Consider the following 57,671-nt stretch of genomic DNA (forward strand, 5'->3'; position numbering starts at 1 on the left):
TTAATACTCCTCGTTTACGTCGAACACAATTCTGAGTAAAACCCAGTTCCGACATGTCGTTTTAAAAAACCAAATACCAAATACTTGAAAAGCAGACTAAATAGCCTGCTTCTGGAATATTGTGCAATAAAAATTGCTAAACTGTAATCTGGAGCTCTTATCGAGATTTGAACTCGAGACCTCTCCCTTACCAAGGGAGTGCTCTACCACTGAGCTATAAGAGCAAATATTAGCACTTCAATGGAGCGGGAGACGAGGGTCGAACTCGCGACATGCAGCTTGGAAGGCTACCGCTCTACCAACTGAGCTACTCCCGCACGATGTTGGTACAAACCACTTATTGAAGTATTAAAATTGGTGGTGAGGGAAGGATTCGAACCTTCGAAACTTTCGTAGCGGAGTTACAGTCCGCCCCCTTTGACCGCTCGGGAACCTCACCATTTTACACTTACATCAGTGCTGTTCTTTACTCAACCCTTGAAACTCTCTAAGATGGTGCCGGCACACGGATTCGAACTGTGGACCTACTGATTACAAGTCAGTTGCTCTACCAACTGAGCTATGCCGGCGTTTCTTAGTGTTTCGTACGTTTCGTATCGGAACGGTGTGCAGTTTAGCAAAACTCACAAACCATGCAAGTGTTTTTTTCAAAAAAAACCCCAAAAACTCATAAAATCAAACCATTTGATGATAATTCAACCGCTTTGATCACTGCGCGAGCTTTTATTTGGGTTTCATTCCATTCAGATTCGGGATTTGAGTCGGCAACCAGCCCTGCTCCGGCCTGAACATAGACCTTATTTTCACGGATCACACAGGTACGAATCGCAATCGACATGTCCATTTCACCATGCCAGCCTAAATAACCGACAGCGCCACCAAAAATTCCGCGTTTTACCGGCTCAACTTCGTCAATAATTTCCATGGCACGAATTTTTGGTGCACCTGAAAGCGTACCGGCAGGGAAAGTTGCCTTGAAAACATCCAAGGCATCGACATCGTCACGCACTTCACCCTGTACATTCGAGACAATATGCATGACATGCGAATAACGTTCGATCACCATTTGATCAGTCACTTGAACTTTACCAATTTTTGCAATGCGTCCGACGTCATTGCGACCCAAGTCAATCAGCATGACATGTTCGGCAATTTCTTTTTCATCAGAGAGCAAGTCTTGCTCAAGGGCCAGATCTTCTTCCTTGGTTTTGCCACGTGGTCGTGTGCCTGCTAAAGGACGCACTGTGGCAATGCCATTTTCCAGACGTGACAGAATCTCTGGCGAAGAACCGACAATATGGAACGGTGTATTGTTTTCCAAGGTTTGCCCTTGTACCAGAAACAGATACGGCGAAGGATTCAGATGACGTAGCGCACGATAGACCTGCAAAGGATCACCATCGAAATCTGACACCATACGATGCCCGGGCACCACCTGCATCACATCGCCGGCACGAATATATTCTTTGACCTTTTCAACCGAGGCAATAAAGTTGTCATGTCCGGTTAGAGATTCAAAATGTGGCGGACTATGTTTTTCAGCTTTCAGGCTAATCGGTGTTGCCAGAATATTTTCCAATTCATTCAATTGTTCATGTGCTTTTTCATAAGCAATCGGGTCAGCTGCATCGGCATGCACAATCAGAAATAAGGTATCTTTTAAATTGTCAAAGACAATGACGGTTTTAGACAACATCATCCAGATATCAGGCAAGCCAACCGGATCTGCTTCAGGCACATTTTTGAGTTTGGGTTCAATATAACGCACGGCATCATAACCAAAGTAGCCCACCAGACCGCCAGTGAAGCTTGGCAATGCAGGCAAGTCCTGTTGGGTCGGCACTTTAAACTGAGCCTGAAAGTCACGAATATAGTGAAAAGGATCTGCACAGTGCTGCTTTTCAAGCGAGCCGTCCGCATGCTGTACCGTCAGTTCACCGGCATTACAGGAAAATACCGTAGATTCGCCCAGCCCAATAATCGAATAGCGCGCCCAGTTTTCTCCACCTTCGACAGATTCAAACAGATAAGCCTGCTGATGCTGCTTAAGACGCGCGAAAATAGAAAGTGGGGTATCCGTATCGGCCAGACGCTGACGGTACACTGGAATCAGGTTATAGCCTTGTGCAGCAAGTTGCTGGAATTGTGCTTGTGTGGTCATGCGGTTTTTCTCTTTAAATTGGGTTTACTCAGTGTATAAATAGACTTGAACTGAGCGACGCCATCGAAAAACCTGATCACTATTCATTTTATTTTCCTAACACCCTAATTAAGCAAGCAATTCACGTAGATCATCTACAATTTCTTGAGGATGACAGTCTGCTATATTTTCACCGTGATTATAGCCGTAGCTCACCACAATACAATCAATCCCGGCGCGACGTGCAGCCTCCACATCATTGGAAGAATCCCCGATCAGTAATACCTGTTCTTTCGTTACACCATACTGTTCGACACAGTGCAATAATTGACGCGGATGCGGTTTACGTTCGCTAAAACGGTCGCCACCAATGGTCTCGGCAAAATAATGTGCCATATCCAATGTCTCTAAAATAGCACAAGCAGGAAGCTCCGGCTTATTGGTGACGCAGATCAGGGTTTTGCCCTGCGCTTTGGCCCAGTCGAGAAACTTCAGAATCCCGGGAAATGGAACGGTGTCGACACAAGGATCGACATTATAAATATCCAGAAAAGTATTCAGCAGCTCCTGATGCTGTGCGGGTGTAACTTCACCGACCAGATGTAGCAATACACTTTCACAAAATATCGAGGTGCCCTTGCCCACCCAGGTACGAACCTGCTCTTCCGTGACCAAAGGCAATTGCAACACATTCAGGCTCATATTCATGGCACGATACAGGTCATGCGCCGAATCAACCAAAGTACCATCCAGATCAAACAAGATCAGTTCACGCTGTTCTAATTGTGCAATAGACATCCCGACCCTCTTTTATATTATTCGCAGCCACAAAAAAGGCATGCGCTGTGCATGCCTTGATTGTAACCAATCATCGGCTTATTTAAACATTACCCAAGCCATAATTGCCAAAATAATCAATACAATCACTGAAATCAAACCAACAGACACATTTTTCTGGGTTTCTTTTTCCTGCTCTACCCGTGACACAGGCTGCTCAACCGGCATTCGCGTAGGTTCTGGTTTCACTACAGCAAGATCGACGCCTTCAGGAATCGGCGCTGGTTTTGGAATCCCAACATGGGTTGGCATACCATCTCGGGTCAGCTGGACTGAGGCATCTCGCTGTGTCAGTTCCGGTATACCCTGTTCATTCATTTGTTGTGCCGGCGTTGGTTCAGTCACTTCTACCTGTGCCACGACTTTTTCTGCTGTGACTTCTATTTCTGCTGGAACCTCTACCGCAGCCGCAGGCGCCAGCACGGAAAATTTCAGACTGGCAAACTGAACGATATCATCCTGTTTTAATAACGTTTCCTGTGCAATCTGCACATCATTGACGAAAGTGCCATTCGATGATCCTAAGTCCTGTACCCAGAGCGCATCATCTTTGAGCAAGAAAGCAGCATGTTTGCGCGAGATCTCTGCGGCCTGCAACACAATGTCTGCGGCCTGATGACGTCCCACCAGCATATCACGGTCAATGCTAATCTCTTGCCCTGTCAAGTCACCTGTAATCGCGTGTATTTTCCAAGTCATGAATTTACTTCTCTTTTCTCTTTGACATTATCATAACATGCTGTTTGTTCATGCTACATCACCTAGCTTTTCGGTCTAAGTGTTGTGGTGGTCACGGTATTTTTACGCTTTTCGACGTGTTGTCCGGGTTGTGACTGCAACACAGGCTCAATCGCGACAGGCGTGACTACCACAGCAGCTGGCTGAGTCGGCACTGGAGCCGTCGGCACAGTTTGATAAGACGAATTTTGTAAAGGTGTTTTCGAAACCGGAATACGCTGTTGATAGACATCACCGACCTGTTCCGGCAGCTTGGCAAAATTACCATCAGCATCCAGGGCCAGTTGCAGACTATACAGTTGGCTATAACGTTGCTGGGTCAGTTTACTGACCTCATTTTTATCACCCACAATCGTTGGATGGATGAAGATCAGCAGATTACGTTTCTGATTAGATTTACCTTCAGAACGGAATAAACGCCCAAGACCAGGGATTGCGCCCAGACCCGGAACTGCCTGACGGCCATAACTGGTGTTATCCGAAATCAGACCACCCAGCACAATGGTTTGCCCATTTTCGGCCAGAATCGAAGTTTTAATCGCACGCTTGCTGGTTACCAGATCCTGCGCTTGTCCACGATCCCGATTAACAGCCGATACTTCCTGCTCCACTTCCAGACGCACCGTACCATCTTCACCAATATGCGGCACCACTTTTAAAGTGACCCCGACATCTTTACGTTCAATCGTGGTATAGGGATTGGCCACCCCAGCAGCGCCAGTTGAAACCGAACCTGTCACAAAGGGTACGTTTTCACCGACCACAATATAGGCTTCTTCGTTGTCCATAGTCACAATGGATGGCGTAGACAACAGATTGGACTTGGTGCTTTCTTTTAAGGCCTGAATCAGCGCACCATACAGACGGCGTGAACCATCACTGCCTTCACGATAATCGCCGAGCACCAACGAAGTCCCAGCTCCCACGGTACTTGCAGCACCTGCACCACCGCCGGTGAGATAGCCGGCTGCCACATTTTTTAGACTGGTACCAAAATTATCAAAGTTAATCAGCCCAATACCGCTACTGATATCTCCCAAGGCCCATTGCACCCCAAGCTGATCGGCATCTGTACCTTCTACTTCGATAATGGCAGCTTCAATCAGTACCTGTTGACGGCGAATATCCAGCTGATTAATTGCTGATTCGATTTCCCGCATCAATTGCGGATCGGCCTTAACCACCAAAGAGTTTTGCGTGGCATCGGCAATAATACTCACCCCGTTTGCGCTAAAGCTGCTAATTCCACCCTGCTCGGCGTTCATGCCGGTATTCAACTGAATAGCGGAGGAAGTATTATTTCCGCTGGTGTTGCTACTGTTGTTATTGTTTAAACTGTTATTCGAACTTAGGGAAGATGAACCCGAAGACGTGCCAGTGGAATTTGAACTACTGTTCACCGCCTGCCCTGTCACCAGTCCCTGCAAGATCTCTGCCAGATTCTTGGCACTGGCATATTTCAAACGAAAGACTTTCAAGCCGCCCAGACGGTCTGCCGCCGGCACATCCAGGGTTTCAATCATTTGACGCAGCCGCTTACGCGTCGTCGGATCACCTTTAATGATAATCCGATTGGTGCGGGTATCTGCGATGACACGTACCCGCGAACCACGCACATCTTTGGCTGCACCCGTGGCTGTCATGGACTCGATCAGCTCGATCATTTCCTCGGCCTGACTCGATTGCAGACTGACCGCTTCCATATCATTTTGACCGGTGCCATCCAGATTACGAATGATGGTTTCCAGCTGATAAATATTATTGGCCCGATCTGATACGATCAGCGCATTGGTGCCCGGCACTGCTGCCAGATGGGCAAATTGCGGCATCAAAGGGCGCAGTGCTGGAATCAGATCATTCGGATTGGTATTTTCCAGCCACAATACCCGAGTCACGATCTGGTCACCACTGGCACGGCTTCTGGCATCATAGGGAATGCCCGAGCTTTTGACATTGCTGTCCGGTACCAGCTTGATGGTATTGCCTGAAGGAATCGCCACCACACCATTGACATTGAGCACACCTAAAAACAGGTCATAGACTTCATTTTTATTCAGTGCTTTATTGGAAATAACGGTAACATTACCACGCACCCGCGGATCGACTGCGAAGTTCTTGCCGGTAATGTCAGCCACTTCATTAATGAATGCGGTGAGGTCAGCATCCCGCAGGTTGATTTTCCAGGTTTGCGCATAACCCGCCGTACTGATCATTGCTACGAGCGGGGCGGCCACACAGCATGCCCATGCTGATCGATTATTATTAAATAAAGCCATAAACTTTTGTGTTTCCTAACCCTATGCGTGATGACACATCACTTCAAATCTTGTTGTATGGTCATCGTCTGATCACCACGTTTTATTTCGAGTTTGACCTGACCTTCACGTCGAGCCTGTTCCAGTAATTGCGCCTCGGTTTGCCCCTGCGATAGCGTCTGACCGTTTAAAGATAAAATCCGGTCTCCCGGTCTTAAACCGAGTCGATTACGCAGTGCAGCTGGTGTCCGGGAAGTGATTTCAAAGCCTCCATCCGACGCACTGACCCCCATATTCTGTAAATACTGATCCTTGTTTTCCTGCATCTGCTGGATTGCCCGACCGATTTCATTTTGCGCTGAAGGCAGATTTTGTGCTTCAGCTGCGCTATTCATAATCGAAGATGGAGCAGACATCGTATTAGATGCTGGGGTTGCCGGCACGATCGGCTGATTCAAGCCATTTTCCAGACCCTTGAATAACACTTCATGAGTGGCACCGGTTGCTCTGCGCAGAATGACCCGATCCCAATAGACCTCGGCCAGCTCAAAACCACTGTTGCCCAGCATTTCTCCAACGCGATAACGATCCACCTGATCATTGACTTTCAGCACCGCAGAAGAGTTATAGCTTGGACTGGCAACCACCACGCCTTGCAAAAGAATATTGGCAGCTTCTGCTCCTGCTGCTGTTTGTCCACTTTCCTGAAACAGCGAAAATGCACTGATATTGGGGATTTGCGCCTGTTGTGAACCCAGTTCTACCCGATCCAGCTGCATAGCTTGAGGTGGCGCAATCAGCAACCAGAACATGGCCGCCAGTTTCCAGCATAAATATAGAATCAACAACAGCAACACGACAGGCGCAACACGATTGGCCTGTTTCAGATCGATATTTTTTAGATCGCCAAGAGAAATGGCCATTAGTTCAAGCCTCCCATTAGGGGTTGGCGGGTACTAATCACATAAGTATCCAGGCCAGCTTTACCTTCATAGGAGGGTGCATTCATTAAAAAGCGCTGGGTAAGCTGGATATCGAGCATCAGACTGGGATCAAGCTTGATATTCAGCATACGTTGCTCTCGGTTATCCCGAACGTCGAGTAAGAGCTGTCCGCTCTCATCTGCCAGTTGTCCGGTCATGGCCGGTACATTCATACGTTCCTGACGCTGGGCAAAGCTATAAATCAGCTCACCACCCGCCCATTGCATTTGCCCGGTCACCTGACTGAAGCCTTGTTCCTGTTTATATTTAAAATCCACCTCTTTAAACTGAATAGCAGTCGCTGGCCATTGCCAGTCTGCCACTTTTTTTAAGGTTTCCGGCGCGAGCTGACCCTCAAGATTTTTGACGATCAAGGCTTTATTCAGCCCATAGCCCATGATCCCTAAAAGCTGAGTATTGCCGCTATGCAATTCAACATCTGCCCCAACTCGCAGCAATAGCAAGTCCAATGGCCGTACTTTCCAGTTCAGGCTGCCCCGCAAATTACCTTTTTTCCAGTCAGCACTGCCCTGCCAGATATTCCCGTTTACATTGTGCAAGGCCTGATTATTTTTATAAAATTTTGAAATCAACCAGGCAGCTGGCACTTGCAGGATCACAAAGACAAAAAACGCCACAAGAGCAAGGATGAACCATCTTAAAGTTTTAGGTTTATTGCTCATCCCACCACGACCAATATCTCAAGTCTAAATCCCCATTTATAATGTTTTCCTTATACAGACACATTATGCACACTTTTTTCCCAACGCCAATTCATAGATATAAAAAAACCAAGCAATCATGCTTGGTTCAGCAATCTTAGACTGTCTGTATGACAGCCTAATGACGAGATCAAATCGAGGCTTAGATCAAGAAATCTTCAAGCTTGGCACCTTTGTCCAGCTCTGCCACCAACCAGCGCGGCTGCTTGCCACGACCCGTCCAGGTGTCATCTGGGTTGCTTTTGCTACGATAACGTGGCTCTACCGATTTACGTGATGATTTCTTGCGTTTAGACGCGCCAAATTCAAGTAACTGTTCAACCGTCATACCTACTTTGTCAGCAACGGCCAAGATTTGCTGATAAGCATCTTCGATCTCTTGGTCTTTTTTTGAAGCAATCAGTGATTCTGCTTCGGCTTGTAAACGCTTTAACTCTTCTACTGATAAATGAGTAATATCTGGCATAATGCTCTCCGATTAAATAATATTATTTGTTTTGTTAAATAATACCCCATCATATTTATATTAAATAAAACATTCAATATAAATATTTAAATCAATAACAATAAAGTTTAGAAATAATGACAAAATTAAATAATCAATTCATTTTTTAGATTTCATGTCCGGCTGTTAATTCAAGTGCTTCGATTTTCTTTCGGATATGTTCTGGAATTTGAGTTTTCTGCAGGGTTTTTTGATCAATACAAACAATAACCGCTTCAGAAGTTGCTACTATACTTTGCTGTTTTTCACTCCATAATAAATAATGCATGCGGAATGCACTATTTCGAATCTCTTCAATACGCGCTGCAACTTTTAAATGATCTGGGAAAACCACCGGCTTTAAATAACGGCACTGATTTGAAGAGACCACGGTAGATACCCTTTCATTCAGTAAATCCAATGCCCCCAGATACGCCAGACGTGCATTTTCGATATAGCGGTAATACATGGCATTATTTACATGTCCCAAGGCATCCATATCTCCCCATGCCACATTCTGTGCATAAATCACCGGATATTGTTTTAATTCTGACATCATGATTCTCAAATTTTAATTTCGATAAAGTTTACATTGGATTCAAATACTGCATTTAATTGCTGGAGCAGGTCTTCCCGGTCTTGCAAGGCCGCTTTAATTCTCAGATAACTCATACGGATATCGTCTGGATACAGGTGAAGCAGTTGCTGGGCTTGCTCGGTATAACCTGTGGCCTGTAATACATGCCATTTGGTAAAATTCAGAATTGGCAATGCCGGATACCGGGTTTCCCAATGTGAAATCTGCTGTGCAATACAGTCATAATCCGGATTTTGTCGCAATAACTGCTGCTGGAACCATAAATAAAATACATCCTGGTTAAACTGCTGTTCCAGTAAATGCACTGCCAGGGTTTCATGCTCGGCACTCATTTCCGGCATTCTGAATAATAATTTTAACCATAATAACTTGACTGCGTAGTCACGATTAAATACTTGCTTTTTTAAATCTAAATAGCGCTGCTGTAAATAAATCAAATCATCGGGTGTGGCTTGATCATAGACCAATAATAATTGTTCCAGCCATGATTTTTTTACTTCTTGGTCTAAATGTCCATATTTAGTCGAGCGTAAATATAACCAGGGAAACTGTAGGGCAAATACACCCCATAATGTGGTGAGTCGCTGTTCATAGGCTGGTTTCACCTGTATTAACCATGGTGATAATTCATGCTGATTTAAAAATTCTAAATGAGTCAGTGCTTGCTCACCGTGCTGTTGCGATAAATAAATTTCAATTCGCTGCAATTCTGCCAACTCAAATGCCATCGGGTTAGACTGATTTAAAGCAGTCAAGGCATCTGTATATTGCTGTTGCCCCCAAGATAATCGTGCATCAATAATATGTTTGAGTAAGCCCGACTTGCTAAAAGACTGCTGAATAAAATCCCGTTGATCCTGAGCTGCATTTAATAACCAGATTACAGCCAGTTGTTCATAAGGATGTAAATGGGCAAAACTAAATACGGTTTCATTTTTACGCTGTTCACGGCTGCGATACTGTTTGATCGCGTACCAGAGGCAATGGATCAAAAAACTGAACGTGACCAGTGAGGCCGCCAAAAACCACAATGTGGTTTGTAACTGCCACTCACGCCAATATAAATAGACATAGCCGGCCCCATGCCCATAACTCAGGATGCTCAGCCCCGCTATACCCAGTAGGCAGATAAATAAATAGGCCAGCAAAATCTGTTTCATAAGCAATTAGCCAACTAAGGTGCGTGTATTTAATAAAGGCGTTGGAGTGACCGGTGTGGCCTTGATTTGATGCAACTGCTGAATCCAGTACTGACTACGTGCATCCGGTAATTGCTCCAAGACATCAATCACCGCATTCAACGCTTGCTGAAAGGCGACAGATTGATCTTGCTGCAACGTATTTTGTGCAATGAGCAAGCGCAACTGAGCTTCTTTCAATACCAGATGCCGTTGCATTAATACGGTACTCGGCTGCTCTGCAGCTTCGATCTGAATCCAGCGCTGCCAGAAAGAGCGTTGAGTTTCCAAACTTTGAAGATGCGGAGCCTGAATTTCTTTTTCAATTTCAGCATCCATCTGCATCAATACTTCTTTTAATTTATTTTGCTGCACCAAGCGACTATTGACGAATTTTTTCAGCATGTCCTGATCTTTCGCAATTACTTGCTGCAGACTACTGACCAAGGCAGGCGCCAAAACATACTCATCCAACTCATTCTGCAGGTGGTTTAGTTTTTCAATGGCGGTGGCATATTGTTGCTGTTGCAGTGCAAATTCAATCAGATCCAGCTGCTGTTGTACGAGAGCAATATCATTCTGCATGTCAGCAGTTAGCACTGCAGCTGCTGCCTGAGCTGAGGGAGTGCCTGCATTTTGCTGCTGGGCGGTAAACTGGCGTTTTAATGCCACAAACTGATCATTGAGATTGGCATTTTGCTGCTGCAACTGTTTAACACCTTGATGAAGTCCAGTCTGCGCTGCATTGAGAACATAAAGGTCATAGCTGAGTTTGATGAGCCACACCACACTCAAAATGAAAAATACAATAAATAGTTTCTTCATGCGTTCCCTAGTATCAGTCTCATTTTTTGCAAGATCGTATTCGCCTCTAAATCATCAATTTGCACAAATTCAAACCCTGCCTGATGCTGTTGTTGATATTCCCCAAGAAGAGTGGCCAAACGCGGCCCCAAAACCAAATAACGGGCCTGATGCATTAAATCCGAATTATCCTGCATTAATGTCAGCCAGTTTAACCAGCTTGCTTCACTGCTGATTAGCACGGCAAAGCGCTGCTGCGCTTCAAGCAATGCCAGGTTTTCTGCCAAAATCATTGCTGTGCTTGCGGGGCATTGCCGCCGATATAAAATAAAATTCAAAATTTTGATATTATTTGCACGCAGATAATCCATCATAAATTGACGACCACCTTCTCCGCGCCAGAAGGCCACAGCTGAGCCAGCAGGCAGTTGCCTTAACACGGGTAATTGCAACATGCCTTCCGAAGTTTCAAGTTCAGGCACATGACTTTGAATACCATAACCAGCTAGCGTCTGCTCAGTGGCTTTACCCACCGCCACCCATTGCACATCTGCCAAGCGCGATAAGGTAATTTCCGCCTGCTGCAAATATTGCATGCCAATCTGGGCGGCAGTCGGACTGACCACCACAATGATTTTGGCCTGATCCAGCTGGCGATACAAGCGTAACAGCTCGTCGGAATAAGGCTGTGCGTGCAATTCCAGCAAAGGCAATTCTAGTACAGAAATCTGCGCTGCCTGTAACTGCTGAGTCAAACTCGCAGCACGCTCACTCGGACGGGTATTAATCAGTAACATCAGTTTGAATAAAGTGCTTTCAGCAACTCGCCTGCACCTTGATCGAGTAAATTTTTGGCCAATTCCACCCCTAACTGTTCAGCTTCTGCAATTTTTCCAGTGTGCTGTGCACGCAGCAAAACCGTTCCATCAACACTGCCAACGCGACCTTCGATTGAAATCACATCATTCTGGAGCGTGGCATAGCCGGCAATCGGCACCTGACATCCGCCTTCCAGATAGGCATTAAAGGCACGCTCAGCACGCACGCAGGCATCCGTTTCTGCATGTAATAATGGCTGAATCAAGTCCAGTACCGCCTGATCATGGGTACGGCATTCCAGCCCCAGTGCACCTTGACCTACGGCCGGTAGACTGATTTCAGGAGTCAGAGTATGACGAATACGTTCTGCCAGACCTAAACGTTTCAAACCGGCACTGGCCAGAATAATCGCATCATACTGACCGGCATCCAGCTTGGACAAACGTGTACCGACATTCCCGCGCAAATCAATGATTTCGAGATCAGGGCGCTGTTTTAAAATCTGGGTTTTACGGCGCAAACTGGAAGTGCCCACTTTGGCGCCCTGTGGCAATTCATCAAAGCTGGCATAGGTATTCGAGACAAAGGCATCCAGTGGATCTTCACGCTCACAGATCACCGCAAGGCTCAGCCCTTCCGGCAATGCCATCGGTACATCCTTCATGGAATGTACGGCCAGATCGGCACGGCCATCGAGTAAAGCAGCTTCTAATTCTTTTACAAATAGACCTTTACCACCAATTTTGGCCAGCGGCGTATCTAGGATTTTATCGCCCTGTGTAACAAAAGTGACTAACTCGACCTGCAAACCAGCGTGCAAATCTTGTAGGCGCGCACGGATATGTTCCGCTTGCCAAAGCGCAAGTGGACTTTGTCGAGTTGCAATTTTTAGGGTCTTCATAAATTTCAATAACAGTAAATGAGAACAATAGTCTAAACTTAACCTGCTCACTTTAAAATGCAAGTGAATTTATACAAGTTTCAACTGAATGCTCTCATTGATTCCTGCTATAGCTTTTGAATCCGATCCCTTAAAAATGGCAAATGTCGCCGACTGACCGCTAAACGGTCGTCCAGCTCACGACAACGCACCTGATACTGACCTGAACTGACCACTTCCAGACCATCCAGATAATTCACCGAGATCAAGGCATTACGATGAATACGGATAAACTGGTTCCCAAACTCCTGCTCTAGCTCCTTTAAGGTTTCATCAATCAGTACACTGCCGTTTTTATGACGTACAGTGACATATTTCTGATCCGCCAGAAAATAATAGATATTTTCAACTGGCACCAATTCGACACCACGATAGGTCTTTGCCGCAATCTGCTGGCGGCTGATATTGATTTCGTCCATATTTTCTTTTTGTTTTAGTTGGCTCATCTGAGCTTGGGTAAGTTTAGTTAAGTGCTCCAAAACCTGTGCCAATTCCTGTTGCATCACGGGTTTAAGCAAGTAGCCTTCGGCATTTGATTTAAATGCATCCAGCGCATGTTGGTCATAGGCCGTACAAAAGATAATTGCCGGCATCGGGTCCAGCTGACGCAAATACTGCGCACAAGCAAGGCCATTCATTTCAGGCATTTGAATATCTAATAGTATGACATCGGGTTCGTATTGGTGAGCCAGATCAATCGCTTGACGACCATGACTTGCAGTCGCCACCACATCATGCCCCAGCTGAGAGACCAAACGTGATAATCGCTCGACAGCCAAAGGCTCATCATCACAAATCAGGATGTCCATTGCTCCTCCTTACCCAGTTAACATGATCAAATACATGATAAAGCTAACTGCGATTTCTTTGATTTATTTTTATTTATATTGATATCGCACTACCGTCGTAAACATCCCTTCGCCGGCAAAGGTTTGAAAGGTCATACTGGGTCCGTAATAAGCTTGCAGACGCTGTCTGACATTTTCTATTGCAATACCATGCCCCTTTTTTAAAGTTTTATTATCCTGCGTATAAGGGTTAGTAATGATGATATTAATTTGATTTTGCAATATTTCAACCAATATGCTTATCGTACTCTTTGTGAGAATTTTTTCAACTCCATGGAAAATACTATTTTCTAACAAGGGTTGTAAAGTTAATAATGGGATTTGTACTTGTGAGTATAAGTCTTTGTTTTCTAACTTCCATTCGATTTGCAGGCGTTCACCCAAACGGATCTGCTCAATCTCCAGATAGCGCTGGCACAGATCAATTTCCTCTTGCAGACTGACCAGTTTCAACTCCTGAAAACTGGCACGAAATAAGCGGGACAGATTCAGCAGCATATGTTCGGCTTTATCCGGATCGATGCTGATCAGGCTAATCACACTGTTCATACTATTGAACAGAAAATGCGGTTGAATCCGCGCTTGCATGGCCTGAATCCGGGCATTCAGTTCACTATGCTGCTGCTGTTCCCATTGTTCACGCAAATACAGGTAGCGAAAACAAAACATACCGAGCAAAACACCCAAACTGAGATGTAACCCAACCTGATCCAGGGCAATTGCCAGGTTTAAGCCCTGAAAATTAAAATTCATTCCAAAATGTATCACAACATTCAGACTGATGGTGGTCAGCACCACAATGGCCTGTAGTAGCAAAAAACCGGAAATGAGCGCCAGCTTAATCCCCATATGCTGAAAGGCCTGATGGAATAATTCCACCAGTGCTGCAAAACATAACAGTACCCAGTTGATATACAGCATATATTGCAGCAGATGCATCGCATTTAAAGCTTGCCACGACTGTGCTTCTGCGAGCGCTAGAATCATGGCCAGAATATTGCCGCCGACAAACAGTTCCAGCAAATAGCGAAGATTGCCAATCTGGCTAAAAAAATAGGAACTTTGTGTTTGCCCGTTTATCGATGCGAAAGATTGAGCAGATGTGACTTCGGCAATGGGCTTTGAATTTGTTATACTCTTTTTCGTTCTACTGCTTTTAATCTGATTGAGCCGACATGACCACATCTTCTAATTCCTCTAATCCATCACAAGCCCAGACTTCGGGTATGTGGGGTGGTCGTTTCTCTGAAGCGACTGATGCTTTTGTTGCTGAATTTACAGCATCTGTTCAATTTGACCAACGTTTTTATAAACAGGATATTGCAGGCTCGATTGCCCATGCAACCATGCTGGCCAAAGTAGGCGTACTGACGGCACAGGAACGCGATGACATCATCGAAGGTCTGACTGCCATTCAAGCCGATATTGAAGCAGGTAAGTTCGAATGGCGCATTGACCTAGAAGATGTGCACATGAACATTGAGTCGCGCCTGACTCAGCGTATTGGCATCACAGGCAAGAAATTACACACTGGCCGTAGCCGTAATGATCAGGTCGCAACTGACATTCGTCTTTATGTACGTGATGAAATTGATGCGATTTTAAAATTACTCGAAAAATTACAAAAAGGTATTTTAAGCTTGGCGGCTAAAAATACCGATACCATCATGCCGGGCTTCACCCATTTACAAACCGCTCAGCCGGTGACTTTTGGTCATCACTTAATGGCCTGGTTTGAAATGCTGGTACGCGACTCTGAGCGTCTGATTGATTGCCGTAAACGTGTCAACCGTATGCCACTGGGTTCTGCTGCACTTGCAGGAACCACCTACCCGATTGAGCGTGCTTACACCGCTGAGCTGTTAGGTTTTGAAGCCGTTGCTGAAAACTCTTTAGACGCAGTATCGGATCGTGATTTTGCAATTGAATTTAATGCCGCTGCATCGTTAATTATGATGCACTTGTCTCGTATGTCTGAAGAACTGATTCTATGGACTTCAGCGCAGTTCAAATTCGTGAATATTCCAGATCGTTTCTGTACAGGCTCTTCAATCATGCCACAGAAGAAAAACCCGGATGTGCCTGAACTGGTACGTGGTAAAACCGGCCGTGTCTATGGCGACCTGATGAGCCTGCTGACCCTGATGAAAGGCCAGCCGCTGGCGTACAACAAAGACAATCAGGAAGACAAAGAACCCTTGTTTGATGCGATCGATACGGTACGTGGTTCATTGATGGCATTTGCCGACATGATTCCTGCACTGGTTCCAAACATTGCTGAAATGCGCGAAGCAGCGCTACGTGGTTTCTCTACTGCGACTGATCTGGCAGATTACCTGGTGAAAAATGGCGTGGCATTCCGTGATGCGCACGAAATTGTCGGCAAAGCTGTAGCACTGGGTGTCGCAGAGTCGAAAGATTTGTCTGAGCTGACACTTGAGCAACTTCAACAGTTCTCTGACCTGATTCAGGCCGATGTATTTGAAAAAGCGTTAACACTTGAAGCCTCGGTAAATGCACGTAACCATATTGGTGGAACTGCACCTGCGCAAGTCGAAGCTGCTATTGCCCGTGCTTATACTCGCTTAGAAAATCTTTACGCTTAACTTTTTTAGCTTAAATTCGGAGTATTGATATGTCTCGACAAGTATTTTGCCGTAAGTATCAACAAGAAATGGAAGGCCTGGACTTTGCACCCTTCCCAGGCCCCAAGGGTCAGGAACTGTTTGACCATGTGTCTAAACAGGCTTGGCAGGAATGGCTCAAACACCAGACTACGCTGATTAATGAAAAGCGTTTAAACGTATTTGAACCGGACGCGAAAAAGTTTCTAGAAGAACAACGTGAAAAGTTCTTTAGCAATGACGAAACTTTGGAAAAAGCTGAAGGGCTAAAGCCTGAGTGAGGATTAGTGGAGCGCTGCTCCACCCGAACGCAAGACAAGCAGCTATGCTGCGCGTAGGCTTTAATCTAAAAGAGTCTCTTTTGAGGCTCTTTTTCATTTCTGAAATTATAAATCTTTCTTTCCAATAGCGCTTTCAAATTTCAAGAACAGAGTAATAGCAGCAAGCTAAGTTATTGATGTCTTGAATTCAGGGTTTTGATTGGGCGGCGGCCGGTATTCTGTACTTTTTAGACAAAAGCTGAAGGATTAAAAAGCATTTTTACCTAGCCTATCCCCCGCCAATAGTCAGCCACTATCCTGCTGAAAAACATTCATATTTGTATCAAAATTATAGATTGTAAATCTTACATACAGACTGATCACAAAACACAACAATCTGCTACAAGAAGTCATATGATTTTGTAAAATGGTCTCTCTATAATGAGCTCTAAGAAGATGAGATATCTTTGAATAACTATAACAATAAGCAACAAATACCCCGATTTCATCCCAGTTCTTCCCCCAAAGGCTGGGTATTTTTTTGCCTGTGATTTATCAAATTTTGATAATTTCGGAGCATAAAAAAAGCCCCTTTCAAGGAGCTTATTTTTTTAATTTTGCTTAAGGCTGTTTCAAATAGGGCCAAGCCGCTTTCAGATAAATAAACATCGACCATAAAGTCAGGATGACTGCTGTGTACAACAAGGCATAGGCCAGCATTTCCAGTGGTGGCCAGTTCAGCAAAAACACGGTAATCGCAATCATCTGAAAAGCCGTTTTGTACTTACCCACGGTTGATACTGCAACATTGGTTCGTGCACCCAGTTCTGCCATCCATTCACGTAATGCTGAAACAGTAATTTCACGTGAAATAATCACAATCGCAGCAAAAGCCATCGACATTGAAGGTTGCCATTGCACCAATACAATCAGCGCAGCTGCGACCATCAATTTATCTGCGACCGGATCGAGAAAACGGCCAAAAGCAGAGGTCTGGTTTAAAGTTCGAGCCAGATAGCCATCAAACCAGTCCGTCACTGCAGCCACTACAAAAATCGTGGTCAAAATAATATGCCGTGTCATGTCGGAATGGTTGGCTTCAAAGCCCATTGCAGGCGGCCAGTAAGCCACCAATAAAAATACCGGAATAAGAGCGATACGCGCCAAGGTCAAGATATTTGGAATATTCAGGATACGACCTGTAGTCATAGACACCGCCAATTGTTCCCCTCATGTACGATGAAAATGCACACTTTTTTAGAGGTTTGATCCATCATTAATAGGCTTCACTTTATACGAATTGGCTGTCAGTGTCACTAGGCAAACACCGTCACTGTTTGTCTTGCCATCGCAATCAGGCGATTTTCTGCATCCCAGAGATAGGCATGCTCGGTTGCATAACCATCCGCAGCATGATCCGTAAATACTTTATATTTAAACCAATCATGCAGTTGATGCTGAAGCGGATGCACATAGGTCACGCTCCAGGTCAGACTACTCGCGGGTGCCATACTTTTAAACATCGGCAGTACACCAGGTGGCCAGATGTCGAAAATTGCCATCAGGTCAGCGATCAGGAATTCACGATTGCTATGCTTTTCAGGATGAAAACGGCACCAGCCGCCAAAGTCCGGACGTGAGCTGGCACTACAAGGCAGATTGACGTCCGCCCAGGCGATTTCAAAATGGTCATAACATTCTGGCAGGCCATAACCCGCAGGAATCTGCAACAGCTGCTCTGGTGCAGCATAGTCAGGTGCCTGTTCTTCTTGCTGCACCTGAATTTCCGAGTCACGCGAGATACCAAAACTGGCAATCAGAATACTTTGTACTACCTCGTCTTGCCATAGACGTACTTCGATGGTGGTGACCGACTTACCTTCCCGCAAAATTTCAGCACTCAGTCGCACTTTCGCCTGTTGGATCGGCCCAACAAAGGTGACGCTGCAACTGAGCAGATGTTTGGCCGGATCATTGATCTGAATAACCGCTTTTTGCATCATCATTGCTGCAGCCAGACCACCATACAGGGTGCGCCCCTGTAACCACCCTGATGGAAATTCCACCCATTCCTGTTCGGAAATTTGTGCATAAAGCGCCTGCAAAGACATGTTGATCCCTCAGTGAGTCTTGATCCTCAGTATATTGAGTCAAGCTTGCTCTGCTGTGAATGATCAATGACCCGTGCGTCAATGTGCTCTTTTGCCCTTGCATTGGGCTTGATGATTATTCATGCAGCACTTTATAGATCATCCGTGCCATGACTGAACCCAATCCCGGCACCAGTTGCAGATCTCTTTCTGAGGCTTTCAGTACCCCCTGAATCCCGCCAAAATGGGTCAACAGGTCACGACGGCGTTTTGGCCCAAGGCCCGGAATGACTTCTAATACCGATGAACCGCGTTTTTTATCGCGTTTGGCGCGGTGCTTGGTAATCGCAAAGCGATGCGCTTCATCCCGCACCTGCTGAATCAAATGGAGTGCCTTATGATCTTCTGGCAACTGAATCTTGCGACCATCGGTAAAGTGCAGGGTTTCCAGACCGGGTTTACGCCCCTCGCCTTTGGACACACCGACCATAAAGGCCTCCAGTCCCAGTTCCTGCATCACTTCCATCGCCATATGCAGTTGCCCCTTGCCGCCATCAATCAGGAGTAAATCTGGCAGCATGGCTTTTTTATAGCGACGGGTTAAGGCCTGACGCATGGCGGCATAGTCATCGCCCGCCTGAATATCATGGATGGAAAACTGACGATAATCACGTTTACGTACCCCACCACTATCAAATACCACACAAGATGCGATAGTGTCTTCACCCATGGTATGCGAAATATCAAAACATTCGATCCGGTCCACCGGGCGGCCGACCACCTGTTCCAGCTGATGGAAACGGTCATTCAGTTCAAAATGATTGGCCAGCTTGCCCTGAATCGCATGCTGTACATTCATTTGTGCCAGTTCCAGCCATTCCGCGCGGGTTTCACGAACCTTGGACTTGATCTGGATTTTCTTGTCAAAATGCTGCGACAAGGCAGCTTCCAGTTCCTTGCGATCGGCCACTTCGACATTGACAATCAGCTCGGCCGGAATTTCATCCGCCACCTGAAAATAGAAATTGGCAATAAAATCGGCAAGCATCTGCCCTAGATCATCACTGAGCATATCCGGGAAATAGCTTTTTCCGCCGAGCATTTTACCGTTGCGCACATGCATGATCTGCACACAGGTCACCCCGGCCTGATAAGCAATAGACAGGATATCGGCTTCGCCTTTGAGCTTATAAATCGCCTGCTGTGACTGCACCTCTCTTAACAGTGCCATCCGATCGCGATAGAACACGGCTTTTTCAAATTCCAGAGCTTCGGCTGCCGCTTCCATTTTTGCGATCAGTTCCTGATTCAGCTCCTTGGTATCGCCCTGCAAAAAGCGAATCGAGTTATCCACATCTGCTTTGTAGTCTTCCGGAGAGATAAATCCGACACAGGGCGCAGAACAGCGCTTGATCTGGTATTGCAGACAAGGACGGGTTCGGTTGGCAAAAAAGCTGTTTTCACAGGAACGCACATTAAACAGTTTTTGCAGCACCACCAAGGTATCCCGGGCGGTATAGGCACTCGGATAAGGCCCAAAAAACTTGCCGACCTGATGCTTGCCCTTGCCGCGCCCACTGGCCAGTCGTGGATAAGGTTTATCTGCGGAAACAAAGATATAGACATAAGATTTATCATCGCGCAGCATAATGTTATACGGCGGATGATGCAGCTTGATCAGGTTCTGTTCCAGCAACAAGGCTTCGGTTTCAGAGCGCACCACCAAGGTCTGAATATCATAAATCCGCGCCACCAAGGCCTGGGTTTTGGGATGATCCAGCGTTTTGACAAAATAGCTGGAGACCCGGTTTTTTAGATTTTTGGCTTTCCCCACATACAACAGTTCGCCGTCTTTGCCATACATCCGGTAGACCCCGGGCAGGCTGGTCATATTGGCCAGAATTTTCTCGATATGAGGACGTGCGTTTTCGTTCACCTAAAGCCTATTTTTTACATGCAATCTGCAGATATATGTGATGATTATTCGGTTATTTTCAAGCGAAAACACAAAATTCCCCTCAACTTGACACCCAATTTAAAACTATAGCTCAGCCATCTTTGCAATCTATAGCTTTCTGCGCATGATCTGATTGCTAAAAGCTCTAAATTTCAACCTTTAACTTTGCTATGCTCGAAGGGTCTAGTTTTGAGATGATTCGCATGACCATGCAGCAATCGGGCATCCATATTGTTCAACCATCCAGCTCCACCCATCACCCCTCTGAGCGTGATCGCCGGATTGGCAAACCGCGTTTTCATTTCGAGCCGAATCACGTGATGCAATTGCTGCGTGAACGGATGATTGGACAGGATGCCGCACTGAATGAAATTGAAAAAATGCTGCATGTGGTCAAGGCCGATTTCTCCAGTCCGGAGCGTCCACTCTCGGTCACCTTGATGCTCGGCCCAACCGGCGTGGGTAAAACTGAAACCGTGCGTCTGATTGCCGAAGCGATTTATGGTCGTCCGGATGCTTTCTGCCGGATTGACATGAACACTCTGGCACAGGAACATTATGCCGCAGCACTCACCGGTGCGCCGCCAGGTTATGTCGGTTCTAAAGAAGGTCATAGCCTGTTTGATGAAACGGCGATTGCCGGCAGCCATACCCGTCCCGGCATCATGCTGTTTGATGAACTGGAAAAAGCCAGTAACGAGGTGATTCGTGGTTTGATGAATGTGCTGGATACTGGCAGATTGACCCTGACAGCTGGAACCAAAACTATTGATTTTCGTAACTGCATGATCTTTATGACCAGTAATGTCGGCGCACAGGCGGCACAGCAATATCTGGAAAAACTCAGCTACCTGCCACAGCAAATACAGGCACTGTGCCTGAAACATGTACCCACCCAGCGCATTATTGAAAAAGTCATGCAGCGTAAATTCGATCCTGAATTTCTAAACCGGATTGACCGCAGCCTGCATTATCAGGCGGTACAGCATGATGCCCTGCCGCGTCTGGTCGAAATTGAACTGGAAAAACTCAATAAACGCCTGCAACATCAAAACCGACAAGTACATTTATCGGATGCAGCCAAAGCCTATTTTTATCAAGGGCATGATATTCGTTACGGCGCCCGGCATTTGGGCCGCAAGCTGCGTACCGAACTGGAACCGGTTCTGGCGCTGTATTTTTTAAGCCAGCCCGAGCAGTTCAGTCTGCATCTGGACTGTGTCGATGGACAATTTGTGGTTCTGCCTGAGCAAGCAAAAGCTTAAATCATGCAGACTCAATATCCGGTTTATTTGCTTGAATCGCTTGTCTAAAAGTGGTCGGATCTTTAGGTGAAACCAATACAAATTTCTGCACGCCGTCTTCCGTATAGTCAATCCGCAGACGCTTTAAGGACAAGGCCGGTGCAATAATGGAATGATCCGTCGGCTGAATGGACTGGATGGCGCTCAACGGAATCTGCCAGCTCAACCACAGGCTTTTAATGCTCAACACCCCATTTTCCAGCACATAGCGCGTACTCCACAGCGGCCACCACAGAATAATAATGGTCAGAATGTAGATGGCAGTGTGCAGTGGATATTGCTGCAGGGTGCCTTTGGCCTGCATGGTCAGCAGCAGTTGCAGTAACAGGCCACTCATACAGATCAGAAAAGCGACCAGCCACCAGTCTTTTTTGGAACGAAATACCTGCATCGAGATCCCCATATCTATGTGCCTAATCATCATAAACAATTCTGTGCCAGATGACAGAGGTCATATCCAACAGAAGCACTGTTATTTCAGGCCTAGCATCAACATAGGCATGCTGGGGCTGAAATCCTCAGAAAACCCTCGACTAAAACAATCAACTGCAGTTTTATTGCGGCTGATCCGAAAATATCTATACATGCCTGCACGCCCTGTACTGAGCGAGATTCAGCCCTGATTTCCCTTGTTCCACAGGCCGATAATTGACTGAATTGACCAAATAGCGGTAAAGCCTGCTCTTGAATATTGTCCACCCTGCTCCATATCAATCAGGCTAATCGATAAAAAATAATGAATTGAAACAGAATCTTTAGTTCAGGCTGTGGTTAAAAACGGCAACAAAAATACAGCGCAGATGGAATCGATTCGGCAAAAATTGATGACCCTTGCGTCACGGCTTGATACAACTTGTTATGTTCTTTTTGGATATAGTTATCGTAAGATTAGCGAAGTCTAAAAGTGCGCGGGATATGCGCATTTGCTTCACAACATCAACTTAGAAGTCCTCCAAAATAAAGGAGATCAGGGCATGATCCACGCTGGCAATGCCATTACCGTCCAAATGCTAGAGGACGGGATTGCAGAATTCCGCTTTGACTTACAAGGTGAGTCTGTTAACAAATTCAACCGTGCAACGATTGAAGATTTCAAGGCTGCTATTGAAGCCGTCTCCCATGCCGATATTCAAGGTCTGATTGTCACTTCAGGCAAATCTACATTTATTGTCGGTGCCGATATCACTGAATTCGGCGATAACTTTGCTCAGGGTGAACAAGCAATTGTTGACTGGGCGATGCCGGTACATGAAATTTTCAACAGCTTCGAAGATCTCGACATTCCTAAAGTGGCGGCCATTAATGGTATGGCACTGGGTGGTGGTTTTGAAATGTGTCTGGTGTGTGACTACCGTGTCATGTCAGAACAGGCGCAAGTCGGTCTGCCTGAAATCAAGCTGGGCATTTTCCCGGGCTTCGGTGGTACAGTGCGTTTAAGCCGTCTGATCGGTATCGACAACGCCGTAGAATGGATGGCCATGGCCAACCCGAAAAAGCCTGCTGCTGCACTAAAAGACGGTGCTGTAGATGCGGTGGTTGCTGCTGACAAACTTAAAGATGCTGCACTTGATCTGGTCAAACAGGCGATTCATGGCCGTTTAGACTGGAGAACCAAGCGTCAGGAAAAACTGGATCCGGTTAAACTCAGCCCGATTGAACAGATGATGGCGTTTAACTCATCGAAAGGCATGGTTTTGGCCAAAGCCAATCCGGCTCAATATCCGGCGCCAAAATTACTGCTTGATTCATTACAGGCCGGTGCGAGCCTGCATCGTGATGACGCGTTAAAAGTTGAAGCTGAAGGCTTTGCCAAAGCTGCAGTTACGCCACAAGCAGGTGCATTGATCGGTTTGTTCCTGAACGACCAGATCGTGAAAAAAACCTCGAAGCGCTATGAAAAAGGTGCGCATCCGGTGAACCAGGCGGCGGTACTTGGCGCTGGGATCATGGGTGGTGGTATTGCTTATCAGGCGGCGAGCAAAGGCACACCAATCATTATGAAAGATATTGGTAATCCACAGCTTGCATTGGGTATGTCTGAAGCGAACAAACTGTTGACCAAACAGGTTGAACGCAAAAAAATGACACCAGCAAAAATGGGTGAAACGCTTGCACGTATCCGTCCGACTTTAAGCCTGGAAGAGTTTAAAGAAGTGGATATCGTGATTGAAGCGGTAACTGAAAACCCTAAAATCAAAGCTGCTGTACTTGCTGATACTGAAAAATCAGTACGTGAGAACACCATCATTGCTTCAAATACGTCTACGATTTCGATCACGCGTCTGGCTGAAAGCCTGCAACGTCCTGAGAACTTCGTGGGGATGCACTTCTTTAACCCGGTACATATGATGCCTTTGGTTGAAGTGATCCGTGGCGCGAAGACCTCTGACGAAGCCATTGCAACGACTGTGGTACTTGCTCAGAAAATGGGTAAAACACCAATCGTGGTGAATGACTGCCCGGGCTTCCTGGTCAACCGCGTATTGTTCCCTTACTTCGGTGCATTTGACCTATTGCTTAAAGATGGTGCTGATTTCCAGCAAATCGATAAAGTGATGGAAAAATTCGGCTGGCCGATGGGCCCTGCTTACCTGATGGACGTTGTCGGTATTGATACTGGCGTGCATGGTGCAGAAGTGATGGCTGAAGGCTTCCCGGATCGTATGAAACCGGACTTCAAAGGTTCGATTCAAACCATGTATGAGAACAAACGTCTGGGTCAAAAGAACGACGTGGGTTTCTACAAGTATGAACTTGACCGTAAAGGCAAAAAAGCCAAAGTGGTTGATCCAACTGCATATGAGCTTGTGGCCTCTGTTGCAACTGTGGAAAAACGTGAATTTGATGCTCAGGAAATCATTGATCGTATGATGCTGGCTTTCTGTAACGAAACGGTTCGTTGCCTGGAAGACAACATTGTCGCGACTGCTTCTGAAGCAGATATGGCCATGATTATGGGTGTCGGTTTCCCTCCATTCCGTGGTGGTCCATGCCGTTACATCGATCAAACCGGTGTAGCTGAGTATGTTGCGCTTTGCAATAAGTATGCGCACCTTGGTAAAGCTTATGAAGCGCCAGAAATGTTGCGTGAAATGGCTGCTAACAACAAAAAATTCTACGGTTAAGGAGCAACGTGAATGGCTACTTTAAATCCACGTGACGTTGTCATCGTCGATGGCGTACGTTCAGCAATGGGTAAAACCAAAAACGGTATGTTCCGCAATGTACGTGCGGACAGCCTGTCTGCTGAACTTGTCCGTGCCCTGATGGTACGTAACGAATTCGACCCGAATGAAGTTGAAGACGTGATCTGGGGCTGTGTCAACCAGACTCTGGAACAAGGGATGAACATTGCCCGTAATATCGCATTACTGGCAGACTTGCCGAAAACTGTGGCTGGTCAAACCGTGAACCGTTTGTGTGGTTCGTCTATGCAGGCGATTCATACTGCGGCTGCGCAAATTGCCACCAATCAGGGTGATATCTTCATCATTGGTGGTGTCGAGCACATGGGTCACGTTGGCATGATGCACGGTATCGACCTGAACCCGGAAGCGTCTAAGCATTATGCCAAAGCATCAAATATGATGGGCTTGACTGCGGAAATGCTGGGTCGTATGAATGGCATTAGCCGTGAGGAACAGGATGCCTTTGGTGTGGAATCACATCGTCGTGCCTGGGCTGCGACTGAAAATGGTCTGTTCCAGAACGAGATTGTAGGTATTGAAGGTCACAACGCTGATGGCTATAAAATCCTGTGTGATATCGATGAAGTGATCCGTCCGGATGCCAACATCGAATCATTCCGTGCTTTACGTCCAGTGTTCGATCCGAAAGGCGGTACAGTGACTGCGGCAACCTCTTCAGCCTTGTCTGATGGTGCTTCTGCAATGTTGCTCATGTCTTATGAGCGTGCACAAGCCTTAGGTCTTAAGCCACGTGCTGTAATTCGCTCTATGGCGGTTGCAGGTTGTGATGCTGCGATCATGGGTTATGGCCCAGTTCCGGCAACGCAAAAAGCCTTGAAACGTGCTGGCCTTGCGATTTCTGATATTCAAACTTTTGAATTGAACGAAGCCTTTGCTGCACAAGGTCTGTCTGTTCTTAAGGGCTTAGGCATTTATGACAAGCAAGACATCGTGAACCATAACGGTGGTGCGATTGCGTTGGGTCACCCACTCGGTTGTTCTGGTGCGCGTATTACCACGTCTCTGCTTAACGTGATGGAACAGCAAGATACGCAAATTGGTCTTGCGACCATGTGTATTGGTTTGGGTCAAGGTATTGCGACCATTATCGAACGTGTTTAATTCTTAAATACCGAGATAAAAAGAAACCCCGCTTAGTGCGGGGTTTTTTATACAAAAAAAAGAAATTGATGCCCTTTCTTTTTTTGATGATGAATCAGGCTCACCGTTTATTTTTTTGAATGATACAAAATCTGCCGAACGGGTAAGATTCGATTGTGCGCATGAATTAGGCCACACCGTTATGCACACACATAATAAATATGTCCGCAATGAAGTAGACAATCGTATTTTAGAAACTGAAGCAGATAAGTTTGCTTCAGAATTTTTAATGCCTACTGAAGGTTTTTTAAGTACAGTTCCTTCTTATTTAACGATTGAAAATATGATCGACTATAAGAAAGTATGACGAACATCTTTAAAGGCTATAAATTATAAATCGCATAAATTGCAACGTATAACAGATTGGTTTTATCGAAGTAACTCTATGAAAATTAATACCTTAGGTTATCACATTAATGAGCCTAACGAAACTCACCGTGATGAAAGCGTAATGCTTCCTAAATTAATTTTAACATTAGCTTCAGATCCAAAATTTAGTAAGCAGAAAATGCTCGATGAAATTCGTATATCTGAAAAAGACTTTAATGAACTAACATTTGATTCTTTAATTAAATATGAAGAATCTAAACCTCGACCAAAACTTTATGTCATTAGTTAAAGCTCTTCGGAGCTTTTTTATTTAAACTAGAATGTTATCCCTTTGTAAAATTGGTTTATTTTTCCACCATTAAAATCTTAATTATGAATCGCTTAAATTTTATCTGTGTATGATCAAGCCTCTTTTTTCCTACTTCCTTAAGGGGTTTATATGAACATGCTTAAAACAATGCTTGCGACTGCAATCGTAGCAACTTCTGCATCTGCAATGGCAACTGAAGCTCAAGTAGCACCTGCTGCTACAACCACTACAGTTCAAACTGTTGCTACAGAAGCGGTTGCGCCTGTGCAAGCAAAAGTTGAAGCTGCTCAAGCCACTGCTACAGATGCAAAACAAGCAACTGAAGCGAAAGTTGAAACAGTAAAAGCTGAAACAACTGCTCAAGTAGAAACTGCACAAGCAACCGCAGAACAACAAGTTGAAGCTGCAAAAACAGAAGTAGCAGAAGCAAAAGAAGCAACTGTTGAAACTGCTGCTGAAGTAAAAGAAGCGGCTGCTGAGAAAGCCGAAGCTGCTCAAGCAGACGTAAAAGCTGAGAAAAAAGGCTGGTTCTCTTGGTTCAAAAAAGCTGCTTAAGATTTTTTGAGCATAAAAAAGATGTCATTACGACATCTTTTTTTGTTTTGAACACTCTCATTTTAATTCAAGAGTTTAACAGCAGCTTAAAGCACTTATTCGACCTTTTGCGCTAACATGGTCGCAAAATGCTGTTTAATCCGTTGGCCCTGCGCATCCACCCGATGCAGCTCACCAATATTTTCATTGTATTTCACAATCTTCCAGTCCTCATAATAAGCCCGTAACTCGCCCGGCTTAAAGCTAAATGAAAAATCGGGCTGTACCGGAATCTCTGGCGTATCCATCGCACAGACAATCAGATTATAACCACCCGGCACGGTCGCCTGCTGCATCTGTGCAATGAGCGGTGGAATGGTTTTCGCCTCAAGGAACATCATCACCACGGTACAGTAAATGAAGTCATACTGGCCTGTAATACTGGTATCTGTGTTGAGATCACGGCGCTGGATCTGCAAGTGATCAATGTGCTCCGTCTGCACAATCTGTCTTAAGGTCTGCAAACTGTTTTCATTGACATCCCAGGCTTCGACATTAAAACCATTCTGACTTAAATACAGTGCATTACGTCCTGTACCGCAACCGACGTCCAGCGCACGGCCACCCTTTAAATAGGGCATGGCAGCCAATACTTCAGAATGGGTAGGATTCAACTGATATTTTTTGATGAAGTAATCTTCAGGCCGGCAATAAAAACGCAGCTGGCATTCGACATCCTCGCTGGCAGAAACAATCTTGTGCCAAGCCTCAGGTTCAATAAATGGCGGTTGCTGTTCTGGTGTAAATACATGTTCAGATTGCACCGCACCGGATGCTTCCAGCATGGCAAAACGCAACTCACCTTTAAGTAGTGTCAGTTTGGCCCAAGTCCCGGCTTTGGTATTGTGCTGATTCTTGAAGCCCTGAGGAATACTCTTTTCTGTCCAGACCGGAAGTTGCTTATAACAAATCAGTTCTTGCATCAATATCGCCCTCCATCTCATGCATGCGCCGCCTGTCATGCTTATAGCGACGGTTTTATTCATTTCAGCATAGCTGGTTCAGGCCGGAATTGGAATCAGCGCTTATTTACGCTGTGCCAATACAGCAGCAAGATGCAGACCAAATCTGGAAAAATAAAAAAGCGGCCTCGATCGACAGCTTGAGTTTAGCCAGAGAATGAATAGGGTGACTGGATTAATGCAGTAGTTCTGATTGTAGCCAGCGCATATAATTTTCCTGATCCATAAAATCCGGCGCGCCTTCCAGATCCAGACTGAAATACTGCTGATTAAACTGGATCACAATCTGTTCAGTATAGTGCCAGTCCTCTATCAGCTTGAAATATTGATTCAAGAAAAATCGGCTCCTGCCCTCATTATTCAGACTTTGTAGTTTTGGACATATTTTATTTGCGACAAACTCACCGTACACCTGCTGAATATCAGCAAAAACCTGAATTGTTTGCATGACTCACCTGCTTAAATGTTATGTCGTGATCTGTGCGACACATTCAATTTAAGCACTGAGTTTGAACAGCAGATGACAGTCATGTGGCAATCCTGTGATTGCCTACAGGGTTATAACTTGTTTTCAACCGCTTTCTGGTTTGCTGTCGCAATCTGTTGCATCTGTTTATTCAGATTTAATATTTCTTTATACAGCGCATTAAACTCTTTCACTGCTTTATCTTCATAAAACATGAAAGTTTTATTTTTCTTTTGCCATTTATGCTTTTTCAATACGGCAAATAAGGCATCTGCCTTGGCCAGACTTTGTTTCTCAATCTCAAAGATCGCATGGGCATTACTTTGCTGTTGATCGGCTTGCAGGTTCGCGGTCAGCTGCTGGCGATAACGGTTTTTAATATCCAGTTGCTGTGCCTTATTGATCAGCTCGGCATCACGCTGCTGAATTTGCTGCTGATAGCTGTTCACAATTTGATGCACTTGCTTGAGCATGGCTTCGGTTTCTTTATAGTCTTGTGCCTGATCCTTGGCCAGACGGTCAATATCCAGAAAATTCTGCCAGTTGGCCGCTTTCAGGTCGCGTAGATACTGATTGCGCTCCTCGGCACTGTCCCGTAGTTGACCCAGCATAAATTCGGCCATGATGGCATAGTCCCCATCCAGACGATCATCCTCAAGCTCAAGCTGAATCGGTTTAGACCAGTCCTGTGCTTGCCTTACAATGCTCTGGGTTTTTTCTTCCAGCACGGTTTCATACTCGAGCAACTCGGCCTGATGTTTTTGCTGGACAGAATTTTGATAAAACAGTCCAATAAAAATTGCCAGCGTAACAGCGGCTAATATCATAAAAACACGCGGCATGTACACGCTCCAGCTCTGTCGGTCAGATCTTATTGATAATACACACTATGCTTATTTTTTAGACACAATTCAAGAGATTTGGTTTGACCGCTCATATGGCATGCTCAGGCAAGAATCATCGTGCCCGGAAAGTAATTTAATCCAAAATCTTCTGCTGGCTGATCCTGCAGACCCAAGCCTTCAGGCTGTCAACAACGATTATCTGGAATCAAATGGCAAGCTCAGGCTGAGTCGATTTGGGTCAAATTGTTCACGTACGATTTGCACGTTGGTGGCATCCCGGTTAATACCAAAGGGTTGCAGCAAGACATACACACCATTTCTTGGGTCTGAAGACTGTAAACCCTGTGCTATTGCCAGTACATATTCACGAAATACCACAGGCAGACTATCCAGATCAGGGGCGACCGGCGACCGCATTACATCAATATTCGCAGCAATGTCGCCATCTACGCTATAGGCCTGAATATCACGTTCGATTTTCATCAGACGCATTTGCAGGGCCTTAAGTTGGCTGTTCTGTTCCTGATAAGGCATCATTTTTTCAGTCACGGCGCGCAGTTCCGGTTCGGCCATGACAGTGAGTGTCGGCAATACCACCGGATCAGACACAGTGGCAGGTGCAGCATGGCTGGATATCGGCAGTGTAAAGGCAGCACAGGCCGTGATCAGGCCCAGTATGCTCGGCTTTAGGAGATTCATGATTTAGCCCTCATTTGGACAATAGGAAAGCTTCAGATTGAAAGCTTACAAGTAATACAAGCGCCTATTGTTAAGTTTGATAAACGGTCAATAATGAATAAACAGGATAAAAAATAGAAAAAAATACGGCAGGAACAATAAGAAAATATAGATTTAATTCTGATCTGATTTTGTTGTAGGCAAACATTACAGACAAAAAAAATCCCCAAACATGGTTTGAGGATTTTTTGAATATGGTGGCGAGACCCAGGATCGAACTGGGGACACACGGATTTTCAATCCGTTGCTCTACCTACTGAGCTATCACGCCGATGCGGTGTATTAAGCCGTATCTGGCTGCATTAGTCAATCAAAATTATAAAAAAAATAATTGAATGACTGAATTTTGGTCTAAAAAAAATCCCTGATGGGATCAGGGATTGAAAACTTTAAAATGTTTTAAAATATGGTGGCGAGACCCAGGATCGAACTGGGGACACACGGATTTTCAATCCGTTGCTCTACCTACTGAGCTATCACGCCGATGTCGCGTATTAAACAGTTTCAGCTTTAAATCGTCAAGAGCGCAGAGAATAATTTTCATCAAATGTTTACTTTTCCATCAACTCGCATCAATTTGAGTCATAAATTAAACAGTTTTTACCAAAGACTTCACCAATAAAACAAATCTGCAGTCTTATTTACAAAAAAAGCAGCCCGAAGGCTGCGACTGCTTGATCTATTTTTAGATTTTTTCCAGATTGGCCAGACAACGATGGATGGCACCACACCCCGGCACAAAATTCTTGACCCCTTTTTCTTCTTCCATGCGGCAGACTTCACTGACCAGCCTTTCTGCAACGCCACGCCCGCGGTTGGCCGGATGCACCACGATATTTTCCAGAATCCGGCTTTCTCCCTGTCCGGTGCACCAGATTGCCCCGATAATCTTGGTATTAAATTCTGCACTATAAACTGAGGTATACTGTGTAAGGTTTTGCTCTAGTTGTTCCATGGCATCTGCCCCATCGCTAAATTCAGGGCTAGTGTCATACAGTCGCTCAAGCTGGCTGCGCACTTCATCATTTTCTAAAGAAGTATAGGCATGTACGGTAATAGGCATTGATAAACCCTCCTGAGCAATCTAATATGCGGTGACGTCGTCACGGCGAAAATATTTTCTACATCAATCATTTTGACGTATTTGAGGAACGTGTCTATGACAGATCGTATCAGTGAAGTGGTAAGAAATACCAACGAAACCAAAATTCGAGTTCGTTTGAATCTCGACGGTACTGGTCAAGGCACCTTAAACACGGGTATTCCATTTTTAGACCATATGATTGATCAAATCAAGCGTCATGGTTTGTTTGATATTGATATTCATTGTGAAGGCGATCTGGAAATTGATGACCATCATACTGTGGAAGACTGCGGTATTACGCTGGGTCAGGCATTTGCACAGGCATTGGGCGATAAAAAAGGCCTGAAACGCTATGGTCATTTCTATGCGCCACTCGATGAGTCTTTAAGCCGTGTCGTGGTAGATCTGTCTGGCCGTCCGGGTCTATTTATGGATATTCCATTTACCCGTGCCATGATCGGCCGTTTTGATGTGGATTTATTCTCTGAGTTTTTCCAGGGCTTTGTAAACCACTCCTTGATGACGGTACATATCGACAACCTGAAAGGCAAAAACAGCCATCACCAGATCGAAAGCGTATTTAAAGCATTTGCGCGTGCGCTGCGTATGGCCTGTGAAGTGGATCCACGTGCTGCGAACACGGTAGCTTCAACCAAAGGTACACTGTAATGACCCGTATTGCCCTTCTTGATTATGGCATGGGAAATTTGCACTCTGCGGCAAAAGCACTCGAACATGTCGGTGCCACAGTAGATGTCACCAATGATCCAAAACTGATTGCACAAGCAGACAAGATTGTCTTTCCGGGCGTAGGCGCGATGCGTGACTGTATGCAAGGTATGCATGAAGCGGGGATTGATGAAGTGGTACGCAATGCCGTATTTAACAAACCGGTATTGGCCATTTGCGTGGGTATGCAAGCCTTGATGCAGCATTCGGAAGAAAATGGCGGTACCGATGCACTGGGTATTTTCGAAGGTGCGGTCAAGCATTTTCCGGAAATGGCAGGCTTAAAAGTGCCGCATATGGGCTGGAACCAGGTGCATCAGGCTGATCCAGAGCATCCGATGTGGAACAATATCGAACAGGATGCACGTTTCTACTTTGTACATAGCTACTATGTAGAGCCACAAGATTCAGACCTGGTGGCAGCTACTTGTACCTATGGCATCGAGTTCTGTACCGCAATTCATCAAGAAAACCTGTTCGCGACCCAGTTCCATCCGGAAAAGAGTCATACCGCCGGTTTGCAGTTATTGAAAAACTTTGTGGACTGGAAAATCTGATTTTCCTTTCGCCTAAAAAGCTCGCAGATTGCGGGCTTTTTTGTTGATTATTTTTTACACTTTTCATTTATAAAAAATCTCTTTATCATAGACTTGCTTATAAAAAATCTAATGAAAACAAAGGAAAAATAATGAGTAATACAATTCAGGATTCGGGGTGGAATGCATCAGGACGTTTTGGGCGACGTTCTTATATCGCATGGAATATGCTGCTGGGTTTTTGCTTTATGATCATCGGGATCATTGCTGCTTTCATTTTACCTGGAATGAGTCCAGAGACTTTAGATGGTAAAATGTCCATGCCTTTAATGGTGCTGTTGGTTTTGATCTACGGCGTTGCGATTTATTTTAGCGTGATTTTTTTAATTCGTCGTTTACATGACCGTAATCATAATGGCTGGCTTTCTTTACTGATTTTTGTGCCGGTCGTAAACCTTGTCTTTACACTTTACCTGTTATTGGCACCCGGTCACAACGAAAGTAATGAATATGGCCCTCCACGCACGACACGTGGCTGGGAAACGCTTTTGGTGGTGCTGTATCTGGTACTCGCGGTTATTTTGGCCGCCTTTGCTGTCCCTGCTTATCAGAATTATGTTGAACGTGCTCAACAGGCGCAGATGGAACAGAGTAGCTATCACACTGATTAAACCTATTTAAATTCTGCATAAAGCCCATTCTTCATGGGCTTTATTTTTGCCTAGAACAGGAAAAGTGATTAAGCTGAACGCATTCATTTCATGATTGAAGCTTATGCAACAGCTGCTGGATACTTTACCAAGCAAGGAACAAATTCAGACCTTTCCTGTATTTAAAAATCTTCCGATGCAACAGATTCAGGTGATTAATCGTCTGGAACAGTGTCATGCCCTTGCACAGGAGCTAAAAAGCCATGCAGTCCTGGGTTTCGATTCTGAATCCAAACCGACCTTTAAAGTTGGTGAGGTTTCTACCGGGCCACATCTGATTCAGCTGGCCACTTTAGATAAAGCCTATTTATTTCAAATGAATGATTCGATCTGGGATTTTCTTAAACCGATCTTTGCCAGTCGCGAGCAGATCAAGGTCGGTTTTGGCCTGAAAAATGATGCGCACCTGTTCCGTAAAAAAGGCATTGAACTGAATAGTGTGATTGAACTGTCCAAATGTTTTAAAGCTTTTGGTTTAAACAATCCGGTCGGATTAAAAAATGCCATGGCTTTGCTATTTCAAGTAAATTTTCCTAAATCCAAACGGATTAGTACCTCGAACTGGGCCAGCAAGAAGCTAAGCCCGGCACAAATTGATTATGCAGCCGCAGATGCCTACGCGCCCGTGCTGGTATTTGAAGAATTACTACGTCGGGATTTATTACCCAGAGAGATTCCCAATACTTCATTAAAATTAAGAATCCGTCCTTCATCGACGGCTTAAGCGCTTAAGTGGCGTGTTGGTTCTGGTAACTTGATGTACGCATAAAAGCTGTGATGAGCGCGTTCGATGAGAGAGCTGTGACTTTAGCAGATCTTATAGCTTCGATTATCGACCAGCTCAGAACACGAACCGTTGTGGAACATCTGATCACCATTCAAGAGACGAATCATTAAAACCATTAAAATAAATTACCTCACTGCTACCTATCTATGGACAGCTTTTCTTTATTCATACCGTTTAAGAGTTAGAAATTTCGACTTTATTTGCTAAGATGAATACACTCAAATTCATTCTAAAGATTAAGCAAGGAGCGAAAGCATGCTGATCATCCCTGCAATTGACCTGAAAGATGGCAAATGTGTCCGTTTAAAGCAAGGTCGTATGGAAGACGATACCGTATTTTCAGACGATCCGGTCGCAACAGCACAGCATTGGGTAAATGAAGGCGCTCGCCGCTTACATTTAGTAGATTTAAACGGTGCTTTCGCAGGTACACCAATCCATAAGCCAGTGGTTGAAGCCATTGTCCGATCTCAACCTGATTTGCCGATCCAGATTGGTGGTGGTATCCGTTCTCTGGAAACCATTGAGCATTATCTGCAAGCCGGTGTTTCTTTTGTGATCATTGGCACCAAAGCAGTTCAGGATCCTGAATTTGTTGAAGAAGCATGTCGAAAATTTGCCGGTCATATTATTGTTGGGATTGATGCCATGAATGGCATGGTGGCAACAGATGGCTGGGCCAATGTGACTGATGTTAAAGCCACTGACCTGGCGAAACGTTTTGCCGATGCTGGCGTGTCAAGCATTGTCTATACGGACATCGCACGTGATGGCATGATGCAGGGTGTGAATATTGAGCAAACCGTGAATCTGGCGCAATACTCAGGTTTACCTGTGATTGCATCTGGTGGTGTGACCAATCTGGATGACGTACGTAATCTGAAAGACCAACCGGGTATTTTGGGCGCAATTACCGGCCGTGCGATTTACGAAGGTACATTAAGCTTGCGTGAAGCACAGTTATTGCTAGATGAGCAACAGGCGCTATAATTAAGCCTGCTGTAAAAGAGGTCTTCGGACCTCTTTTTTATTTTTTATTTTTCTGATCTCCTGGCATGTCTACACTTATTTCTAAAAATCACTCCGGCTGGATGGTGAAAGCACCGCAACTTGCCCTGATCCTGATCACCATTATCTGGGGCGGCAGTTTTATTACCGTGCAATACGGGCTGAACTTTAGCAGTCCGATTATGTTTGTCGGCCTGCGCTTTGCTGCGGCAGCGCTTGCTGTCACCCTGATTTCCCTAAAATCGCTAAAAGGCATGAACCTGAAAGAAGTGTTCGCTGGTGCGGTGATTGGCGTCATGATCGCCATCGGCTACGGCACCCAAACTGTAGGCTTGCAGACCATCAGCAGCAGTGAGTCGGCTTTTTTAACCGCCTTGTATGTTCCGCTGGTTCCGATCCTGCTCTGGCTCATGTTCCGTAAAAAACCGCATGTCATGACCTGGATCGGAGCCCTGTTTGCCTTTATCGGTCTGGTGTTTTTGACAGGCAATGGCTTTGCTGCAATTCAGCTCAGTTTCGGACAAACCCTGACTTTGCTTGGTTCGATTGCGATCGCACTGGAGATTATTTTTATCAGCTATTTCGCCGAGCAGGTCAATGTCCGCCGGGTCACGGTGCTGCAACTTATTTTTGCGTCCCTGTTCTGCTTTATGATTGCACCCGTATTAGGTGAATCTCAGCTACCTGAATTTCACTGGCATCTGACAGGAATTTTAGTCGGTTTAGGCATTGCCAGTGCCTTGATCCAACTGGTGATGAACTGGGCGCAGCGCATGGTCGATCCATCACAGGCGGCAATTATCTATGCCGGCGAACCGGTATGGGCAGCCCTGTTTGGCCGTCTGGCAGGAGAACGCTTACCGTCACTGGCTTTATTAGGCGGATTGATGGTGGTACTTGGCGTGATTGCCAGTGAATGGAAACCGAAGTTTTTCAGAAAACAACCAACAGAAGAATTAAAGCAAGATCTTTCTTAATTCCGCTAAAGTCCCCTTTTAAGAAAGGGGAATTTTTTATATTTGTATTTAATTTTAGAAAGATACCATCTTGCCCGGATTCACCAATGCTCCCAGTCCATAGGCAGTTTTGGCAATTGGAATCACCACAGGGGCAAGTGTGCGACCAAACAACATATCCTGATGCTGAATAGTGGTCAGCATATTGAAATCATCTGCCTTGCCACAGAAATCATCTGCAATTGCTTTACCGATACGCACCGTTTGCGCCACACCATGCCCACTCCAGCCTTGCACGGCATAAATCGGGAATTTATGGCCAAATTTACGGCTGTCGGCTGCACCATTCATGGTCAGATCCGTGGTTCCACTCCAGACAAAATCCAGCTCAACCTGTTTTAATTGTGGGAATACATGCTGAATTCGACCTAACAAATACTGATGGGTTTTTTCAGGACTCCAACACGAACCTGTCCCTTCACCACCAAATAAAATTCGGTTTTGAGACACACCCCGGTAATAATCAATCTGGAACTGGGTGTCGTAGACAGGCGCATCGGTTGGCAATAGCTCTTTTAAATTTACTTCTAAAGGCGCTGTGGTACATACATAAGTATAAAATGGAATTGTGGTTCGATTGTTCTTTTGCAGCAGTTTAAACGAAGCATGATGTACGCCCATGACCACACTCTTACGCGCTTTTATTACGCCACTTATGGTCGTGACATAAATCCCATCTTCACGCTCTTCTACTGACACCACTTCAGTTTGTTCAAACACCTGTCCACCGTTTTGGCAGAAGCCATAAACGAGGCCACGGTTCAGTGCGAGTGGATGGATATGTCCCCCCAGCGAGTCAATTAGACCGCCACAATAATTCTCTGAAGCAATATGCTGTTTCAGCTCATGCTCACCGACAATTTTGGTGTGGTCTTCACCTAAAAATTTACGTGCATCTACCCCTTGAGTTAAACCAACCAAGTGCCCTTCATGCACTGCTGCGGTAATATGTCCACGTTTACGCTGTAGCTCAAGTTGGTATTTTGCTGCAATGTCATCGATTAAAGACATCGCTTCAGTAGAGCTAAAGTGCCAGAGTTTTTTTGCATCTGCATAGCTGAAATGCTCAATCATTTCTGACGCTTCCCAACGCGCTAGCCCCGGTGTGAGCTGTCCACCATTACGTCCTGAAGCAGCGCCACCAATGCGATTTTTTTCTACCAAAATGGTATCTATGCCATGTTCAGACAGATGGAGTGCTGTCGATGCTCCAAGTAGCCCACCACCAATCACCACCACATCACATTCAAGATCGGCATTTAAACCTGGAAACGCATGCCCAGTTTCGAGTGAGCTTTCATAGTAATTGGCAGGATGTTCAAAATTGCCATGTTTGGGATTAATCCAGTTCCACTCTTTGCCACTCTGTGTATTAATACTGACTTTAAACTCGACATCTTCAATAAATTTTGGTTTATTCATTTCATCTTCTCACTATTACTTCAATACAATTGATTCGATCTTAGTAAGCACTACTAATCACAATATTCTGTTTACGCAGACGCTTATACATATAGAGCAGCACGCCTACTGCGAGCCAAATACAGCCACAGATCAAAGCTGACATTTCCAGGTTGATCCATAAACCCAACATCACGCCCACCGAAAGCAGGGGCAAAACCAAGTTAAGGAAGACATTTTTTAAGCCTTGACGCTGTTTGTCCTGAACAAAGAATTTTACAAATACCGAGAAATTCACTGCAGTAAAGGCAATCAGGGCACCAAAACTCACCATACTCACCACTGTCGCAAGATCAAGGCTGATGGCGAGGAGTGAAGTTAAGCCAATGAACAGCACGGCATAAAGTGGTGTACCCAACTTGTTATGCACTTGACCGAATGTGCCTTTATGGAAAATTCCGTCACGTCCCATGATATGGATTAAACGCGAGGCACTGGCATGAGTCGCCAAACCTGAAGCAAAGGTATTCATGATTTGCGCGCAGAGGAACACCGCCTGAAATAGTGCCCCACCGACATACATCACAATTTCAGGCAATGCTTCATCGGGGTTGTTAAAGCGGACATTGCTGGGGAAATACAACTGGATAAACCACGATGCCGAGAAGAAAATCACCCCGCCTGTCAACGTGGTCAGCATTACAGCACGTGGAATATTTTTTTTCGGGTCTTTAGTTTCGTGTGATATTGTCGTCACGGCATCAAAGCCCAGAAACGAGAAACATAAAATTGATGCCCCGGCAATTAACGGCAATATACTGCTATCGCCGTTCAATAATGGCGTCATGGTCAGGACGTGATGATAACCTTGCTCCGTACCTATGCCCTTGATCACCAGATAGATAAACAGCAGCATTAAAATCAAGGGAGCCACCACAAAAACCAGGCTTAAGTTCGCCAAGATATTAATGCGGAAACAGTTAATCAGGGTCACCAAACCGGTAAAGATACAGACCCACACCCAATATGGCACGCCTGGAATCAGGGCTTCCAAATAGATCCCGACCAGTAAAGCATTCACGAGCGGCAGCAATATATAATCCATTAAGGCACACCAGCCAACAAAGAAACCGGCTTTCGGCCCGCAAGATTCCGCCGTATAAGTATAAGCCGAGCCCGGTTTTTCTGTCTGGCGACTAAATCGCGCATAGCTGAATGCCGTTAACAGCATGGCACCTAAGGCAAGGATATACGCGAGTGGAACACGTCCCTCAGTGATGCCGGAAACAATCCCAAAGGTATCAAAAACAACCATCGGGGTCATATATGCCACACCAATGATCACGACCTGCCACAAAGACATTTTTTTGAAAGCAACTTGTGCTTTTTCCATTGATGTCACCTGAACATTATTTATTTTCGTTATTTGTTCAATTGCAATGACTATGCCATATAATAAAAATATAAATAAATTGAGTGAGGATGAAAAATGCCAAAGTACAATTTAGAAACTCGAATTGCAGCCATTCAGATGTATAAAAAGACCGATTACAAGGTGGCTGTCTGTAAAGAATTTGGCATCTCTCGGGTGACTCTGGATGCATGGATCAGCCTTGAAGAAGAAACTGGCGACTTGGTCCAGAAACCTGTAAAAAACCGCGGTGCACCGGGCCATATTAAAGATTGGAATGAATTTCAAGTGTTTGTAAGATCTTTAAAATTTCAAAATATTAGTGATTTGGTTCCAATATTTGAACAGCGCTTTGGTTATGCAGTTTCTTATGCGGTTTTGGTGCGTGCTATTCATGTTTTAGGCATGCGTCGCCGTCGTGGTCGCTTTTATTCTTAAATTAAAAATGAGCCCGACAATAAAATAATTCGACCCGTTAAATTTAAAAAAATAAATGTACATTAATGTAAGTTTATTTTATTAAAAACGTAAACTATATTTATTAAAAAAGTAAATTTATAAAACAAAAAAGTAAAGTCTAAATATTAAAAATGTAAATTTATAAAATTAAAAATATTTAGCAATGTTCGTCATTATGTTCAATGATGATAAGAATTGCTCCCTAAAATGGAGCAAGCTTGAATAAAAGTGGTGCGAGTTGGTAATTTTTTCAGCCTATGCAGACAGATGGAATCCGTTCTATTGCATGAGGCATAAAAAAGCAGCACTTTGGCTGCTTTTTCTACAATAAAATTTAGGATTTATACATCGGTCGATTGTCATTCAAGCGCATGATGCCACGAATCGCCCGATACACAATCCAGATCCAGGCCAGAAAGACCACCAACAAACAGAAAGCGGATGCACCAAATGCCACGCCTGCAAACAGGTTCGGATCTTCGCCAGTAAAGAACAGAAACAAAAATGGAATAAAGGCAATGATATTCCAGACCAGATACCACCAGAAACTGCGGATCTGCCAGGTGAAGTGGCTTTCAAAAATTGAACCACGTACATCGCGACGTTTGACATAGTTAATGATCAACGCCACGACAGCCAAGAGGCCAGCACTAAAAATGGCCACAATATATAAAATGTACAGTGCAAAAGTCAGTGTGCGATTTGGGTCTTTATCAATGGAATAGTTCACGTCCCCTCCTGATCTTTCCCCTAAATATTTAAACTGTTAAATGGGGAAATTAGCCATATAATCAAAATGATGTTAAAGGCTATAGTACAAAAATATATCTGCCGGAACGGTTGTTTTTGTGTTTTATGTCGCAGTTTTTGCTGGGCTAACCAGGCTGCTGGCCAACCACCTAAAAAAGCCACCAGATGCAGGGTATTTTCCGGAATACGTTGCTTACCCGATTGCGCCGCTTCCTTGTCCTGCGCATACAACCAGTAACTCAATGCATTCATCAAACTGATCAGCAACAAGACCAGTCCACTGAGCAGACCGCCCAAAGTCAATGCGGTCAGCAACAGAATATAAACCACACAGGCAATCTGCATCGGTTGTAATTTCTGTGACTGCTGTTGCTTGTAGGGTTTGAATTTAGCCTGAGACGTTTTGGTTTGCGATGCTTTCAGATACATGACCTGCTGTGCTTTGTATCGTCCGCGCTCATCTAAAATGACCGTGTACTCTAAGGCACAGCCGACGATCGGACGCGGACCTTGCTTGGCAAAGTCCTTGATATGCAGAAATACGCGATCTTTGGCCGAATCATTGGGCTGAATAAAGCCATAACCCTTGTCATCAAACCACTCTACTAAACGTCCCTGATCGCGCATATCCCCTGTCCTTTTGTCTTTATAAATTTTAAATATTTAAGCTGTAACGAATTTTAATCGCTCAATCAACATATTACGCATCTCGACTGGATTTTTTTGCAAAATATCTTCGCCAGTACGACCCAGTGCCGCGTTACGCTGTGCCACCTGTAAACGCATCATCCAGAAACGTCCTGCGGCCATGGCCAAGTACAACTCTAAACATGATTTTTCATCTGCTGTTAAGGGGCGGACGCATTCATAGGCATTTAAAAAGGCAATGGCTTTTTCTTCGTTTAAAGTGACATCCGGATAGTTGGTGCAAAAGTCATTTAAAGTAATCGCGATATCAAATAAAAATTCATCTTTATTCAGTTCATAAAAATCCAGAATACCGTTGAGTTGATCACCATCAAATAAGGTATTGTCCCGGAACAGATCGGAATGAATAAAGCCACGTGGACGATCTGGATAGACTGCTGTTAAAGCGTCATACAGGCCTAAAAGCTTGCCGAGCAACACTTTATCGGCCGGACTTAAACTTGGTTTGATTTCTTGGGACACTGCCAGCCAATACGCATGATCACGCACGAAATTACGTTCTAATTTGAAGTCCTGCAATGCCACATGCATTTTTGCCTGAGCGATAGCAATCGCTTCAACTTGTGCCACGGTCGATGGCATGGGATGCTCACCCAACAGGCGCGGTGCAATCTGTGCCGGTTTATCTTTAATACTGTGAATAGCCTTGCCTGAATGCGATAAAGGCACCGGAACGGCCAAGCCTGCTTTGCCCAAATGTTGTAATACAGGCACAAGTTCCCCTGCCGCCTGTTCATCCATATCCTCAAACACCGTTAGCACATAGTGTGCGTCTTCGCAGACCAAAAAATAGTTGGTATTTTGAATACCGCCTTGAATCGGAATCAGATCAACCGCCTTTAAACCGTAGGGCGCTGCAAAATCCTGAACTTCCTTTAAAGTCAAAGTGGTATAAACCGACATAGAAAACCTGCGAAAAAACTTACATAATTTTGCTAGAATACCGTTTCCATCTGCCAAGGTGTAGCGCTTGCGTGGGTGAGTTTCATAATCGGCTGTAATAATTGGAAAAATTTATGCTAGCTAAACGTATTATTCCTTGCCTCGACGTTGATAATGGTCGTGTGGTCAAGGGTGTTCAATTCCTTGATATTCGTGATGCAGGTGACCCAGTTGAGGTCGCACGTCGTTATAACGAACAAGGTGCCGATGAAATTACTTTCCTTGATATTACCGCTACACATCATGGACGCGACACCACTTACCGTACTGTAGAACGTATGGCTGAATCGGTTTTCGTCCCCCTGACGGTCGGTGGCGGTGTGCGTAAAGTCGAAGATATCCGTTTGCTACTCAATGCTGGTGCAGATAAAGTCAGCATCAACTCGGCAGCAGTATTTAATCCGGAATTTGTCCAGGAAGCATCACAACGTTTTGGCGCACAATGTATCGTGGTCGCCATTGATGCCAAAAAAACCGGCGAAGATAAATGGGAAATTTTCACCCACGGCGGCCGCAAACCGACCGGCATTGATGCCTTGGAATGGGCAGAACAAATGGCCAATTACGGCGCAGGTGAACTCCTGATTACCTCAATGGATGCCGACGGCACCAAAGCCGGTTATGACATCGCCCTGATGCGTGCCATCAATGACCGCGTCACTGTACCGACTATTGCCTCTGGCGGTGTAGGAAATTTACAACATCTGGCAGACGGGATTATTCATGGCGGTGCTGATGCGGTACTGGCAGCGTCAATTTTCCATTTTGGTCAACATACCATTCCTGAAGCCAAAGCCTATATGGCAGCGCAAGGCATTGAAATGCGCCTTTAATTCAAAAACGAATTCCTATTTAAAAAAAGAGCATCACAACGATGCTCTTTTTTATTTCTACAGGATAAGCCTAGGCAATAAATCATTTGGAAAATACTCTCATCATCTGTGGCACATCCGGGTTTGCTCTAATGATGACTGCTTTGAAAAAGTATATCCATCGTTCTGTGGATTAAAGCAGAACAGCAAACACGACAAAAAAGAGTTAATAGAAAAGGACTTGTATGTTCAAAATGATATTTAGGGATTGTTATTGATCAATAGCCGCCGGACAGCACGAAGCTTTCCAGTGCTGAGCAGCTTAAATATAAAGGACGTTATTTTCTTTCAATATTCACCCCAGTATGAGGATGAACAAGATCGCTCTATTTTGACCGATATTCAAAAGTAAAAATTAAATAAAAAAAAAGGAGTCTCGCGACTCCCTGTAAAAACCAAGATTAGACCACAGCGCTTGGTATTCAAAATAATTCATTACACCTAAAACATATCAGTATGTGGCTTCACTCACCAACAACCGTGAATATAGGCCAAATCAAAAGGACAATATTGACAATACATCTGCATTTTATTGACAAATCACGACAAGAACCGGGTTTTAGCGATTTAATGGCCTATTTAAGTGATTGGTCGCAGGATTTTTAGCAATTTTAGCCGGAGTTTCTGCCCACTTGGCTGGAAAATAACGGTCTGCCCAATAGTTCAGTTTTTTCGAGATCGGTGCAGGCAATACCATACCTAAAGGGTTCTGCTCCTGTAAATCTGCGGAGGAAATCACCCGGGTACCCAGCAGATAGTCGAACCAGGGTTTGGTCACACACCAGTTGGCATCCTGATTACTATTCATGTGATGATCATAATGCCAAGGCAGCTTTTTTTTGGCCCATTCTGGCTCCAGATGGGCACGACGATGCCGATAATAATAATTGCCTGCACTATATAATACGGCCAGCGTCATCCCTTTGGAAAAAGGATAAAACGTCAATCCAAAGACTGTAGCAACCACGGCAAGAGAAGCAATTTCATTGCGGGTACGCCAGTTGTTCAGTCCTTCTACATAACCGAAATCGGAAAATTCCGTTTTACGCACAATGCGGTGATGTTCCCAATGCGAACACATGCTTTCTGGAACCGGACTATAGCGGCTCTGTCCTTGGCGGTGAATTCCATGTAACACATATTTATGCGCAAACCATTCAAATCCATTGGCAACGACGAGTCCTGCCAGAAAACCTTTCCACATGATCTTTTACCTCTTGGTCTATTTTTCAATATAGGCTAAGTAAAAGACTAGATATTGACCAAAATATTCAATATGATTGACAAAATACGACAAAATAAAAGAATTAAAAAATGCTGGTTCTAAAAAACTACGTAGGCTCGATATACGGTGGTTTAGGACATTTACTTTTGGACTATTATCAGCTGAAACAGCTCGAAGTCCCTGAGAAATTATTGGCCATTCAAAATCTGGAACGCTTTGATTTTACTCTGTGGCGTGATCTGCTGACGACACTTGATCAACAGCTGCAGCGCCCGGCTTTGGGCCTGGAAATTGCGCAACTGGTCGAGACTAAACATCTCGGGATTATCGGTTATCTGGCACTTTCCAGTGACACGCTGGGTGAAGCCTTCATGCGCTATCATGACTACCATCGCCTGATCTATGATGGTAGCCCGCTACAAATCCAGGGGCAAGGAGATCATCTTTCGATTGCCTGGGGTGAGGTTCCTTTTAAGATGAGTACGCAACTGACCGATGAAATCGCGATTGCACTCATGATCGAATTTATTAAATCGAATATTCTGGATAATAATCATCTGCATCTGCATGAAGTGCATTTTCAGCATCCAACACCCAAAAATATAGCATTGTATGAACAGTATTTCCGCTGCAAGGTTCGTTTCGGTCAAGCCAAGACTCAAGTCCTGATGCCGGTCAGCGAGCTGTCTACGCCTTTAAAACAGGGTGATCAGACCCTACAAAAGCTTCTGAAACAACAAGCTGAAGCTTTACTGGAAAAATTCCCCAATTCCACCCAAGTTGACCAGCAGTTACAGCAGGCGATTCTGGTGGGCCTGCAAAAAAACCAGTTCCAGATTGAACATATTGCCCAGCAAATAAAATTCTCTGTCCGTCAGTTACAACGACATTTGCAAAAGCAGGGTAAAACCTATCAGCAATGCATGCAGGAAATCCGCTCTATGATGGCAATGCAATATCTGAAAGATCCGCATTTAAGCTTACAGGAAATTTCCATGCTGCTTGGTTACTCCGAGCAGAGTGCATTTCAGCGGGCATTTAAGCAATGGACCCAGCTGACGCCACAACAATGGCGCTTAGAATCTTTGGCTCAGACAGCTTGAGACGCTGCAATGCTGAGACTAAAAACAGTAAAAAGCCCAATAGGAATATTGGGCTTTGTGTCTGGTTCCAGATGGAACATTCTCCAACAAATGAAAAAATCTTATAAAAATGGATTTTCAATTTCGTCCAGATCATCCCGCTGCAGCTTTTCTGGCAGATCTACAGTATTTTCCAGTTGCTGCACCACATCATTTACAAAAGCCTGCAAAACCTTGGCAGCCTTAAGACCTTCCTGATCCTTGGTGATCTGCAAGTTTCCATACAGGCTGACACAATCCAGATCATTTTCCAAGGTCAGATCATGAATGGCATGGGATTCACTGCCATTTTCAAATGCTTTAAACATATCCTCTCCACCTGTCTTTGTTATTTTCAATAATGGGTGAGATCGATGCTACTCGAATCCCACTTTTTTCAGCAAGTTTATTTCAATAACTGCAAAATATATTGCAATAGCGCATCTATCAGCTGTTTTACAATCGTATTTTGGGTGTCGTTATCGATTGCACCACCAGTCGCTGAGGACGTCGAGGTATTTGAACCTGAAGATTTAAACTCACGTTGCAGTGCCTGCAAGTTTTCTTTAGAGACATCTTCCGCACACTGGCTTTCTGCATCCCAGTTAGAATATTCGATTTTCTGATTGGCTTTGACCGCCCTGGCCGTCAATGGCAAACGATAGGTATTGCGCTTCTGCTCTTCGGTCAATTGTGGAAACAGGTTAATTCCGAGCTGTTCTTCCAGATAACAGACACTAACAATACGCACTTTGAGCGAATTATCATTCGGCGCATAATAAGCACCAATCGCACCGGTTTTCGGCAGGTAAACTGCCTTATACACCGCCGTCGGTACAATCACGCCATTACCAATGGTTTTTAGTTTTTTCGCCGCAAATACCGGCCCGGTAACCACATAAACATCCTGCTTCTGTTTGGTTACAATGGCACGGGTCGCTTCTTCCAGTTCACGCCAGACCTGCTGATTGTTTTTCGGTGCTTGCGGCACCATATTGGCCAGTGAGAAACTGTCCGACTGTGCAGCCTTATTGGGCATATCCGCATTTGGCGCCATATGCCCGCGGTCATAACCGGAACCACGATAATCCGCCAACGTCGCCCGATGCGCAGGTTTAACCTGGGTCTCTTCATGAAAATTATCTTGACGCGGAATTTTCTGGCTTAAGCGTGCCGGTGTGAGTGCTTCAGCCACCCAAAGTGGGGTTTTCGAAACACCGGAATAACCAACGTTAAAGCCATTAAAGCACAGTGAATAACTGTCTTTTTTCAGGCTGTCTTTCATCAGATACGGCGGAACATCACGATAAAACTGTGTCAGACAGGCGGAATCGGATGAAGATGGCAGAGACACCCATTGACTGATTTTTTCCTGCCCAAAGGCGATGGCAAAACTACTCGAAGCCACCACACCCAGAATGACTTTAGTACTATTTTTACTTAAAAACTGAAAAAGAGAGTTCTTGGATTTACGCTGCTTCTTGGCCATTATTACACGTACTTTTTAGATCAATACCGATTTTTCCCGAGCTTAACAAGCTGTGTATATGAAGTATATCTTGACCCTGCCATTCGCTTAACAAATAAACAATAATGGCTTAAAAGCCACGAAAGCTGTAACAAACTGTCTATTTTTTATTTCATTTTAAATGAGGTTTCGCAGTCTTTGAGTAGCTTTGATTGGAGCTGCCGGATGAGTATGTAAAGCTAAGCGCCTATCCCAATTCGTACAATTATTAGCAGTGGTGTCAATCATGAATTCCAAACTCTCTAAAATATTAGGTTTAGGATTATTCACAAGTGTAATCAGCGCAGGCGCATTTGCCGAGCCACCGGTTCAACCGGGTGAAACACTTGAAAGCTTGTCTAAAGCTAAAATTAGTACCACGGTAAATGGTCAGGAAGGCTCTTTAGAAACTCTAGTCAACTCTGGTCAAATCCGCCTTGTCGATCCGCGTACAGCTGCGCCACAGCAACCAATGCCAAATACGCAGCCAGCGATGCCAAATGATCCAGCGATGATGCAGGCGCCTGGTAATTCAGACATGGTTTCTCCACAACCTCCTGTGGCAGAACCGGGTATGAATCAATCAGACATGCCGGCCAATCTGGCTGAACCGGCCAACAGTACTGAAGTCGAGACAACTACATCTATGGCTGCACCAGAACAACAGCCTGTGCTTGAAGAGCAACAGCAAGCCGCTGTAGTTGAAGCCAATATGAATGAACAAACTGAAATTGCGGCTCAATCTGATGCAGAGCCAGTGCTGATGGAAGAACCTTTGAATGCTGCACCTGAAATGCCAGCAGCTGCGGTAGAACTTGAGCAATAATCTGAAGCTCATTTATTATTTCTCCCATAAAAAAACCAGAGTGTGCCTCTGGTTTTTTTATGCTTTTTTATTTTATTTACATCTGAATCTGGGTGCCCAGCTCGACCACACGGTTGGGTGGAATCTGATAGAAATCACTGACCGGACTGGTATTGCGTTGCATAGAAATAAACAGCTTTTCCCGCCACGGTGCCATACCCTCACCCACAGTATGCATAATCCGTTCACGTGAAATAAAGAAACTGATCTGCATCAGGTCATATTCAAAATCCCATTGCTCATAGGCCTGCTGTAAAGCTTCCGGAATATTCGGCTGATCCTTAAAACCATAATAGATAAACACCCGGTAAAAATGTTCACTCAGTTTTTCCAGTTCAATCCGCTCCTGCCTGTCAACAAAAGGAATATCCCGGGTAATCACTGTCAGCATGATATTGCGTTCATGCAAGACCTTATTGTGCTTAATATTATGCAACATGGCATGCGGAACAATATTTGGTGTACCGGTCAGGAAAATGGCATCGCCTGGCACAAACTTGGTGCCTTCCCCCATCGAAATACTTTTAATAAACAGATCAATCGGCAAGGCATCCTGTTCCAGCCGGTTCAGTACCAACGCACGCCCATCTTTCCAGGTCATGAGAATCGTAAACAGTACCGCGCCAATCAGAATCGGCACCCAGCCACCCGAAGCAATTTTCAAGGACGTTGAGGCCACAAAGACTAAATCCAGTGCCAGGAATGGCACAGCAAATAAAGCTACTTTCCAGACCGGCCAACGCCAGAATCCATAAGCCAGAATCGAGATCAAAATGGTGCCACAGAGCATGGTCATGGTCACCGCAACGCCATAAGCACTGGCCAGATTGGCACTATTTTCAAACAGTAAAATCAGGATCAGCACCGAGATAAACAGCATCCAGTTAATGAAAGGCAGATAAATCTGGCCGCGTTCCAATGCAGAGGTATGCTTGACTGACAGGCGCGGTAAATAACGCAGTTGAATGGCCTGATTGACCATAGAAAATACGCCAGTAATGACCGCCTGTGAGGCAATCACCGCCGCCGCAGTCGCCAGTCCAATCATCGGGAACAAAGCCCAGTCTGGCAGCAGCATATAGAAAGGATTCGCCAGTGCTTCAGGACTACGCAGTAACAAGGCGCCTTGCCCGGCATAATTCAATAATAAACAGGGCAAGACAATAATGAACCAGGCCAGACGAATCGGCAGACGGCCAAAATGCCCCATATCGGCATAAATCGCTTCACCCCCAGTCATGGTCAGAATCACCGCCCCCATGGTCAGAAAAGCCACATAAGGCTGGTCAACTACAAAATGATAGGCCCAGTAAGGATTCACCATCCAGAGTACAAATGGGGTCTGGATAATGCTCCACAAACCAAAACCGCCAATGGACAAAAACCAGAGCATGGTTAAAGGCCCAAAAAATTTGCCCATCGTGGCTGTGCCGTGTCGCTGTACCATAAACAGTCCGGCCAGAATCCCTATCGATAAAGGCACCAACCACTGATTGAAAATGGGCGTGGCAATACTCAGGCCTTCAATGGCTGATAGCACGGAGATTGCTGGGGTAATAATCCCGTCACCGAAAAATAGCGATGCGCCGACAAAACCCAAAGCGATCAGGAATATTTTCTTTTGATCAGAGATTCGTGTGGTACGCAGGTTTAATGCCAGTAGTGACATGATCCCGCCTTCGCCGTTGTTATCGGCACGCATGATCACCATGACGTATTTAAAGCTGATGGTAAGCATCATGCACCAGAAAATCAGGGACAGGATGCCGAGTACAGAAGCTTCGCTAATGGCGAGGTGTGCGGTGAGGAAGCATTGGCGCAGTGCATAGAGCGGACTGGTACCAATATCTCCGAAAACGACCCCAAGCGCAGCCAGTGTAATCACTGGGAGAGCTGCCTTTTGTGCAGTGCTTTGCATATATTGTCTTCGTTTTTTAACAAGCATTTTTGCGAATCATAGCACCGCATTAAAAGTTTTTCTGCAAATCAATTGTTTCAGCTTGGCACAGCTGGTTTTTTTCGCTATTATCCTCGGCCTATGGTGAGGTGTCCGAGTGGCTGAAGGAGCACGCCTGGAAAGTGTGTAAACGTTTATAGCGTTTCGAGGGTTCGAATCCCTCTCTCACCGCCAAATTCGATGTTTACGGTAGTCCGCCGTAGTGTAAAAGACTTGATTCCAAAGGGATTGAGTCTTTTTTTATGCCCGATACACTACGATGGATAACGGTAGTATACCGACAACTTTGTCGGTATATTTGTCGGTATAAATTCCAATCAGCTATTTTTTAACCTCCCCTACTAAAAAAAATGCTGATTTATACCGACAACCAGGAGAAATCAGTATGGCAAAACAGTCTAATAAGCTGACTGCTAAACAGGTTAAAAATCTTAGCTTTGATGTGGCAGGCGCAAAGAAGCAGAGACACCCAGATGGCGGTGGTCTGTATTTATTGATTGATGAAACCGAAGCTAAGTATTGGCGCATGGATTACCGCCGACCGGTAACACAAAAATATAACACCTTGGCAATTGGCACCTACCCAACGGTCAGCCTCGAGCAGGCAAGGTCCAAACGTGATGAATTTAAGAAGATGCTGTCAGATGGTATCGATCCAGCCGAGCAGCGCAATAATAAGAAACGTGAGCAGCTAGAAACTCTAGAGAATACTTTTAGTAAATTTGCTACCGAATGGTTAGAGCTGCGCAGACGTGAAGGAAAGGTGGACAGTGAAACAATACGCAAACTTGATAAAGATATACTCCCCTTTATTGGAAAGTTACCAGTAGCACAACTGACCACTGAGCAACTGGAGCGTGATGTGACCGATGCACTTGTAGAACGTGGTGCGCTTGAATCGGCTAGACGTGTGAAGTCAATTATAAATATGGTGCTTAAACTTCCATTAAAGCGCCGAATCATCACCTATAACCCTGCTCCAGACATTAGCCTACCTCAACCAATAAAGGGCAATCACAATGCTGTGACAGATGAGAGAGAGTTAGCCGATCTACTCCGTAAAACGTGGCGCTTAACCAAAGACTTTCCACGTACACGGATCCGAACTGAGTTAGCAATAAAGCTATCAGCGTATATTTATCAGCGCCCAGGAGAAATCAGAACCTTACTATGGGAATCGGTAGACTTTGAAAATAGATGCCTATCATTTGCAGCAAGTAAAACCAATCAAGACCATATCGTGCCGTTATCAATTCAGGCTTACGACATTCTCAAAGAGCTTGAGGGCATGCGGACCACTTCAAAATACGTCTTTCCAAGTGTCAAAACCTCATCTGAGTGCATGAGTACAGATACCCTTACCCAAGTATTAAAACGATTAGGTTTTAAAGGGAAACATACAGCTCATGGATTCCGCGCAACGGCGCGAACCCTGCTGGATGAGGAAATCGAATACAGAACCGACATTGTGGAGCATCAGCTTGCACACAAGGTTAAAGACCCAAACGGTACAGCTTATAACCGAACCAAGTTTTTGCGCCGTCGACGCGAAATGATGCAGCTATGGGCTGATTATTTAGACACACTTCGTCAAGGCGGGGATGTATCAAGGTTTAAGCCAAATGATGATGGTGAAAATTTGATTCAATTTAAGCAGAGCATCAAAACTGCATGATTATCAAGATTATAGAATTGCTAGGTATAGGAAGCATCCGACAAGCAATTACCCAACTTGTTTACCTAGTTACTTTTTTTGGGTGTGTCGTGGGAGGCATAAATAAAAATGAGTGATATTAAACACCTAACCCCTTTTTATTCTCTTAAAGAAGCTGTTGAACACCTTAATGAAAAATATAAAAAGTATTTGTTTACTGATAGTTCGTTATTGAAGCAATTGTTAGCTTATAAAATCCCCACTCATGTTTATAGCTTTGGTTTGACTACCTTTGGCAGTGAGTTCATTTTTAAAAATGATTTTCTGCCAAGAAAGGAAACACTAGGATGGCTAGATAAAAAAGAGAGCATTGTTGCTGATTTAGGTGAATTTTTAAGAGTAGAAGGAAGCAAAACTGGTCTATTTTTAGAATTAAGACATCAAGATTTAGTACAAATTTATATGCAAAAACAGGTAATAACACATTCATTTAAAGATGTTATTCCATTTGAATATATAAGTAATGCAACCAATTTAAGGGAAGTTATAGATGAGATATGGAAAGCTACTATTAACTATGTAAATGAAAAATCACACCACAATTTGAAAAAACAAGTCGATGATACGAAAGAACTATTTGATAATTTTATTTCGGTAGAGGAAATTCTCAACACTAAAAATATGCAGGACTTTTTATATAAGGAACAATATTTAGATGTAAAACCACAAATAATAGAAGTTGATAAAAATATTGGTCATCTAAAAGATTTCTGTTTTTTTAAAATTATTCCTGAAGATGTATTTATATTAAGCAAAAACTTAGCACTTCTTGAAAAGTATTTAACTGGAGAAGAAGTATATGCACAAAGCCAAAAACCCTTAATTAAAATTACACAATCTCCAAAAGGTAAGAGCAAGGATAAAGAAATGGCCCAATTAGCAGCTAAAACCTTAGCCAATTATCTTTGGAATCAAGATACAGACAATAAAATTAAAATTAAAGAAATGGCTATCACAGTTCACGCTGAATTAAACCGGACCGAGCATCGTAACGAACTACCCGACCAGTCCGTATCATTAAAAAAATGGATAGAAGATATAGCACCCGAATATGCGAGGGAAGCTGGCAGGCCAAAAGAAATATAGAGCAAGTGAAACTCAATCTATATTAAGTGCTACTTACTTACTATTAACACATAAATAACAACAACATACTACCTCTAACGCCGTTGCAATACGGTATATAGTTAGAGGTTTTTTATGTCCAATGAAAAATTCAATCATCCCCCAAAAGGTTTTTACCGTATGTCACAGCTTGCGACTACGGCTGCACGTAAAGAACGTAAGTACACCTCCACAGATGGCACAACTCGAATCATCAAGGCACGTCCTGAACGTCAAGGCGTTCTTCCAATGGGTGAAACAACTATCTGGGACAAAGTACGTGCTGGCGAGTTCCCTGCTCCAATCAAGCTAACCGAACGCATCACCGCATGGCGCATTGAAGATATTGAAGCATGGATGGCTTCAAAAGGATTGGAGACTTAAACATGATGCAGCAGCACAAAGAACCTGCGCTTCCTACCAATGGCTTTTTGATTAATGCCAACGTGAACCCGATCCAGCGAGTGCAAGAACATGAATAACACCCAATTGCGGCAAGTTTTAGACCATTTAAAACAATTCAAAACCATTACACCAATCGAAGCATTAGATAAATATGGATGCTTTCGTTTAAGCGCCGTCATTCTAAAGTTACGTGATGCAGGCTATGACATAGTGACTCATCGTGAGCGAAATAATAAGTGCACTGGTACATATGCTCGCTATGAATATAGAGGGCTGCAACGGTGAAGGATTTATTTTTTGACCTTATTAAAGGTTTATTAATGGGCATTTGTTTTGTTGTGATTTGCTTAATTCTTGCAAGTATAAACAGTTCTGTTTATTCTAAAACCGTTCATCTACATGATGAACTAGCTTTGGTCGGCTATAAAAGTAACATAGGCGCACAGTCCAAAAGGGCTTTTTTTGTGCGTAATATCTCTATGCGCTCGCATGTTATGGTGGAGCTGGAGAGGGACACCTTCGGGTGTGCAGGTTCCCTATGTTGCCTGTCGACCAACCCTTTTCAGCTTTGCCACCCTCACTTGGTCGTGACTGGCAAGGCTTCTATTAAAAACATAGGAGCGCATTCTCATGCCTAAAAATATCCATCAAATTACACGCCAACGCATCAATTCCGCAGACTTTGCACAAAAACAGGGACTATTTAAGCGTATTTCCTCCATTCTAAAAAAAGTACGGGGAGAGTAATCATGCCTAATCAAATTAATACCGAGTCATTTGTTAATCCTGAATATCAATCAAAAGAAAGAATCCAAGCATGGATTAAGACAATGTCCGATGACATAAGTTATTGCTCTTATATTGCTATCGGCATGGTAAATAGTGAAATTTCTTATCCTTTAGGTAATTGGAATATTCCTTTTTATTCTTTTGAAGAGGCATATCAGTTCAAAAAAGCCGCTCAGTTAAAATACCCAGATATTAATTTTGGTTTTATTACTGGAGCTTTGCATACCGATAAAGCAATGGAAGCCGTTTCTTGTGTGTTCTGGGCTAAATGGCAAAAGAAACATAATGAGCGTATTTCTTTATTAGATAATAAAAAGGCGGTGTTACTGTGAATAACACCGCCCAAAACTTTCAGCAAGACTATGATAAGCCTGGTGACATTCTAACGCATTGCACACAGCTTGTATCATTTGATGATGCTTATTCATCACATCCATTAATACAGCGTTTTGGCAGTCCTGAGCAGCCAATCTATGTTGATGATGGCAATGTGGATATAAACGGCGTTACCTATGTACAGCCTTTGATTCTGCCTGTCTATGATGGGCAAATGGAGCTTATACAGTGTGTCGTCATGCAAGATGGGCAGCGTGTGTCTGCCATCCCTGATGAATTAGCTAAGGGCTTTGCCAAGTATGGTGACTTTCATCATAACAAGCCTGTCATTATCACGTATAACCTGGAGGCATTCTTTAAGATTGCCCAAACCGGTTACGCCGTGGCTTTGGTGTTATTGCCTACCTTATGCAGCAAACATGGGACAGAACTCAAGCCGTTTGATTTTGAGCAAATCCAATTTGTGATTAATCAGTTATCAAAGGCAGGTTATTCAAAGCTATATATACCTGTCAGACCTGAGCAATTAAACCTTGAGCCATTTCAAAAGTTAGAACAAAACACGGCTGTAAGATTGCTTAACCAGTATTTAAAAATTGGTGTGAGTGAGTTTTTTTATCAGTTCAATAAAGAGGATAACACCGCCGATATACAGGCATTTATTGATGAAGCGATAGAGCGATTAAATAAGCCGGCTGAATGGGGCGAATTATTGCCGTTATCCCAATCAGAAACCACTTTAAACCCTTACCCTATTCATGCACTGCCACCACTGGCACAAGAGGCAATAATAGCTATATCTGAACACGTACAGTCACCAATTGCCATGACTGCCCAATGTGTTATTGGTGCAATGTCGCATATTGCTCAGGCGAAAGTAAATGCACCTCATCCGTTTAATGCACACGGCGAGCCATGCAGTTTATTTCTGCTGACCGAGGGACAAAGCGGAAGCCGTAAGAGTACAAGCCGAAACCTAGCAGATCAGGCAATTATTAAGCATGAACGCAAACAGTACGAGGCATACAGACAAGAGCTGGAGCAATGGAAAAGCGGACAGGCTGCGCTACCTAAAAAAGACCGTGAGGCATATTATGCAGAGAATCCGCCACCGAATGACCCTAGCACCCTATACAGTGACATAACCCTTGAATCTATTGCAGGGCTTTTTATTGATGGTGTTTTAAATAATGCGTCTATTGCCAGTGATGAAGCAGGGCAATTTTTTGGCGGTCATAGCATGAAAGCCGATACACGTAATCAAGCACTAGGAGGCTATGCCAAGTTATTTGATGATGGTTTTGTGGAACGTACCCGATCTAAATCTAATTTGAACGGCAGTGGTCGGGCTTATGACGTTCGGCTCACATTCAATTTACAGGGGCAGCATGAAGTTCTAGCAGAGGCATTAAAAGACCCAGTGTTAAGGGGACAGGGTTTTTTACCTAGATTTATTCTGACTATCCCTGAAAACCTAGCAGGCACACGCCTACAGGATGCAATCTATCGAAATAAAAACGCAAGCACTGACCATAGACTTATAGCCTACTGGACACGTTGCGAATATCTACTTGATAACTGCCCACACGTGAAAGCAGAGCATGAGCTACATAATGGCCGTTATGTTTTGCCTATGAACGATGAGGCAAGAGAGATAGATCAAGAGTTTTATAATATGTTTGAGATGCTACAAGGCAAAGGAAAACGCTACGAGTATCTGCAAGCGTTCGCCAGTCGTGCCAGTCAATTAGCGCGCCGTCTAGCTACTGTATTTGCTTATTTTGAGGGCTTACAGTGGATTGATGCCAAAACCTTAAAAGGGACTTGTGAGGTCGTTAAGCACTCTTTAAATGAATGGGCAATGTATGCAGATATTGAGGTTAAAACTGAAAGTGATGCAGAACGCCTAATTAAGTGGATGACCAAAAAGTACTATGAAAAAAAGACTGACCGTATGACTTACTCATATGTTCAAACTTCATGCCCTAGACCAATGCAAAAGAATAAAAATCTCTTGGAGATGGTTATCGAGCAGTTGATAGATTCGAACTATATCAAGGTCGAGTTAATCGGGCGCACTAGATACATTGTAATTAACCCTTGCCTAATAAAATTATGACTAAATGACTAAATGACACTAAAAGCATTGCTAAAACATGCTTTACATTTAGCAATCATTATCTAATTAAGTGACTAATTGACTAAGCACAAAATTTAAAGCGTTATTAAATTTAGTCGCTTAGTCAGGTAAGTTTTAGTTAACTACTAAACTTAAAGTCTTACCCATAAATGATTACTGGGATAATTAGTCATTTAGTCAGGCTTTCAGAGAACAGAGAAAAATTAAGAATGAAATGTCAAAGTTATCATTGTGAAAAAGATTCCCATACCAAAACCAGTAAATTAAGAAATTAGACCAAAAACAAAACCATTGTGATGGCGATACTAGACCATACTTCAAAATCTAAAAATTTTCTTGGATAGTAGTATTGCTAACGACAGCGCTACAACTTCCACATTCTGGAAGGATAGGAGAACAAATAAACTTAAAGCTACTATTTACCGACACATAAGCCTCAATAGCCTATTAATCAAGATTCCTAATAAAATCTTTTTAAAAGCAGAAAAAGCTACCCCCAGAGTAGCCTGCGTATTAAAAAACAGAAAGAATACCGCTAATAGGGGGTACAGTCTAAATGTGTAATAACTTACTACAATTGCCTTGATGGTTATAAGTTGTTTGTTTTATTTTTAACAATCATAACTTATTGATATCTAATAAATAAAATCACACCTTCTTTTCTTGACATTATATTTGACATTTTTTTTGACATTTTAACAATTAAAAATTGACTAACTAATTGAAATACAATATTAATGTTTTGACATTTTCTTTGACATTTTCACTGACAAAATATGCCTGAACAAAGTAAAACTTGGGTTGATGATACTACCCTTAGAGTTATGACCTATAGGTCAGGCTCTTTTACATTTCAGCTGGGTTTTGAACTACAAGAAGTTCGACCTCTACTTGATAGAGTGAATGATTCACAAAATCGTTTTAATAAAATTCCTAGCCTGTCTTTAATTATTGATGAGGTACAAGAAAAAGTACTTGCCAGCAGTGTTTATAGCACCAACACTATTGAAGGAGGTCAGTTTACAGAACAAGAAACAGCTAATATTTTAAAACAAGACCCTAAAAATATTCAAAAATCCGAAGAAAGACGACTTACCAATTTAAAAGAGGCTATTAATTGGGTTAAAAATGCTAGTTCAAAGCAATTAAATCCTACAGTCGGTAAGCCTTTTGAGCTTGCTACTATGTTTCAACTACATACGTTAGTATCTCAAAATTTAGAAGACCAACATAACCCAGCTGGACAATTACGAAATAATCAGCCAACACAAAAAACTATTGTAGGTAATGATGCCCATGGAGGAACCTATAGACCACCTAAATGCATAGAAGATATTGAGTATTTAGTTCAAGCATGGGTAGATTGGTTAAATAGCCCTAATATCATTAATCAACCAGCAATTGTTCGTGCATGTTTGGCTCATTATTATTTCGAGTTAATTCATCCATTTTGGGATGGTAATGGACGTACTGGCCGTTTAATTGAAATGTTTATTTTAGAACAATCTGGCTATAGATTTAGTTCTTCGGCTATATGGAAATACTATCAAATAAATATTCATCAATATTTTGCATTATTTAATTATTGTCGAAAACAAGCTGATAGAAAAGAGGAAAAATCAAATCAACCCTTTATAGATTTTGTATTAAAAGGAATGTTTGAAACAATTGAGTATTTACATGATGAAAGTAATAAATTAATTGAATTATTACTGTATCAAACAGCTCTTACTCATGCCAAATTTAGTAAGAAAATTTCTGATAGACAATTTAATTTAATTCATAACTTAATGAGAGCCGTTGGTGAGAATAATAAATTCTTATCTAAAGCTGAGTTATACCGAATTCCACAAATTCAATCGCTATACAACGGTAAGGTAGAAAGAACATTCTATCGAGATATTGATAAGTTAATTGATC

At 44.0% G+C, this 57,671-nt stretch carries 56 protein-coding genes, 7 tRNA genes and 1 pseudogene (1 of these 64 cut by a window edge); 26 read left to right on the top strand and 38 right to left on the bottom strand.

Features of this window, described 5'->3' with window-relative positions:
* Positions 1 to 149 precede the first annotated feature (149 nt).
* From KT990_RS08040 to KT990_RS08125, 18 genes are all read right to left on the bottom strand, one after another.
* Positions 150 to 224, bottom strand: a tRNA-Thr gene (locus tag KT990_RS08040).
* A gap of 17 nt (positions 225 to 241) precedes the next feature.
* A tRNA-Gly gene (locus tag KT990_RS08045) sits at positions 242 to 317 on the bottom strand.
* A 38-nt stretch (positions 318 to 355) separates the two neighbouring features.
* Positions 356 to 439: transfer RNA gene (locus KT990_RS08050), tRNA-Tyr, on the bottom strand.
* A gap of 54 nt (positions 440 to 493) precedes the next feature.
* Positions 494 to 569 (bottom strand) — tRNA-Thr (locus KT990_RS08055).
* A 98-nt stretch (positions 570 to 667) separates the two neighbouring features.
* A complete protein-coding gene (gene trpE, locus KT990_RS08060) occupies positions 668 to 2,161 on the bottom strand; it encodes an anthranilate synthase component I (protein ID WP_100534486.1) in 1,494 nt (497 codons plus the stop codon).
* A gap of 108 nt (positions 2,162 to 2,269) precedes the next feature.
* Complete coding sequence (gene gph / locus KT990_RS08065) at positions 2,270 to 2,938, bottom strand: phosphoglycolate phosphatase (RefSeq protein ID WP_100329455.1); 669 nt, start codon at positions 2,936 to 2,938, stop codon at positions 2,270 to 2,272.
* 78 nt (positions 2,939 to 3,016) lie between these two features.
* On the bottom strand, positions 3,017 to 3,676 hold the full coding sequence (locus tag KT990_RS08070; RefSeq protein WP_218208597.1) for an FHA domain-containing protein: 660 nt from the start codon (positions 3,674 to 3,676) through the stop codon (positions 3,017 to 3,019).
* 62 nt (positions 3,677 to 3,738) lie between these two features.
* Positions 3,739 to 5,991, bottom strand: a complete 2,253-nt coding sequence (gene gspD / locus KT990_RS08075; RefSeq protein ID WP_005173053.1) for a type II secretion system secretin GspD — start codon at positions 5,989 to 5,991, stop codon at positions 3,739 to 3,741.
* A 38-nt stretch (positions 5,992 to 6,029) separates the two neighbouring features.
* A complete protein-coding gene (locus KT990_RS08080; RefSeq protein WP_218208598.1) occupies positions 6,030 to 6,893 on the bottom strand; it encodes a type II secretion system protein N in 864 nt (287 codons plus the stop codon).
* Positions 6,893 to 7,636, bottom strand: coding sequence for a type II secretion system protein N (gene gspN / locus KT990_RS08085; RefSeq protein WP_218208599.1), 744 nt, complete (start codon positions 7,634 to 7,636; stop codon positions 6,893 to 6,895). The genes KT990_RS08080 and gspN overlap by 1 nt, the downstream gene beginning before the upstream one ends.
* Before the next feature lie 181 nt (positions 7,637 to 7,817).
* Positions 7,818 to 8,144, bottom strand: a complete 327-nt coding sequence (locus KT990_RS08090) for an H-NS family nucleoid-associated regulatory protein (RefSeq protein ID WP_167381258.1) — start codon at positions 8,142 to 8,144, stop codon at positions 7,818 to 7,820.
* Positions 8,145 to 8,286: 142 nt separating this feature from the next.
* Positions 8,287 to 8,715, bottom strand: a complete 429-nt coding sequence (locus tag KT990_RS08095) for an acyl-CoA thioesterase (protein WP_218208600.1) — start codon at positions 8,713 to 8,715, stop codon at positions 8,287 to 8,289.
* An 8-nt stretch (positions 8,716 to 8,723) separates the two neighbouring features.
* Positions 8,724 to 9,917, bottom strand: a complete 1,194-nt coding sequence (locus KT990_RS08100) for a heme biosynthesis protein HemY (protein WP_218208601.1) — start codon at positions 9,915 to 9,917, stop codon at positions 8,724 to 8,726.
* A gap of 6 nt (positions 9,918 to 9,923) precedes the next feature.
* Positions 9,924 to 10,760, bottom strand: a complete 837-nt coding sequence (locus KT990_RS08105) for a hypothetical protein (RefSeq protein WP_179999623.1) — start codon at positions 10,758 to 10,760, stop codon at positions 9,924 to 9,926.
* Positions 10,757 to 11,536, bottom strand: a complete 780-nt coding sequence (locus KT990_RS08110; protein ID WP_180101329.1) for a uroporphyrinogen-III synthase — start codon at positions 11,534 to 11,536, stop codon at positions 10,757 to 10,759. Before KT990_RS08110 ends, KT990_RS08105 begins: the two co-directional genes overlap by 4 nt.
* Positions 11,536 to 12,459 (bottom strand): hydroxymethylbilane synthase, encoded by a 924-nt coding sequence (hemC, locus tag KT990_RS08115; protein ID WP_005095241.1) that lies wholly within the window; start codon positions 12,457 to 12,459, stop codon positions 11,536 to 11,538. The genes KT990_RS08110 and hemC overlap by 1 nt, the downstream gene beginning before the upstream one ends.
* 107 nt (positions 12,460 to 12,566) lie before the next feature.
* Entirely contained in the window at positions 12,567 to 13,307 is a 741-nt protein-coding gene (locus KT990_RS08120) for a LytR/AlgR family response regulator transcription factor (RefSeq protein WP_005095238.1), read from the bottom strand.
* A gap of 69 nt (positions 13,308 to 13,376) precedes the next feature.
* On the bottom strand, positions 13,377 to 14,531 hold the full coding sequence (locus KT990_RS08125; RefSeq protein ID WP_005173075.1) for a sensor histidine kinase: 1,155 nt from the start codon (positions 14,529 to 14,531) through the stop codon (positions 13,377 to 13,379).
* Between KT990_RS08125 and argH the strand changes: the two genes are divergently transcribed.
* The gene (argH, locus tag KT990_RS08130) at positions 14,522 to 15,952 is read left to right on the top strand and encodes an argininosuccinate lyase (protein WP_171294103.1); all 1,431 of its coding nucleotides are present in this window, start codon (positions 14,522 to 14,524) and stop codon (positions 15,950 to 15,952) included. The two genes, KT990_RS08125 and argH, sit on opposite strands and share 10 nt — an antisense overlap.
* Before the next feature lie 29 nt (positions 15,953 to 15,981).
* On the top strand, positions 15,982 to 16,251 hold the full coding sequence (locus KT990_RS08135; protein WP_005095230.1) for an oxidative damage protection protein: 270 nt from the start codon (positions 15,982 to 15,984) through the stop codon (positions 16,249 to 16,251).
* A gap of 600 nt (positions 16,252 to 16,851) precedes the next feature.
* On the opposite strand, the gene pgsA is transcribed toward KT990_RS08135, so the two are convergent.
* From pgsA to uvrC, 3 genes are all read right to left on the bottom strand, one after another.
* Positions 16,852 to 17,439 (bottom strand): CDP-diacylglycerol--glycerol-3-phosphate 3-phosphatidyltransferase, encoded by a 588-nt coding sequence (gene pgsA / locus KT990_RS08140; protein WP_005095228.1) that lies wholly within the window; start codon positions 17,437 to 17,439, stop codon positions 16,852 to 16,854.
* Between the two features lie 107 nt (positions 17,440 to 17,546).
* Positions 17,547 to 18,341, bottom strand: coding sequence for a thioesterase family protein (locus KT990_RS08145; protein WP_005095227.1), 795 nt, complete (start codon positions 18,339 to 18,341; stop codon positions 17,547 to 17,549).
* A gap of 115 nt (positions 18,342 to 18,456) precedes the next feature.
* On the bottom strand, positions 18,457 to 20,256 hold the full coding sequence (gene uvrC / locus KT990_RS08150) for an excinuclease ABC subunit UvrC (protein ID WP_218208602.1): 1,800 nt from the start codon (positions 20,254 to 20,256) through the stop codon (positions 18,457 to 18,459).
* Positions 20,257 to 20,480: 224 nt separating this feature from the next.
* On the opposite strand from uvrC, the gene KT990_RS08155 reads away from it, so the two are divergent.
* Positions 20,481 to 21,542, top strand: coding sequence for an AAA family ATPase (locus KT990_RS08155; RefSeq protein ID WP_218208603.1), 1,062 nt, complete (start codon positions 20,481 to 20,483; stop codon positions 21,540 to 21,542).
* 1 nt (position 21,543) lies between these two features.
* Here KT990_RS08155 and KT990_RS08160 read toward each other — a convergent pair whose 3' ends face one another.
* A complete protein-coding gene (locus tag KT990_RS08160; RefSeq protein ID WP_035337533.1) occupies positions 21,544 to 21,972 on the bottom strand; it encodes a PH domain-containing protein in 429 nt (142 codons plus the stop codon).
* A 583-nt stretch (positions 21,973 to 22,555) separates the two neighbouring features.
* On the opposite strand from KT990_RS08160, the gene fadB reads away from it, so the two are divergent.
* The 4 genes and pseudogenes from fadB (at position 22,556) to KT990_RS08180 (ending at position 27,125) form a co-directional block, all read left to right on the top strand.
* A complete protein-coding gene (fadB, locus tag KT990_RS08165; protein WP_005173108.1) occupies positions 22,556 to 24,706 on the top strand; it encodes a fatty acid oxidation complex subunit alpha FadB in 2,151 nt (716 codons plus the stop codon).
* 12 nt (positions 24,707 to 24,718) lie between these two features.
* Positions 24,719 to 25,891, top strand: coding sequence for an acetyl-CoA C-acyltransferase FadA (gene fadA / locus KT990_RS08170; RefSeq protein WP_218208604.1), 1,173 nt, complete (start codon positions 24,719 to 24,721; stop codon positions 25,889 to 25,891).
* A gap of 58 nt (positions 25,892 to 25,949) precedes the next feature.
* Positions 25,950 to 26,549 (top strand): annotated as a pseudogene (locus tag KT990_RS13625) (ImmA/IrrE family metallo-endopeptidase); the annotation flags it as partial.
* 150 nt (positions 26,550 to 26,699) lie between these two features.
* Positions 26,700 to 27,125: a hypothetical protein gene (locus KT990_RS08180; RefSeq protein WP_100329468.1), complete on the top strand. Its 426-nt coding sequence runs from the start codon at positions 26,700 to 26,702 to the stop codon at positions 27,123 to 27,125.
* Between the two features lie 95 nt (positions 27,126 to 27,220).
* Here the strand turns inward: KT990_RS08180 and tehB are convergent, their stop codons facing one another.
* From tehB to KT990_RS08215, 7 genes are all read right to left on the bottom strand, one after another.
* The gene (gene tehB / locus KT990_RS08185) at positions 27,221 to 28,087 is read right to left on the bottom strand and encodes an SAM-dependent methyltransferase TehB (protein WP_218208605.1); all 867 of its coding nucleotides are present in this window, start codon (positions 28,085 to 28,087) and stop codon (positions 27,221 to 27,223) included.
* Positions 28,088 to 28,301: 214 nt separating this feature from the next.
* On the bottom strand, positions 28,302 to 28,574 hold the full coding sequence (locus KT990_RS08190; protein WP_005095207.1) for a hypothetical protein: 273 nt from the start codon (positions 28,572 to 28,574) through the stop codon (positions 28,302 to 28,304).
* Between the two features lie 110 nt (positions 28,575 to 28,684).
* Positions 28,685 to 29,434 carry a hypothetical protein gene (locus KT990_RS08195; protein ID WP_005173124.1) on the bottom strand — a complete coding sequence of 250 codons (750 nt, stop codon included), beginning with the start codon at positions 29,432 to 29,434 and terminating at the stop codon, positions 28,685 to 28,687.
* A 198-nt stretch (positions 29,435 to 29,632) separates the two neighbouring features.
* Positions 29,633 to 30,136: a hypothetical protein gene (locus tag KT990_RS08200; RefSeq protein ID WP_100534500.1), complete on the bottom strand. Its 504-nt coding sequence runs from the start codon at positions 30,134 to 30,136 to the stop codon at positions 29,633 to 29,635.
* Between the two features lie 234 nt (positions 30,137 to 30,370).
* Positions 30,371 to 30,446: transfer RNA gene (locus KT990_RS08205), tRNA-Phe, on the bottom strand.
* 136 nt (positions 30,447 to 30,582) lie between these two features.
* Positions 30,583 to 30,658: transfer RNA gene (locus tag KT990_RS08210), tRNA-Phe, on the bottom strand.
* A gap of 202 nt (positions 30,659 to 30,860) precedes the next feature.
* Positions 30,861 to 31,238 (bottom strand): GNAT family N-acetyltransferase, encoded by a 378-nt coding sequence (locus KT990_RS08215; RefSeq protein WP_005095200.1) that lies wholly within the window; start codon positions 31,236 to 31,238, stop codon positions 30,861 to 30,863.
* 96 nt (positions 31,239 to 31,334) lie between these two features.
* On the opposite strand from KT990_RS08215, the gene hisB reads away from it, so the two are divergent.
* The 6 genes from hisB (at position 31,335) to KT990_RS08245 (ending at position 36,006) form a co-directional block, all read left to right on the top strand.
* The gene (gene hisB, locus KT990_RS08220; protein WP_005095198.1) at positions 31,335 to 31,928 is read left to right on the top strand and encodes an imidazoleglycerol-phosphate dehydratase HisB; all 594 of its coding nucleotides are present in this window, start codon (positions 31,335 to 31,337) and stop codon (positions 31,926 to 31,928) included.
* Positions 31,928 to 32,545, top strand: coding sequence for an imidazole glycerol phosphate synthase subunit HisH (hisH, locus tag KT990_RS08225; protein WP_218208606.1), 618 nt, complete (start codon positions 31,928 to 31,930; stop codon positions 32,543 to 32,545). The genes hisB and hisH overlap by 1 nt, the downstream gene beginning before the upstream one ends.
* Positions 32,546 to 32,676: 131 nt before the next feature.
* Entirely contained in the window at positions 32,677 to 33,195 is a 519-nt protein-coding gene (locus tag KT990_RS08230; RefSeq protein WP_180181446.1) for a DUF805 domain-containing protein, read from the top strand.
* Between the two features lie 103 nt (positions 33,196 to 33,298).
* Entirely contained in the window at positions 33,299 to 33,958 is a 660-nt protein-coding gene (locus tag KT990_RS08235; RefSeq protein WP_044113079.1) for a 3'-5' exonuclease, read from the top strand.
* Positions 33,959 to 34,276: 318 nt separating this feature from the next.
* Positions 34,277 to 35,011 carry a 1-(5-phosphoribosyl)-5-[(5-phosphoribosylamino)methylideneamino]imidazole-4-carboxamide isomerase gene (gene hisA, locus KT990_RS08240; protein ID WP_004278658.1) on the top strand — a complete coding sequence of 245 codons (735 nt, stop codon included), beginning with the start codon at positions 34,277 to 34,279 and terminating at the stop codon, positions 35,009 to 35,011.
* A gap of 65 nt (positions 35,012 to 35,076) precedes the next feature.
* Entirely contained in the window at positions 35,077 to 36,006 is a 930-nt protein-coding gene (locus tag KT990_RS08245) for a DMT family transporter (RefSeq protein WP_218208607.1), read from the top strand.
* Between the two features lie 54 nt (positions 36,007 to 36,060).
* Here the strand turns inward: KT990_RS08245 and KT990_RS08250 are convergent, their stop codons facing one another.
* Positions 36,061 to 37,467, bottom strand: a complete 1,407-nt coding sequence (locus KT990_RS08250; protein ID WP_218208608.1) for an NAD(P)/FAD-dependent oxidoreductase — start codon at positions 37,465 to 37,467, stop codon at positions 36,061 to 36,063.
* A 40-nt stretch (positions 37,468 to 37,507) separates the two neighbouring features.
* Positions 37,508 to 38,839: an APC family permease gene (locus KT990_RS08255; RefSeq protein WP_218208609.1), complete on the bottom strand. Its 1,332-nt coding sequence runs from the start codon at positions 38,837 to 38,839 to the stop codon at positions 37,508 to 37,510.
* 96 nt (positions 38,840 to 38,935) lie between these two features.
* On the opposite strand from KT990_RS08255, the gene KT990_RS08260 reads away from it, so the two are divergent.
* Positions 38,936 to 39,295 (top strand): helix-turn-helix domain-containing protein, encoded by a 360-nt coding sequence (locus tag KT990_RS08260; protein WP_218208610.1) that lies wholly within the window; start codon positions 38,936 to 38,938, stop codon positions 39,293 to 39,295.
* Between the two features lie 355 nt (positions 39,296 to 39,650).
* Here KT990_RS08260 and KT990_RS08265 read toward each other — a convergent pair whose 3' ends face one another.
* From KT990_RS08265 to KT990_RS08275, 3 genes are read right to left on the bottom strand one after another with little or no spacing between them, the layout of a single operon-like run.
* A complete protein-coding gene (locus tag KT990_RS08265; protein WP_005095179.1) occupies positions 39,651 to 40,046 on the bottom strand; it encodes a DUF4870 family protein in 396 nt (131 codons plus the stop codon).
* A gap of 20 nt (positions 40,047 to 40,066) precedes the next feature.
* Positions 40,067 to 40,693, bottom strand: a complete 627-nt coding sequence (locus tag KT990_RS08270) for a DUF1294 domain-containing protein (protein WP_005173140.1) — start codon at positions 40,691 to 40,693, stop codon at positions 40,067 to 40,069.
* 36 nt (positions 40,694 to 40,729) lie between these two features.
* Positions 40,730 to 41,677, bottom strand: coding sequence for a homoserine kinase (locus tag KT990_RS08275; RefSeq protein ID WP_180078001.1), 948 nt, complete (start codon positions 41,675 to 41,677; stop codon positions 40,730 to 40,732).
* 113 nt (positions 41,678 to 41,790) lie between these two features.
* On the opposite strand from KT990_RS08275, the gene hisF reads away from it, so the two are divergent.
* Positions 41,791 to 42,549 carry an imidazole glycerol phosphate synthase subunit HisF gene (hisF, locus tag KT990_RS08280; RefSeq protein WP_005095173.1) on the top strand — a complete coding sequence of 253 codons (759 nt, stop codon included), beginning with the start codon at positions 41,791 to 41,793 and terminating at the stop codon, positions 42,547 to 42,549.
* Positions 42,550 to 43,147: 598 nt separating this feature from the next.
* Here hisF and KT990_RS08285 read toward each other — a convergent pair.
* The gene (locus KT990_RS08285) at positions 43,148 to 43,792 is read right to left on the bottom strand and encodes a hypothetical protein (RefSeq protein WP_074383899.1); all 645 of its coding nucleotides are present in this window, start codon (positions 43,790 to 43,792) and stop codon (positions 43,148 to 43,150) included.
* A 110-nt stretch (positions 43,793 to 43,902) separates the two neighbouring features.
* On the opposite strand from KT990_RS08285, the gene KT990_RS08290 reads away from it, so the two are divergent.
* Complete coding sequence (locus tag KT990_RS08290; RefSeq protein WP_100354911.1) at positions 43,903 to 44,916, top strand: AraC family transcriptional regulator; 1,014 nt, start codon at positions 43,903 to 43,905, stop codon at positions 44,914 to 44,916.
* A 101-nt stretch (positions 44,917 to 45,017) separates the two neighbouring features.
* Here the strand turns inward: KT990_RS08290 and KT990_RS08295 are convergent, their stop codons facing one another.
* Positions 45,018 to 45,263, bottom strand: coding sequence for a hypothetical protein (locus tag KT990_RS08295; RefSeq protein ID WP_005095167.1), 246 nt, complete (start codon positions 45,261 to 45,263; stop codon positions 45,018 to 45,020).
* Between the two features lie 77 nt (positions 45,264 to 45,340).
* The gene (locus tag KT990_RS08300; protein WP_100534509.1) at positions 45,341 to 46,423 is read right to left on the bottom strand and encodes a DNA/RNA non-specific endonuclease; all 1,083 of its coding nucleotides are present in this window, start codon (positions 46,421 to 46,423) and stop codon (positions 45,341 to 45,343) included.
* A gap of 265 nt (positions 46,424 to 46,688) precedes the next feature.
* Between KT990_RS08300 and KT990_RS08305 the strand changes: the two genes are divergently transcribed.
* Complete coding sequence (locus tag KT990_RS08305; RefSeq protein WP_218208611.1) at positions 46,689 to 47,267, top strand: hypothetical protein; 579 nt, start codon at positions 46,689 to 46,691, stop codon at positions 47,265 to 47,267.
* 76 nt (positions 47,268 to 47,343) lie between these two features.
* Here KT990_RS08305 and KT990_RS08310 read toward each other — a convergent pair whose 3' ends face one another.
* Positions 47,344 to 49,224 (bottom strand): potassium transporter Kup, encoded by a 1,881-nt coding sequence (locus KT990_RS08310; RefSeq protein ID WP_004729217.1) that lies wholly within the window; start codon positions 49,222 to 49,224, stop codon positions 47,344 to 47,346.
* Between the two features lie 122 nt (positions 49,225 to 49,346).
* On the opposite strand from KT990_RS08310, the gene KT990_RS08315 reads away from it, so the two are divergent.
* The 9 genes from KT990_RS08315 to KT990_RS08355 form a co-directional block, all read left to right on the top strand.
* Positions 49,347 to 49,437: transfer RNA gene (locus KT990_RS08315), tRNA-Ser, on the top strand.
* Between the two features lie 211 nt (positions 49,438 to 49,648).
* Positions 49,649 to 50,938: a tyrosine-type recombinase/integrase gene (locus KT990_RS08320; RefSeq protein ID WP_218208612.1), complete on the top strand. Its 1,290-nt coding sequence runs from the start codon at positions 49,649 to 49,651 to the stop codon at positions 50,936 to 50,938.
* 108 nt (positions 50,939 to 51,046) lie between these two features.
* Positions 51,047 to 52,063: a hypothetical protein gene (locus KT990_RS08325; RefSeq protein WP_218208613.1), complete on the top strand. Its 1,017-nt coding sequence runs from the start codon at positions 51,047 to 51,049 to the stop codon at positions 52,061 to 52,063.
* 114 nt (positions 52,064 to 52,177) lie between these two features.
* Entirely contained in the window at positions 52,178 to 52,465 is a 288-nt protein-coding gene (locus tag KT990_RS08330; RefSeq protein WP_218208614.1) for a helix-turn-helix transcriptional regulator, read from the top strand.
* A gap of 90 nt (positions 52,466 to 52,555) precedes the next feature.
* On the top strand, positions 52,556 to 52,771 hold the full coding sequence (locus KT990_RS08335; protein WP_218208615.1) for a helix-turn-helix domain-containing protein: 216 nt from the start codon (positions 52,556 to 52,558) through the stop codon (positions 52,769 to 52,771).
* A complete protein-coding gene (locus KT990_RS08340) occupies positions 52,768 to 53,124 on the top strand; it encodes a hypothetical protein (RefSeq protein ID WP_218208616.1) in 357 nt (118 codons plus the stop codon). The genes KT990_RS08335 and KT990_RS08340 overlap by 4 nt, the downstream gene beginning before the upstream one ends.
* A gap of 111 nt (positions 53,125 to 53,235) precedes the next feature.
* On the top strand, positions 53,236 to 53,607 hold the full coding sequence (locus KT990_RS08345; RefSeq protein ID WP_218208617.1) for a hypothetical protein: 372 nt from the start codon (positions 53,236 to 53,238) through the stop codon (positions 53,605 to 53,607).
* Positions 53,604 to 55,730 carry a DUF3987 domain-containing protein gene (locus tag KT990_RS08350; RefSeq protein WP_218208618.1) on the top strand — a complete coding sequence of 709 codons (2,127 nt, stop codon included), beginning with the start codon at positions 53,604 to 53,606 and terminating at the stop codon, positions 55,728 to 55,730. The genes KT990_RS08345 and KT990_RS08350 overlap by 4 nt, the downstream gene beginning before the upstream one ends.
* A gap of 797 nt (positions 55,731 to 56,527) precedes the next feature.
* Positions 56,528 to 57,671, top strand: partial view of a Fic family protein gene (locus tag KT990_RS08355; RefSeq protein WP_218208619.1) — the 5' portion only. 50 nt of this gene lie beyond the right edge of the window; only the first 1,144 of its 1,194 coding nucleotides appear in the window; the start codon lies at positions 56,528 to 56,530; its stop codon lies beyond the right edge, outside the window.

Origin of the sequence: Acinetobacter sp. F9 (genome assembly GCF_019195275.1) — a bacterium.
Taxonomy (GTDB): domain Bacteria; phylum Pseudomonadota; class Gammaproteobacteria; order Pseudomonadales; family Moraxellaceae; genus Acinetobacter; species Acinetobacter pseudolwoffii.

Excerpts from the sequence above, each read along its gene's own strand:
- tehB (WP_218208605.1), bottom strand. The coding sequence starts at position 28,087 with ATGCAAGAACTGATTTGTTATAAGCAACTTCCGGTCTGGACAGAAAAG.
- argH (WP_171294103.1), top strand. The coding sequence starts at position 14,522 with ATGACCACATCTTCTAATTCCTCTAATCCATCACAAGCCCAGACTTCG.
- KT990_RS08290 (WP_100354911.1), top strand. The coding sequence starts at position 43,903 with ATGCTGGTTCTAAAAAACTACGTAGGCTCGATATACGGTGGTTTAGGA.
- gph (WP_100329455.1), bottom strand. The coding sequence starts at position 2,938 with ATGTCTATTGCACAATTAGAACAGCGTGAACTGATCTTGTTTGATCTG.
- KT990_RS08195 (WP_005173124.1), bottom strand. The coding sequence starts at position 29,434 with ATGCCGCGTGTTTTTATGATATTAGCCGCTGTTACGCTGGCAATTTTT.
- KT990_RS08275 (WP_180078001.1), bottom strand. The coding sequence starts at position 41,677 with ATGTCGGTTTATACCACTTTGACTTTAAAGGAAGTTCAGGATTTTGCA.
- KT990_RS08145 (WP_005095227.1), bottom strand. The coding sequence starts at position 18,341 with ATGTCTTTGCAGGCGCTTTATGCACAAATTTCCGAACAGGAATGGGTG.
- gspD (WP_005173053.1), bottom strand. The coding sequence starts at position 5,991 with ATGGCTTTATTTAATAATAATCGATCAGCATGGGCATGCTGTGTGGCC.
- KT990_RS08095 (WP_218208600.1), bottom strand. The coding sequence starts at position 8,715 with ATGTCAGAATTAAAACAATATCCGGTGATTTATGCACAGAATGTGGCA.
- KT990_RS08260 (WP_218208610.1), top strand. The coding sequence starts at position 38,936 with ATGCCAAAGTACAATTTAGAAACTCGAATTGCAGCCATTCAGATGTAT.
- KT990_RS08215 (WP_005095200.1), bottom strand. The coding sequence starts at position 31,238 with ATGCCTATTACCGTACATGCCTATACTTCTTTAGAAAATGATGAAGTG.
- hisA (WP_004278658.1), top strand. The coding sequence starts at position 34,277 with ATGCTGATCATCCCTGCAATTGACCTGAAAGATGGCAAATGTGTCCGT.
- KT990_RS08160 (WP_035337533.1), bottom strand. The coding sequence starts at position 21,972 with ATGCAGGTATTTCGTTCCAAAAAAGACTGGTGGCTGGTCGCTTTTCTG.
- KT990_RS08070 (WP_218208597.1), bottom strand. The coding sequence starts at position 3,676 with ATGACTTGGAAAATACACGCGATTACAGGTGACTTGACAGGGCAAGAG.
- KT990_RS08295 (WP_005095167.1), bottom strand. The coding sequence starts at position 45,263 with ATGTTTAAAGCATTTGAAAATGGCAGTGAATCCCATGCCATTCATGAT.
- KT990_RS08320 (WP_218208612.1), top strand. The coding sequence starts at position 49,649 with ATGGCAAAACAGTCTAATAAGCTGACTGCTAAACAGGTTAAAAATCTT.
- KT990_RS08325 (WP_218208613.1), top strand. The coding sequence starts at position 51,047 with ATGAGTGATATTAAACACCTAACCCCTTTTTATTCTCTTAAAGAAGCT.
- KT990_RS08190 (WP_005095207.1), bottom strand. The coding sequence starts at position 28,574 with ATGCAAACAATTCAGGTTTTTGCTGATATTCAGCAGGTGTACGGTGAG.
- hisH (WP_218208606.1), top strand. The coding sequence starts at position 31,928 with ATGACCCGTATTGCCCTTCTTGATTATGGCATGGGAAATTTGCACTCT.
- hisB (WP_005095198.1), top strand. The coding sequence starts at position 31,335 with ATGACAGATCGTATCAGTGAAGTGGTAAGAAATACCAACGAAACCAAA.
- KT990_RS08100 (WP_218208601.1), bottom strand. The coding sequence starts at position 9,917 with ATGAAACAGATTTTGCTGGCCTATTTATTTATCTGCCTACTGGGTATA.
- trpE (WP_100534486.1), bottom strand. The coding sequence starts at position 2,161 with ATGACCACACAAGCACAATTCCAGCAACTTGCTGCACAAGGCTATAAC.
- hemC (WP_005095241.1), bottom strand. The coding sequence starts at position 12,459 with ATGAAGACCCTAAAAATTGCAACTCGACAAAGTCCACTTGCGCTTTGG.
- gspN (WP_218208599.1), bottom strand. The coding sequence starts at position 7,636 with ATGAGCAATAAACCTAAAACTTTAAGATGGTTCATCCTTGCTCTTGTG.
- KT990_RS08335 (WP_218208615.1), top strand. The coding sequence starts at position 52,556 with ATGAATAACACCCAATTGCGGCAAGTTTTAGACCATTTAAAACAATTC.
- KT990_RS08180 (WP_100329468.1), top strand. The coding sequence starts at position 26,700 with ATGAACATGCTTAAAACAATGCTTGCGACTGCAATCGTAGCAACTTCT.
- KT990_RS08245 (WP_218208607.1), top strand. The coding sequence starts at position 35,077 with ATGTCTACACTTATTTCTAAAAATCACTCCGGCTGGATGGTGAAAGCA.
- hisF (WP_005095173.1), top strand. The coding sequence starts at position 41,791 with ATGCTAGCTAAACGTATTATTCCTTGCCTCGACGTTGATAATGGTCGT.
- KT990_RS08230 (WP_180181446.1), top strand. The coding sequence starts at position 32,677 with ATGAGTAATACAATTCAGGATTCGGGGTGGAATGCATCAGGACGTTTT.
- KT990_RS08285 (WP_074383899.1), bottom strand. The coding sequence starts at position 43,792 with ATGTGGAAAGGTTTTCTGGCAGGACTCGTCGTTGCCAATGGATTTGAA.
- pgsA (WP_005095228.1), bottom strand. The coding sequence starts at position 17,439 with ATGACTACAGGTCGTATCCTGAATATTCCAAATATCTTGACCTTGGCG.
- KT990_RS08250 (WP_218208608.1), bottom strand. The coding sequence starts at position 37,467 with ATGAATAAACCAAAATTTATTGAAGATGTCGAGTTTAAAGTCAGTATT.
- KT990_RS08305 (WP_218208611.1), top strand. The coding sequence starts at position 46,689 with ATGAATTCCAAACTCTCTAAAATATTAGGTTTAGGATTATTCACAAGT.
- KT990_RS08235 (WP_044113079.1), top strand. The coding sequence starts at position 33,299 with ATGCAACAGCTGCTGGATACTTTACCAAGCAAGGAACAAATTCAGACC.
- KT990_RS08200 (WP_100534500.1), bottom strand. The coding sequence starts at position 30,136 with ATGAATCTCCTAAAGCCGAGCATACTGGGCCTGATCACGGCCTGTGCT.
- KT990_RS08270 (WP_005173140.1), bottom strand. The coding sequence starts at position 40,693 with ATGCGCGATCAGGGACGTTTAGTAGAGTGGTTTGATGACAAGGGTTAT.
- KT990_RS08105 (WP_179999623.1), bottom strand. The coding sequence starts at position 10,760 with ATGAAGAAACTATTTATTGTATTTTTCATTTTGAGTGTGGTGTGGCTC.
- KT990_RS08330 (WP_218208614.1), top strand. The coding sequence starts at position 52,178 with ATGTCCAATGAAAAATTCAATCATCCCCCAAAAGGTTTTTACCGTATG.
- KT990_RS08125 (WP_005173075.1), bottom strand. The coding sequence starts at position 14,531 with ATGTGGTCATGTCGGCTCAATCAGATTAAAAGCAGTAGAACGAAAAAG.
- fadB (WP_005173108.1), top strand. The coding sequence starts at position 22,556 with ATGATCCACGCTGGCAATGCCATTACCGTCCAAATGCTAGAGGACGGG.
- KT990_RS08135 (WP_005095230.1), top strand. The coding sequence starts at position 15,982 with ATGTCTCGACAAGTATTTTGCCGTAAGTATCAACAAGAAATGGAAGGC.
- KT990_RS08155 (WP_218208603.1), top strand. The coding sequence starts at position 20,481 with ATGACCATGCAGCAATCGGGCATCCATATTGTTCAACCATCCAGCTCC.
- KT990_RS08120 (WP_005095238.1), bottom strand. The coding sequence starts at position 13,307 with ATGGACATCCTGATTTGTGATGATGAGCCTTTGGCTGTCGAGCGATTA.
- KT990_RS08345 (WP_218208617.1), top strand. The coding sequence starts at position 53,236 with ATGCCTAATCAAATTAATACCGAGTCATTTGTTAATCCTGAATATCAA.
- fadA (WP_218208604.1), top strand. The coding sequence starts at position 24,719 with ATGGCTACTTTAAATCCACGTGACGTTGTCATCGTCGATGGCGTACGT.
- KT990_RS08110 (WP_180101329.1), bottom strand. The coding sequence starts at position 11,536 with ATGTTACTGATTAATACCCGTCCGAGTGAGCGTGCTGCGAGTTTGACT.
- KT990_RS08255 (WP_218208609.1), bottom strand. The coding sequence starts at position 38,839 with ATGGAAAAAGCACAAGTTGCTTTCAAAAAAATGTCTTTGTGGCAGGTC.
- KT990_RS08300 (WP_100534509.1), bottom strand. The coding sequence starts at position 46,423 with ATGGCCAAGAAGCAGCGTAAATCCAAGAACTCTCTTTTTCAGTTTTTA.
- KT990_RS08080 (WP_218208598.1), bottom strand. The coding sequence starts at position 6,893 with ATGGCCATTTCTCTTGGCGATCTAAAAAATATCGATCTGAAACAGGCC.
- KT990_RS08310 (WP_004729217.1), bottom strand. The coding sequence starts at position 49,224 with ATGCAAAGCACTGCACAAAAGGCAGCTCTCCCAGTGATTACACTGGCT.